Annotated in this window: 56 protein-coding genes (2 of these 56 cut by a window edge); 8 read left to right on the top strand and 48 right to left on the bottom strand. The window is 44.4% G+C overall.

All coding sequences use genetic code 11. The features are described from left to right. From mutM to WA325_RS06480, 8 genes are all read right to left on the bottom strand, one after another. A protein-coding gene (gene mutM, locus WA325_RS06445; RefSeq protein WP_105953423.1) for a DNA-formamidopyrimidine glycosylase crosses the window boundary here: on the bottom strand, positions 1-819 show its 5' portion. It extends 9 nt beyond the left edge of the window; 819 of the gene's 828 nt are visible here — the first part of the coding sequence; its start codon is at positions 817-819; the stop codon falls past the left edge of the window. A gap of 24 nt (positions 820-843) precedes the next feature. Next, a complete protein-coding gene (gene polA / locus WA325_RS06450; protein ID WP_202852748.1) occupies positions 844-3,486 on the bottom strand; it encodes a DNA polymerase I in 2,643 nt (880 codons plus the stop codon). A gap of 243 nt (positions 3,487-3,729) precedes the next feature. Further along, the gene (pnpS, locus tag WA325_RS06455) at positions 3,730-5,469 is read right to left on the bottom strand and encodes a two-component system histidine kinase PnpS (protein ID WP_336183341.1); all 1,740 of its coding nucleotides are present in this window, start codon (positions 5,467-5,469) and stop codon (positions 3,730-3,732) included. Then, positions 5,462-6,184, bottom strand: coding sequence for a two-component system response regulator PhoP (phoP, locus tag WA325_RS06460; protein ID WP_105953420.1), 723 nt, complete (start codon positions 6,182-6,184; stop codon positions 5,462-5,464). Before phoP ends, pnpS begins: the two co-directional genes overlap by 8 nt. Positions 6,185-6,410: 226 nt before the next feature. Next, on the bottom strand, positions 6,411-7,349 hold the full coding sequence (gene mdh, locus WA325_RS06465; protein WP_010335270.1) for a malate dehydrogenase: 939 nt from the start codon (positions 7,347-7,349) through the stop codon (positions 6,411-6,413). A gap of 43 nt (positions 7,350-7,392) precedes the next feature. Next, the gene (gene icd / locus WA325_RS06470) at positions 7,393-8,664 is read right to left on the bottom strand and encodes an NADP-dependent isocitrate dehydrogenase (RefSeq protein ID WP_024122455.1); all 1,272 of its coding nucleotides are present in this window, start codon (positions 8,662-8,664) and stop codon (positions 7,393-7,395) included. A gap of 160 nt (positions 8,665-8,824) precedes the next feature. Then, positions 8,825-9,943, bottom strand: coding sequence for a citrate synthase (gene citZ, locus WA325_RS06475; protein WP_010335272.1), 1,119 nt, complete (start codon positions 9,941-9,943; stop codon positions 8,825-8,827). Between the two features lie 330 nt (positions 9,944-10,273). Further along, the gene (locus WA325_RS06480) at positions 10,274-10,738 is read right to left on the bottom strand and encodes a DUF441 domain-containing protein (RefSeq protein WP_010335274.1); all 465 of its coding nucleotides are present in this window, start codon (positions 10,736-10,738) and stop codon (positions 10,274-10,276) included. A gap of 95 nt (positions 10,739-10,833) precedes the next feature. Here WA325_RS06480 and ytvI point away from each other — a divergent pair, with 95 nt between their 5' ends. Beyond that, on the top strand, positions 10,834-11,949 hold the full coding sequence (gene ytvI / locus WA325_RS06485; RefSeq protein ID WP_336183342.1) for a sporulation integral membrane protein YtvI: 1,116 nt from the start codon (positions 10,834-10,836) through the stop codon (positions 11,947-11,949). A 30-nt stretch (positions 11,950-11,979) separates the two neighbouring features. Here ytvI and WA325_RS06490 read toward each other — a convergent pair whose 3' ends face one another. From WA325_RS06490 to dnaE, 7 genes are all read right to left on the bottom strand, one after another. After that, on the bottom strand, positions 11,980-12,363 hold the full coding sequence (locus tag WA325_RS06490) for an FxsA family protein (protein ID WP_024122457.1): 384 nt from the start codon (positions 12,361-12,363) through the stop codon (positions 11,980-11,982). Between the two features lie 96 nt (positions 12,364-12,459). Beyond that, on the bottom strand, positions 12,460-14,217 hold the full coding sequence (pyk, locus tag WA325_RS06495) for a pyruvate kinase (protein ID WP_105953418.1): 1,758 nt from the start codon (positions 14,215-14,217) through the stop codon (positions 12,460-12,462). Between the two features lie 43 nt (positions 14,218-14,260). After that, positions 14,261-15,220 (bottom strand): 6-phosphofructokinase, encoded by a 960-nt coding sequence (gene pfkA, locus WA325_RS06500; RefSeq protein ID WP_024122459.1) that lies wholly within the window; start codon positions 15,218-15,220, stop codon positions 14,261-14,263. Between the two features lie 185 nt (positions 15,221-15,405). Next, positions 15,406-16,383: an acetyl-CoA carboxylase carboxyl transferase subunit alpha gene (gene accA / locus WA325_RS06505; protein WP_024122460.1), complete on the bottom strand. Its 978-nt coding sequence runs from the start codon at positions 16,381-16,383 to the stop codon at positions 15,406-15,408. Continuing rightward, positions 16,368-17,240 carry an acetyl-CoA carboxylase, carboxyltransferase subunit beta gene (gene accD, locus WA325_RS06510; protein ID WP_044153863.1) on the bottom strand — a complete coding sequence of 291 codons (873 nt, stop codon included), beginning with the start codon at positions 17,238-17,240 and terminating at the stop codon, positions 16,368-16,370. The genes accA and accD overlap by 16 nt, the downstream gene beginning before the upstream one ends. Positions 17,241-17,574: 334 nt before the next feature. Further along, entirely contained in the window at positions 17,575-18,807 is a 1,233-nt protein-coding gene (maeB, locus tag WA325_RS06515; protein ID WP_095714225.1) for an NADP-dependent malic enzyme, read from the bottom strand. A gap of 136 nt (positions 18,808-18,943) precedes the next feature. Next, positions 18,944-22,291 (bottom strand): DNA polymerase III subunit alpha, encoded by a 3,348-nt coding sequence (gene dnaE, locus WA325_RS06520; protein WP_336183344.1) that lies wholly within the window; start codon positions 22,289-22,291, stop codon positions 18,944-18,946. Positions 22,292-22,431: 140 nt separating this feature from the next. Here dnaE and ytrH point away from each other — a divergent pair, with 140 nt between their 5' ends. From ytrH to WA325_RS06535, 3 genes are all read left to right on the top strand, one after another. Continuing rightward, the gene (gene ytrH, locus WA325_RS06525) at positions 22,432-22,773 is read left to right on the top strand and encodes a sporulation membrane protein YtrH (protein ID WP_024122464.1); all 342 of its coding nucleotides are present in this window, start codon (positions 22,432-22,434) and stop codon (positions 22,771-22,773) included. Continuing rightward, the gene (gene ytrI / locus WA325_RS06530; protein WP_024122465.1) at positions 22,770-23,273 is read left to right on the top strand and encodes a sporulation membrane protein YtrI; all 504 of its coding nucleotides are present in this window, start codon (positions 22,770-22,772) and stop codon (positions 23,271-23,273) included. The genes ytrH and ytrI overlap by 4 nt, the downstream gene beginning before the upstream one ends. Positions 23,274-23,373: 100 nt before the next feature. Next, complete coding sequence (locus WA325_RS06535) at positions 23,374-23,565, top strand: hypothetical protein (protein ID WP_010335284.1); 192 nt, start codon at positions 23,374-23,376, stop codon at positions 23,563-23,565. Positions 23,566-23,582: 17 nt separating this feature from the next. On the opposite strand, the gene nrnA is transcribed toward WA325_RS06535, so the two are convergent. Continuing rightward, positions 23,583-24,524, bottom strand: a complete 942-nt coding sequence (gene nrnA, locus WA325_RS06540) for a bifunctional oligoribonuclease/PAP phosphatase NrnA (RefSeq protein WP_105953416.1) — start codon at positions 24,522-24,524, stop codon at positions 23,583-23,585. Positions 24,525-24,654: 130 nt separating this feature from the next. Between nrnA and WA325_RS06545 the strand changes: the two genes are divergently transcribed. After that, positions 24,655-24,957: a YtpI family protein gene (locus WA325_RS06545; protein WP_024122467.1), complete on the top strand. Its 303-nt coding sequence runs from the start codon at positions 24,655-24,657 to the stop codon at positions 24,955-24,957. Positions 24,958-24,976: 19 nt separating this feature from the next. On the opposite strand, the gene WA325_RS06550 is transcribed toward WA325_RS06545, so the two are convergent. The 13 genes from WA325_RS06550 to WA325_RS06610 form a co-directional block, all read right to left on the bottom strand. Next, positions 24,977-26,296 (bottom strand): CBS domain-containing protein, encoded by a 1,320-nt coding sequence (locus WA325_RS06550; protein WP_044153858.1) that lies wholly within the window; start codon positions 26,294-26,296, stop codon positions 24,977-24,979. Positions 26,297-26,503: 207 nt separating this feature from the next. Further along, positions 26,504-27,406 carry a sulfite exporter TauE/SafE family protein gene (locus WA325_RS06555; RefSeq protein ID WP_336183346.1) on the bottom strand — a complete coding sequence of 301 codons (903 nt, stop codon included), beginning with the start codon at positions 27,404-27,406 and terminating at the stop codon, positions 26,504-26,506. Between the two features lie 73 nt (positions 27,407-27,479). Then, on the bottom strand, positions 27,480-28,712 hold the full coding sequence (locus WA325_RS06560; RefSeq protein ID WP_336183347.1) for an amidohydrolase: 1,233 nt from the start codon (positions 28,710-28,712) through the stop codon (positions 27,480-27,482). 22 nt (positions 28,713-28,734) lie between these two features. Beyond that, entirely contained in the window at positions 28,735-29,436 is a 702-nt protein-coding gene (locus WA325_RS06565) for a riboflavin kinase (RefSeq protein WP_336183348.1), read from the bottom strand. A gap of 28 nt (positions 29,437-29,464) precedes the next feature. Further along, positions 29,465-30,793 (bottom strand): LLM class flavin-dependent oxidoreductase, encoded by a 1,329-nt coding sequence (locus tag WA325_RS06570; RefSeq protein WP_336183349.1) that lies wholly within the window; start codon positions 30,791-30,793, stop codon positions 29,465-29,467. Then, on the bottom strand, positions 30,790-31,071 hold the full coding sequence (locus WA325_RS06575) for a glutaredoxin family protein (protein ID WP_105990219.1): 282 nt from the start codon (positions 31,069-31,071) through the stop codon (positions 30,790-30,792). Before WA325_RS06575 ends, WA325_RS06570 begins: the two co-directional genes overlap by 4 nt. A 12-nt stretch (positions 31,072-31,083) precedes the next feature. Further along, positions 31,084-32,088: an LLM class flavin-dependent oxidoreductase gene (locus tag WA325_RS06580; protein WP_336183350.1), complete on the bottom strand. Its 1,005-nt coding sequence runs from the start codon at positions 32,086-32,088 to the stop codon at positions 31,084-31,086. Beyond that, the gene (locus WA325_RS06585; protein ID WP_326139289.1) at positions 32,085-32,858 is read right to left on the bottom strand and encodes an amino acid ABC transporter ATP-binding protein; all 774 of its coding nucleotides are present in this window, start codon (positions 32,856-32,858) and stop codon (positions 32,085-32,087) included. The genes WA325_RS06580 and WA325_RS06585 overlap by 4 nt, the downstream gene beginning before the upstream one ends. Continuing rightward, entirely contained in the window at positions 32,855-33,562 is a 708-nt protein-coding gene (locus WA325_RS06590; protein ID WP_105953409.1) for an amino acid ABC transporter permease, read from the bottom strand. The genes WA325_RS06585 and WA325_RS06590 overlap by 4 nt, the downstream gene beginning before the upstream one ends. Positions 33,563-33,592: 30 nt before the next feature. Next, positions 33,593-34,312 carry an amino acid ABC transporter permease gene (locus WA325_RS06595; protein WP_024122477.1) on the bottom strand — a complete coding sequence of 240 codons (720 nt, stop codon included), beginning with the start codon at positions 34,310-34,312 and terminating at the stop codon, positions 33,593-33,595. A gap of 21 nt (positions 34,313-34,333) precedes the next feature. Next, on the bottom strand, positions 34,334-35,146 hold the full coding sequence (locus WA325_RS06600) for an amino acid ABC transporter substrate-binding protein (RefSeq protein WP_105953407.1): 813 nt from the start codon (positions 35,144-35,146) through the stop codon (positions 34,334-34,336). 21 nt (positions 35,147-35,167) lie between these two features. Next, on the bottom strand, positions 35,168-35,980 hold the full coding sequence (locus tag WA325_RS06605) for an amino acid ABC transporter substrate-binding protein (RefSeq protein ID WP_336183351.1): 813 nt from the start codon (positions 35,978-35,980) through the stop codon (positions 35,168-35,170). A gap of 13 nt (positions 35,981-35,993) precedes the next feature. Next, a complete protein-coding gene (locus WA325_RS06610) occupies positions 35,994-36,530 on the bottom strand; it encodes a GNAT family N-acetyltransferase (RefSeq protein WP_105953405.1) in 537 nt (178 codons plus the stop codon). A 154-nt stretch (positions 36,531-36,684) separates the two neighbouring features. Here WA325_RS06610 and WA325_RS06615 point away from each other — a divergent pair, with 154 nt between their 5' ends. Then, entirely contained in the window at positions 36,685-37,605 is a 921-nt protein-coding gene (locus WA325_RS06615; protein ID WP_336183352.1) for a LysR family transcriptional regulator, read from the top strand. Positions 37,606-37,681: 76 nt separating this feature from the next. On the opposite strand, the gene WA325_RS06620 is transcribed toward WA325_RS06615, so the two are convergent. From WA325_RS06620 to sppA, 13 genes are all read right to left on the bottom strand, one after another. Then, positions 37,682-38,365: a metal-dependent hydrolase gene (locus WA325_RS06620; protein WP_105953403.1), complete on the bottom strand. Its 684-nt coding sequence runs from the start codon at positions 38,363-38,365 to the stop codon at positions 37,682-37,684. A gap of 63 nt (positions 38,366-38,428) precedes the next feature. After that, positions 38,429-39,196: an SDR family oxidoreductase gene (locus WA325_RS06625; RefSeq protein WP_059335663.1), complete on the bottom strand. Its 768-nt coding sequence runs from the start codon at positions 39,194-39,196 to the stop codon at positions 38,429-38,431. Positions 39,197-39,324: 128 nt separating this feature from the next. Continuing rightward, the gene (locus tag WA325_RS06630; RefSeq protein WP_010335290.1) at positions 39,325-39,456 is read right to left on the bottom strand and encodes a hypothetical protein; all 132 of its coding nucleotides are present in this window, start codon (positions 39,454-39,456) and stop codon (positions 39,325-39,327) included. 64 nt (positions 39,457-39,520) lie between these two features. Next, the gene (argH, locus tag WA325_RS06635; protein WP_105953402.1) at positions 39,521-40,906 is read right to left on the bottom strand and encodes an argininosuccinate lyase; all 1,386 of its coding nucleotides are present in this window, start codon (positions 40,904-40,906) and stop codon (positions 39,521-39,523) included. Continuing rightward, positions 40,903-42,114 (bottom strand): argininosuccinate synthase, encoded by a 1,212-nt coding sequence (locus WA325_RS06640; RefSeq protein WP_024122485.1) that lies wholly within the window; start codon positions 42,112-42,114, stop codon positions 40,903-40,905. The genes argH and WA325_RS06640 overlap by 4 nt, the downstream gene beginning before the upstream one ends. A 168-nt stretch (positions 42,115-42,282) precedes the next feature. Beyond that, entirely contained in the window at positions 42,283-42,795 is a 513-nt protein-coding gene (locus WA325_RS06645) for a MogA/MoaB family molybdenum cofactor biosynthesis protein (protein WP_105953401.1), read from the bottom strand. A gap of 78 nt (positions 42,796-42,873) precedes the next feature. Beyond that, positions 42,874-44,061: an acetate kinase gene (locus tag WA325_RS06650; protein WP_024122488.1), complete on the bottom strand. Its 1,188-nt coding sequence runs from the start codon at positions 44,059-44,061 to the stop codon at positions 42,874-42,876. Positions 44,062-44,408: 347 nt separating this feature from the next. Continuing rightward, positions 44,409-45,395: a class I SAM-dependent methyltransferase gene (locus tag WA325_RS06655; RefSeq protein ID WP_105953400.1), complete on the bottom strand. Its 987-nt coding sequence runs from the start codon at positions 45,393-45,395 to the stop codon at positions 44,409-44,411. 61 nt (positions 45,396-45,456) lie between these two features. After that, positions 45,457-45,960 (bottom strand): thiol peroxidase, encoded by a 504-nt coding sequence (gene tpx / locus WA325_RS06660; RefSeq protein WP_024122490.1) that lies wholly within the window; start codon positions 45,958-45,960, stop codon positions 45,457-45,459. Positions 45,961-46,069: 109 nt separating this feature from the next. Continuing rightward, complete coding sequence (gene ytfJ, locus WA325_RS06665; protein WP_024122491.1) at positions 46,070-46,525, bottom strand: GerW family sporulation protein; 456 nt, start codon at positions 46,523-46,525, stop codon at positions 46,070-46,072. Between the two features lie 13 nt (positions 46,526-46,538). Then, positions 46,539-47,219 carry a DUF2953 domain-containing protein gene (locus tag WA325_RS06670; RefSeq protein WP_105953399.1) on the bottom strand — a complete coding sequence of 227 codons (681 nt, stop codon included), beginning with the start codon at positions 47,217-47,219 and terminating at the stop codon, positions 46,539-46,541. A gap of 75 nt (positions 47,220-47,294) precedes the next feature. Beyond that, the gene (locus WA325_RS06675) at positions 47,295-47,789 is read right to left on the bottom strand and encodes an RDD family protein (protein WP_202852602.1); all 495 of its coding nucleotides are present in this window, start codon (positions 47,787-47,789) and stop codon (positions 47,295-47,297) included. Between the two features lie 12 nt (positions 47,790-47,801). Then, positions 47,802-48,809, bottom strand: coding sequence for a signal peptide peptidase SppA (gene sppA / locus WA325_RS06680; RefSeq protein WP_044153849.1), 1,008 nt, complete (start codon positions 48,807-48,809; stop codon positions 47,802-47,804). Between the two features lie 184 nt (positions 48,810-48,993). Between sppA and WA325_RS06685 the strand changes: the two genes are divergently transcribed. Continuing rightward, entirely contained in the window at positions 48,994-49,797 is an 804-nt protein-coding gene (locus WA325_RS06685; protein WP_024122495.1) for an NAD kinase, read from the top strand. Between the two features lie 34 nt (positions 49,798-49,831). Here WA325_RS06685 and WA325_RS06690 read toward each other — a convergent pair whose 3' ends face one another. From WA325_RS06690 to WA325_RS06710, 5 genes are all read right to left on the bottom strand, one after another. Then, the gene (locus WA325_RS06690) at positions 49,832-51,424 is read right to left on the bottom strand and encodes an amidohydrolase (RefSeq protein ID WP_336183353.1); all 1,593 of its coding nucleotides are present in this window, start codon (positions 51,422-51,424) and stop codon (positions 49,832-49,834) included. Positions 51,425-51,443: 19 nt separating this feature from the next. Then, positions 51,444-53,033 carry an acyl-CoA synthetase MbcS gene (gene mbcS, locus WA325_RS06695; RefSeq protein WP_336183354.1) on the bottom strand — a complete coding sequence of 530 codons (1,590 nt, stop codon included), beginning with the start codon at positions 53,031-53,033 and terminating at the stop codon, positions 51,444-51,446. Between the two features lie 177 nt (positions 53,034-53,210). Then, positions 53,211-53,420 carry an alpha type acid-soluble spore protein SspA gene (gene sspA, locus WA325_RS06700; RefSeq protein WP_014114778.1) on the bottom strand — a complete coding sequence of 70 codons (210 nt, stop codon included), beginning with the start codon at positions 53,418-53,420 and terminating at the stop codon, positions 53,211-53,213. 92 nt (positions 53,421-53,512) lie between these two features. Next, positions 53,513-54,718 (bottom strand): tRNA uracil 4-sulfurtransferase ThiI, encoded by a 1,206-nt coding sequence (gene thiI / locus WA325_RS06705; RefSeq protein ID WP_024122498.1) that lies wholly within the window; start codon positions 54,716-54,718, stop codon positions 53,513-53,515. A gap of 3 nt (positions 54,719-54,721) precedes the next feature. Beyond that, a complete protein-coding gene (locus WA325_RS06710; protein WP_336183355.1) occupies positions 54,722-55,867 on the bottom strand; it encodes a cysteine desulfurase family protein in 1,146 nt (381 codons plus the stop codon). 192 nt (positions 55,868-56,059) lie between these two features. Between WA325_RS06710 and brnQ the strand changes: the two genes are divergently transcribed. Beyond that, entirely contained in the window at positions 56,060-57,400 is a 1,341-nt protein-coding gene (brnQ, locus tag WA325_RS06715) for a branched-chain amino acid transport system II carrier protein (RefSeq protein ID WP_095714206.1), read from the top strand. Between the two features lie 89 nt (positions 57,401-57,489). Here the strand turns inward: brnQ and ezrA are convergent, their stop codons facing one another. Then, positions 57,490-57,671 carry the end of a septation ring formation regulator EzrA gene (ezrA, locus tag WA325_RS06720; RefSeq protein WP_044153843.1) on the bottom strand. The gene runs 1,507 nt beyond the window's last position, so the window shows 182 of its 1,689 coding nt (coding positions 1,508-1,689); its start codon lies beyond the right edge, outside the window — the gene reads right to left on this strand; the stop codon is at positions 57,490-57,492.

Raw genomic sequence — 57,671 nt, forward strand, 5'->3', positions numbered from 1 at the left:
CTGGCACTTGGCGCAAAAATGTGTGCCTCTGCCTCCGACGGCAATTTTGGTAATCATGGTGCCGCAATTTTTGCAGGGCTCATCTTTTTTCCCGTACACAAAATGCTGCAGCTGAAACATTCCGATTTCTCCTTGGGAATTGATATACGACCGGACAGTGCTTCCACCGGCATCAATCGCTTCCTGAAGGGTATTTTTAATTTCAGCATGAAGTTTTTTGATTTTTTTATCTGATAGCTGGTTTGCTTTTGTCTCGGGATGGACGCCCGCTCTGAACAGAGCCTCGTCCACATAAATGTTCCCGAGTCCGACGACCGTTTTCTGATCCAGAAGAGCGGTTTTGACAGCTCGGTTTGTTTTCTCCAGCCGTTCTTTCAAATACGCACTCGTAAATTCTTCTGCATCCGGTTCGGGTCCGAGCTGAGAAAGCGGCAGCTCCCCTGCTTCCTCTCCCGGTTTAAATAAATGCATGGTTCCGAATTTCCGAACGTCCCTGTAACGCAGCTGGGTTCCGTCCGTCATCGTAAATATGACATGCACGTGTTTATCGTCCGGCTCCTCCTCTTGGTGAAGCCCGTACTTCCCTTCCATACGAAGGTGGGAGACCATGACATAATGATCTAAGTAAAACAGCAAAAACTTTCCCCGTCTTCCGATGGACTGGATGGTTTCTCCTGCTAAGTTTCGCGCAAATTCCTCCGGTTCGGCAGGCCGTTTGATGATATTCGGCCATCTGATCTCTACCGATTTGATTGTTTTTCCTCTTACAAGCCCGGTCAGAGTGCGCCGGACGGTTTCAACCTCTGGTAATTCCGGCACATCCATCACTTCCTTTATCTCTGTTTATTTCGCATCGTACCAGGATGGGCCTGAAGCAAAGTCCACCTTTAACGGCACATCTAATGCAAGCGCATGCTCCATCACTTCTGGAACAAGCTTTTCAAGTATTTCAATTTCTTCCTTCGGCGCTTCAAAAATCAATTCATCGTGCACTTGAAGCAGCAATCTTGTCTTCAGTTGCTTTTCTTTCAGCTTGGCTGCCATATCAATCATGGCTTTTTTAATAATATCCGCGGCACTTCCTTGAATCGGCGTATTCATTGCCGTCCGCTCCGCAAAGCTGCGGATATTAAAGTTTCGGCTCGTCAGTTCAGGGATGTATCGGCGGCGATGCAGCAGCGTGGTTACGTAGCCTTTTTGCTTCGCGTCCTGCACCGAGTCCTCCATATACGCTTTGACGCCCTGGAAGCTTTCCAAATATCGGTCGATGAATGCCCCAGCTTCTTTCCGCGTAATGCCGAGATTCTGTGATAGACCGTAATCACTGATGCCGTATACAATCCCGAAGTTGACCGCTTTCGCCTGGCGTCTCATCGCCGATGTCACTTCATCCTCAGCGACATGGAACACATCCATTGCTGTTTTTGTATGAATATCCATGTCGTTTGTAAAGGCTTCGATCAAATTTTCATCCTTTGAAATGTGGGCAAGCACCCGCAGCTCGATTTGCGAGTAATCAGCCGCAAAAATGAGCCAGTCTTTTTCAGACGGAACAAAGGCCTGGCGGATCTTGCGCCCTTCCTCAAGCCTGATCGGTATGTTTTGCAGGTTCGGATCGGTCGAGCTGAGGCGCCCTGTTTGCGTTAAGGCTTGGTTAAAGCGCGTATGCACCTTGTGTGTATCTTTTCTTGTCACCTTTAAAAGCCCTTCGATGTATGTCGATTGCAGCTTGCCGATTTGTCTGTACTGTAAAATATAGTCAACAATATCATGCTTGTCAGCCAGCTTTTCAAGCACATCAGCAGACGTTGAATAGCCTGTTTTCGTTTTCTTCACAACTGGCAGGCCGATCTTTTCAAACAGGATGACGCCGAGCTGTTTAGGAGAATTGATATTAAACGGCTCTCCTGCAATATCATGAATTTTTTCTTCATATTCCTTCAGCTTGGCGCTCAGTTCTTCTCCCATTCGTTTTAAGCGGTCAACATCAACCTTAACGCCTGTTGATTCCATTTCTCCGAGAATAAGCGACAGCGGCATTTCCAGCTCCTCAAACAATTCAAGCTGATCGTTGTTCTCCAGCTCCTGAACGAGCTTTTCCCGGAGGCTTTGAATAGCTAAAGCCTTTCTGACGAGATGCTCAGACAGTTCGCCCTCTGCCGGCACTGCGCGTTTTGCTCCCTTGCCGTAAACTGATTCATCGCTTGAAACGATATGCAAGCCGTAATCCTTAGCCACACTGGCAACGTCGTCATACGAATTGCCCGGATTAATGATATAAGCGGCAAGAAGCGTATCAAACTCCGCACCTTTCAGCTCAATGCCCTGCCAGCGCAAAGCCACGACAGCCCGCTTGCTGTCAAAGACCCATTTTTTCTGATCGTCATTTTCCACCCATTCTTTAAACACATCAGACTCGACAGCAGCGTCTTTTGGAATAAAGTAGGCTCCCGTTTCGTTCACTATCGAAAAACCGAGAATCGGCACTTCATGATAATTATCGCCAATCTGTTCAACGACAAATGCAGATGGAGAAACCAATATATCGCTAGTCACGTCGGTGACTGTTTTGACATCAATTTCTTCTAACAACTGATCCTGTTCCGCCTCTACACCGTCTTCTCCGAGCCGTTCAAGAAGCGTATTGAACCCAAGGTCCTTAAAGATGGCAATGACCTGTTCACGATTAAAGCCTTGATATTCCAGACCCGAAACGGACACCTCAATCGGCGCATCGGTCATAATCGTCGCCAATTCCTTGCTCATCAAGGCCTGATCCTTAAATTCTTCCAGCTTTTCCTTGAGTTTTTTTCCGCTTACCTCATCAATTGATTCGAGCAGCTTTTCAACAGAATGGAATTGTTTTAACAGCTTAATCGCGGTTTTTTCCCCGACTCCAGGCACACCCGGGATGTTGTCAGAAGAATCCCCCATTAAACCCTTCATATCAATAATTTGGTCAGGCGTGAGTCCGTATTTCTCCTGGACGTGCTCTGGTGTGTAAAACTCAACATCGGTAATTCCTTTTCTCGTAATGGCAACCGTCGTCTGGTCTGTTGCCAGCTGTGTTAAATCCTTATCGCCCGAGAAAACCTTTACCTCAAAGCCGTCTTTTTCAGCCGATTTGGCGAGTGTGCCGATAATGTCGTCAGCTTCGTATTGTTCCAGTTCGTAACGGCTGATTTGATAGGCATCAAGCAGTTCGCGGATAAACGGCATTTGTTCTGAAAGCTCAGGCGGGGTTTTCTGTCTTCCGCCTTTATACTCTTTAAATGTGCCGTGACGAAACGTCGTTTTCCCGGCATCAAACGCAACCAGCATATGCGTCGGCTTTTCATCCTCAAGCATTTTCATCAAAATCATCGCAAAACCGTAAACCGCATTTGTATGAATTCCTTTATCATTGCTTAACAGCGGCAATGCGAAAAACGCCCGGTAAGCCAGACTGTTTCCGTCTACAAGCACTAATTTTTTTCGTTCCGTCATTCAATATCCTCCTAAGAAGCAGCAGCTTCCATTCATCTCATAATAATAGTCTTTAGCTTCTTTTATTTTAACAAAGTTCAATTTGAAAGGAAAATACGCGAACCGATGAGAACACACAAAAAAGGACGGGAACACAAAAAGGTTCCCGCCGTCAAAATTGGCTCCTTGGATGAAGGGGTTCTACTACATCCTACCAGCATAGGTTTAACAGTGCATGAAGATATTGTTAAAGCTTTGTAAACATTAAACAGGCTTTTCAGCAGCCCGCTTCAGCGTCACTGTAAACACAGTGCCTCTGCCCGGCTCGCTTGTCACATCGATTTTGCCTTCATGAGCCTCTATTAAATGCTTTACAATCGCAAGACCGAGACCGGTCCCGCCTGAGTTTCTGCTTCTGTCTTTATCAACGCGGTAAAACCGTTCAAAGATGCGGGGAATTTCTTCTTTCTGAATGCCAATCCCGGTATCGGAAACTTCAATTTGAATTTCTGTTTCTCCCGGTTTGACATTGATAGCTACCGAACCCTTCTCCGGTGTATAGGTTAATGCATTGTTTACGAGATTTAAAAACACCTGTTTCAGCCGGTACGGGTCGCCCGCTACATAGAGAGGGTCTTTCGGAACGTTCAGCTGTAAAGAGATACCTCTCTCCGTCGCTTTATGCTTAAGTAGCGTTTCAATATCAGCCAGCATTTTCGCTGCATCGAACGTTTCGATGCTGAGCGTAAAGTTTTGCTGCTCAATCTTAGAAAGATCAAGCAAATCCTGCACCAATGACTGAAGCCTTTTGCTTTCCTTTAAAATAATCGAGAGAAATTCTGAAAGCGCCTCTTTGTCCTCCATTGCCCCGTCTAATAGCGTTTCCGTAAACCCTTTGATCGATGTAATCGGCGTTTTCAGCTCGTGGGAAACATTGGCCACAAAATCTTTTCTCATCTGCTCTAATTTTTTCGTTTCCGTCATGTCATGAAAAACGAGCACGATCCCTTTCCATTCATCATCCGGCCCCATAATAGGAACGCCGTCCACTTCAAAATAACGCCTTTCAATTTTGATCGGAAGCCTTAATAGCTTGCATTTCTTCGTCTCAGTCATAAAAATCTCTTCGACAAGCTGGATCACTTCTTCATGTTCAAATGCATCATGATAAAGACGGCGCAGCATCTGATTCGGATTGACATGAAACTGCTTCGCGTAAGACCTGTTGACGAGATTGATAAAACCTCTTCCATCAATCATAATCAGCCCGGAGCCGATGTTTTCAATGACAGTCAGCAGGCGGTCGCGCTGCATTTCCTGCGTCCTCGTCATTTCCATCAGATCAACGGCAAGGCTGTTCATGGCCCGGCCAAGCTTGTCAGAACGCCTGATATAACCGCCGTATGTACGGGCATCGTAATTCCCCTTGGACAGCTCTGTTGCCATGTTTGTGGCTGCTTCAATAGATCTTTTGTAGCGAGAGGTCATATTAGAATAAAAGAAAACAATAATAATAAAAGCGGTACAAAGACTGGCTGTCAGCATGCCCCACATCTCGCCATTCAGACCCGAGCTTTCTTCACGGGAAGTAAGCAGCACATACCCTGTTTTTTCACCTTTGCTCCTAAGCGAAAGCCCATAATAAAACATGTTCTCCTCTTTCGCGAGAACTCCCTCATGACCGGAGACAAGCGCCTGAATCTGTGAAGAATCCTCCGCTCTGCCGTCAGACCCGTACAGCACCTTTCCTTCTGTATCGATCACGGACGCTTCTACATCAAGCGCACTGCCTGCATCTTTAATGACTTTCTCATTTGCCTGGTCATTCAGGTTGCCGGCATCAAGCAGCGAAGCCATGTATTTGGCTTCCTTTTCAATGTGTTCCTCCGATTTTTTTTGATCAGAAGATTCAAAGAGCTGCTGTAAAAACAGCCCGAGTACACTAAACACCACAATCATACAGACAACGAGCACAGAAAAAAGGCGCACACGATATTTAATCATTCATTTTTGGCTCCTCCAATTTATACCCCAATCCCCTAATGGTTTTAATATAGATCGGTTTTTTTGTATTCGTTTCAATTTTGTCTCGAAGATGGCTGATATGCACATCAACAATTCTCGTATCTCCGGCAAAATCGTAATTCCAGACAGCACTTAAAAGCAAATCTCTCGTCAGCACTCTTCCTTTATGTCTGCCTAAATACAATAGCAGCTCAAATTCTTTCGGTGTCAGCTCAAGCTGATTTTCTTTAAAATAAGCTTCATAATGATCGGGCAGAATCTTCAAATCGCCGATAACAATTTGTCCTTCTGTTTCCTCGTTTTTCATATCACTAGAGGGCGCAGCCATTTCAGAACGCCTTAAAATAGCTTTTACTCTTGCATTGACTTCTCGAGGGCTGAACGGCTTGGTCATATAATCATCAGCACCAAGCTCAAGCCCTAATACTTTGTCAAATTCTTCATCCTTCGCTGTCAGCATTAAAATAGGAAACATGAGTTTTTGCTGTCTCAGCTGCTTGCATACTTCAATTCCATCCAGCTTTGGAAGCATCACATCAAGCACAATTAAATCAGGATTTTCTGTTTCCGCCCTTTTGAGTGCTTCTTCTCCATCCGAAGCAGTAATAACCTCATAGCCTGATCGCTCCAAATTGTACTGCAAAAGTGTAACGATAGATTCTTCATCATCCACAACTAAAATTTTCTTGTTCATGCTGTGCCTCCAGTATCTTAATTCCCCGACATCCTATTTCTCTATTTTATGTCATCTTACCATGTTTCATGATTTTATTTTAACGAAAGCCGGACATTCCGACAATTCGCCTTTTACATCATTTTAAAAGAAAAATACAAGAGGCAGCTGAGGAATAGGAGGAAGCGCTTTCATTTTGTAATAAAAAGAGAAAGGCTTCGATTAAACCAGCCTTTCTCTTTTTATTTTAGGATAATACTTTCATCACATTTTTGACAGATTCAACTGATTTATTCAGCTGTTCTTTCTCGTATTCTGTCAATTCAAGCTCAATGATTTGTTCAAGCCCGTTTCCGCCGACAATTGTAGGAACACCAAGGTAGATGCCTTCATAGCCGTATTCTCCTTCAAGATAAGCAATTGTAGGAAGGACGCGGCGCTGATCTTTTAAGATTGCTTCGATCATTTCTGTCAGTGAAGCCGCAGGCGCATAATACGCGCTTCCGTTTCCTAAGAGATTCACGATCTCGCCGCCGCCTTTTCTTGTGCGCTCCACAATTGCGTCAATCCGGTCTTTTGGAATGAGGGTTTCAAGCGGGATACCGCCAGCATAAGAATAACGTACAAGCGGCACCATATCGTCACCGTGTCCGCCGAGAACAAAACCAGTCACATCTTTCACTGACAAGTTTAATTCCTCCGCCACAAACGTTCTGAATCTTGCCGTATCAAGCACACCTGATTGGCCGATCACGCGCTCTTTCGGGAAGCCAGACTCTTTATATACTGCGTATGTCATTGCATCAACAGGGTTTGTCAAAACCACAATGATAGAGTCAGGAGAATATTTCACGATTTCTCGTGTGACACTTCTCATAATTTTTTCGTTTGTAGAGACTAGATCATCCCTGCTCATACCAGGTTTTCTTGCAATACCGGCTGTAATGACAACAATGTCAGAACCCGCCGTATCCTCATAATTAGATGTACCCGTAATTTTCGCGTCAAAGCCTTGAACCGGGCTGGCTTCCAGCATATCAAGGGCTTTTCCTTTCGTCGGGTTCTCCAATTGAGGGATATCAACGAGAACAACGTCCGCCAGCTCTTTTTGAGCGGTTAAGAAAGCTGTTGTCGCTCCGGTAAAACCTGCTCCGATAACAGAAACTTTTTTACGAGTATTTCCCATGTCTCTCTTCTCCTTTATGGCTAATTTTAGGCTGTTTCCTTGCTTAGTCCATGTTTTTAATCAGTTCTTCTCCGAACTCTGAACATTTAACTTCAGTCGCGCCGTCCATTAATCTGGCAAAATCGTAAGTTACGACTTTAGAAGCGATTGTTTTTTCCATAGATTTAATGATTAAATCAGCCGCTTCATTCCATCCTAAATGCTCAAGCAGCAGCACACCTGAAAGAATAACTGAAGATGGGTTTACTTTATCAAGTCCGGCGTATTTAGGAGCCGTTCCGTGTGTCGCCTCGAAAATCGCATGTCCTGTTTCGTAGTTGATGTTCGCCCCAGGAGCAATACCGATTCCGCCTACTTGCGCCGCAAGAGCGTCAGAAATATAGTCTCCGTTAAGGTTCATTGTTGCCACAACATCAAATTCACTTGGACGTGTCAGAATCTGCTGAAGGAAAATATCAGCAATGCTGTCTTTGATAATGATTTTGCCTGCTGCTTCTGCTTCGCTTTGCGCTTTATTAGCGGCGTCTTTTCCGTCTTTTTCAGCAATGCGGTCATATTCAGCCCATGTGAAGACTTTTTCGCCGTATTCTCTCTCTGCAAGCTCATAGCCCCAGTTTTTGAAGGCGCCTTCCGTGAACTTCATGATGTTTCCTTTGTGTACAAGCGTTACAGACTTGCGGCCGTGCTCAATCGCATATTCAATTGCCGCTCTGACCAGACGGCTTGTTCCTTCTTCAGAAACAGGCTTAATGCCGATACCTGATGTTTCAGGGAAACGGATTTTGTTAACATTCAATTCATTTTGCAGGAAGCTGATGAGCTTTTGCACTTCTTCAGAGCCTTTTGCGTACTCGATGCCTGCGTAAATATCTTCTGTATTTTCACGGAAGATGACCATGTCAGTATCCTCAGGACGTTTTACGGGTGACGGCACTCCAGTAAAATATCTTACCGGTCTCAAGCAAACGAATAGGTCAAGCTCTTGTCTGAGCGCTACGTTCAAAGAACGGATACCGCCGCCGACAGGTGTCGTTAACGGGCCTTTAATCGCGATGAAATATTCGCGGATAACATCTAATGTTTCAGCAGGAAGCCACTCACCTGTTTTATTATAAGCCTTTTCTCCGGCATAAACTTCTTTCCACGTAATTTTCTTTTCACCTTTATATGCTTTTTCTACTGCGGCTTCCAAAACTTTTGAAGCCGCATTCCAAATATCAGGACCGGTTCCGTCTCCTTCAATAAACGGGATAATCGGGTTGTTTGGTACGTTTAATACTCCATTAGAGACTGTAATTTTTTCACCTTGTGCCACAATAAAAACCTCCCAGTATGTAATTCATATTTAGAAAACATTTTATTTTTCTTATATAGAAAACAAAATGATTTTTCTTAACATTCTAAAGTGTAAACCATCTTTGATGTTCTGAACAAGAGGCTAACTTCATTAACATAAGCCAGCCTCCCATGGTTCTTTAGGCTCTTTCTTCAATCGGAACAAAAGTTTGTTTGTCAGGGCCTGTGTAATCTGCACGCGGGCGGATCAGGCGGTTATTGTCATACTGCTCAAGGATATGAGCGAGCCAGCCTGACATTCTGCTTACAGCAAAAATCGGTGTGAACAGGTCATGGTCTATTCCGAGGCTGTGATAAACAGAAGCGGAATAGAAATCAACGTTAGGCGGAAGCTTTTTTTCTGATGTCACGATTTCTTCGATGCGAATCGACATGTCATACCATTTGCTTTCGCCGGTCAGGTTGGTCAGACGTTTGCTCATTTCTTTTAAATGTTTGGCGCGCGGATCGCCATGCTTATAAACGCGATGGCCGAATCCCATTATTTTTTCTTTCTTTTCCATCTTGGCGCGAACGAAAGGCTCGACATTCTCCACTTCGCCGATCTCTGTCAGCATTTTCATGACGCCTTCGTTTGCACCGCCGTGAAGCGGGCCCTTCAGTGCGCCGATCGCTGCAGTAATTCCTGAGTAGATATCCGAAAGTGTTGCCACACAGACCCTCGCTGTAAACGTTGACGCGTTCAGCTCGTGATCGGCATGTAAAATCAGTGCTTTATTGAAGGCTTCAACCTCAATCGGTGAAGGCTCTTCTCCATTTAATGTGTAGAGAAAATTCTCGGCAATGCCGTAGTCTTCTCTTGGCTCAACGGGTTCAAGACCCTTGCGGATTCTGGAAAACGCTGCAACCAGACCAGGCACCTTTGCCTGAAGGCGGATCGCCTTTCTGTAGTTGGCTTCCGGGTTCATGGTATCAGCCTCGCTGTCAAGCAGGCCTAGTAAAGAAATCGCTGTCCGAAGAGCAGCCATGGGATGAACATTTTCGAGGGAATAAGATTTGAAGTGCTCAATAATTTCTTGCGGAACGGCAGCTTCTTTTGCTAACTGCTGTTTTAACTCATCAAGCTCTTTTTTGTTTGGCAGCCTTAAGTGCCAAAGCAAGTAAATGATTTCTTCAAAGCTCGCATTCTCTGTCAAATCATCGATATCATACCCCACATATGTAAGGGTATCATCAATAATCGAACTAACAGATGATGTTGTTGCTACAACCCCTTCAAGACCGCGTGTCGCTGTCATATATAACATCTCCTTTTCAATAAATTTCCCCTTTAAGAGTGTTGTAAAAACATGAGGCTAACTTAAAAAGCACGTTGTAAGTATTTCTCCCCCCAAAAGAAAATGCTTACATTTTACTGCCTGCTGGTGCTGAAACCCTTTGCTTATGAAAGAACATAACAAATTCTTATAAGCTTTTTTAAGTTTGTGCCTATTCCTATTATAAACAATAATCAGACATTTGTTAAATGTTTACCTATAATTTTTTTTTTCATTCTATGATTTTCCCGAAAAAACGCCTTTATTTGCGGGTTTTTGGCATTAAAAAAAAGCGGCAGCAAGCCGCTTTTTTCATGAAGTGAACAGTTTTACGAGCTGCATCGCGATATAAGCAATCCCCGCTCCGATCAGCGGACCCACTGCGACTCCTCCGAAAAGCGCGACTGCGAGAATGGTACCGATGACAAGAGCAGTGGTGATGTGAGGATCGTTTTCCAGCAGGGTCAGGCCATTTTTGGCAATCAGCGCAACGGCAATTCCCGCCCCCAATGCAATCCATGCGTAAGAAGAACGCATTGCCTCACCAAGCTGTTTAAATCCAATCTCTCCTGTGGCGATTGGAACAAGAACAGCAATTGTGATGACGGTCACGCCCCAGTTGATGCCTTTTGACTGGATAGTCGGAAAAAATTTTTGGTCAAGTCCCACGATTTTAATGATCAAAAGGACGGATACAGCAAAAAGCAGCGATTGATTTTTTGCGATAAGTGCAATAGCCAAGAGTAATATTAAAAATAAATTCGCTTGTGTAAACACGCGTCATCCCTCCTTTAAGATGAATGTATTCATATACAGCCGTACCGTGAATAAACATAACAATAGGACATGCTGACGAGAGGAGGATCGTTTTTGTGAATCAATCCTATATCACTATTTTTTTCCGAACCCTCTTTGTCGTGTCGCTTACAGCCGGATCAGCAGCCGCTGTTTATTATTCGTTTCCGTTAACATATCCGTTCCTCATTGCCCTTATTCTTTCAACAGCGATTCACCCTGTTGTAGACTACTTGGACAAGGTGACCGGATTCCCGCGAACTTTAAATGTCATCGGCGTGCTTGCCTTTTTTCTGCTCGCGGCGTTCGGTGTGCTGACCATTGTGGTAGCAGAAATCGTAACAGGGACTGCATATCTTGCAAAAACCCTTCCCCCGCATATCAGCACATTTATCTCTTATTGTGAAAAACTGTTTACCACTCATATCCAGCCGCTCTATCACGAACTGACCGTTTTATTTCATGAATTGGAGACCAACCAGCAGGCTTCCATCGTCACTCACATTCAGACACTTGGAGATTCCGCTGCCAAAAACGCAGGACTGCTGCTGTCTCACATTCTTGAAATGATCCCGAAGTTTTTCGCGCTGCTTCCGAATACCGCGGCTGTTTTGATATTTTCACTTCTTGCTACATTTTTCATGACAAAGGACTGGCACAAGCTGAAAGCGATGCTCGTTTCAATGCTGCCGGATCGAATAACAGCAAACGGAAAGGCGATCAGCAGCGAGTTAAAAAAAGCAATGACCGGTTTCATTAAAGCGCAGGCTGTTCTTGTATTCCTTACGATGGTCATTGTATTCATCGGTCTTTCTCTCTTAAAGGTTGAGCATGCAGCAACGATTGCTTTTTTAATTGGGCTAGTCGACCTTCTCCCTTATTTAGGAGCAGGATCCGTCTTCGTGCCGTGGATTTTGTATTTATCGATTACAGGCCAGCTTCCTCAAGCAATTGGAATTGGTGTGCTGTACCTTGTCGTACTCGTTCAGCGGCAGCTGACAGAGCCGAAAATATTAAGTAAATCAATCGGAATCGATCCGCTGGCAACACTCATTTCCCTCTTTGCCGGCTTTAAATTGTTCGGATTTTTAGGACTGATTGCCGGTCCTGCCGTTCTCGTTGTCATCCAGGCTTTTATTACAACAGGTGCCTTAAAGGAAATATGGTCCTACATCACTGTCCAGCAAAAATAAAACAGCAGCCCATGATGCAGGCTGCCGTTTTTATTTTATAATGATCCGCTTGTTCTTCGACATGCCTCTCAGCCATTTGAACAGGATCGGCTTACACCAGCTGCGGGTGAACGGGATAAGCAGGCATGCGCCGGCCAGATCTGATAAAAAGCCTGGAAGCATCAGCAAAAGGCCGCCAATAAAGATGCACAGGCCGTCAGCAATCGCTTCACCAGGCATCTTGCCATATTGAAGGTCACGCTGAACCTTGAAGTAAACTTCAGTTCCTTGTTTTTTGGCAGCTGCTGCCCCAATGATCCCGGTCAGAATCATCAAAAGAACCGTCGGAAGAATACCGATCAGCTTGCCCGAAAATAGAAATATGCCGATTTCAATTGCCGGAAACACAATAAAAAGCAAAAATAAAAACCTCATCTCCAGCCCCCCACATGTGTAAAACGCCTTCGTTCAAAAATAGTGCCAAATAGAGAAAAGGAAGGGAATACGCTCCCTTCCCATTTTCAGATGTGATTAAAGTACACTTGCACGGCCTTGGTAGACTGCCCCTCTAGAAGCGTCAACCGTAATATCCTGGCCTTCTGTCAAAATGGATGTCGCATTTTCCAAACCAACAATAACCGGAATGCCGAGGCTTAATCCGACTACTGCAGCATGGCTTGTCAAGCCGCCTTCTTCTGTAATAAGGGCAGACGCTTTTTCAAGAGACGCGATCATGTCACGGTCAGTGCTAGTTGTCACCAAAACAGCGCCGTCAGTCATTTTTTGTTCGGCTTCTTTTGCGTTTTGTGCAATGACAACCGGACCGTAAGCTGATTTGCGGCCGATACCTTGGCCTTTAGCGATGATATCACCGACAGTATAAACTTTCATCAAGTTCGTTGTTCCTGACTCACCGACAGTACCTGCTGTAATGACGATCAGGTCACCATTTTTTACAATTCCGCTGTGTAATGATTTTTGCACAGCGTCTTCCAGCATCTCATCAGTTGAGCTTGCATTTTGACCGCTTTCTGCGAAAACGCCGGATACAAGAGCGAGTTTTCTGGAAACAGAATCATTTACAGTCACAGCGACAATCGGTGCCTGCGGGCGGTATTTTGCAATCATACGCGCTGTATGGCCGCTTTCAGTCGGCGTTACAATCGCAGTAGCATTCAAGTTAATGGCTGTATGTGCAACAGATTGGCCGATTGCATCAGTAATCGTCATGCCTACCTGGTCTCTGCGCTTTGAAAGAATCTCTTTGTAATTCAGCGCCTCTTCAGAACGGGATGCGATGTTGTGCATCGTTTGAACCGCTTCAACCGGGTAGTTTCCGGCAGCTGTTTCACCAGAAAGCATGATCGCATCTGTGCCGTCGAAAATTGCGTTTGCGACGTCACTCGCTTCCGCACGAGTCGGACGCGGGTTGCGCTGCATGCTGTCAAGCATTTGTGTCGCTGTAATAACCGGTTTGCCCAGTGCGTTGCATTTTTTAATCAGGTCTTTTTGCACGAGCGGCACTTCTTCAGCCGGGATTTCCACACCTAAGTCTCCGCGCGCAACCATTAAGCCGTCAGACACTTCGAGAATAGAATCAATGTTGTCTACGCCTTCTTGGTTTTCAATTTTAGGGATAATTTGAATATCCTGAGCATTATGCTCCTCAAGAAGTTCACGGATTTCAAGCACGTCAGTAGAACGGCGTACAAAAGACGCAGCGATGAAATCTACTCCTTGCTCAATACCGAAAACGATATCTCTCGCGTCCTTCTCAGTAATACCAGGAAGGTTGACGCTGACACCCGGCACGTTAACGCCTTTTTTGTTTTTCAGTGTTCCGTTGTTTAGTACTTTTGTTTTGATTTCGCGTTTAGCGGCATTCACTTCAAGTACCTCAAGACCGATAAGCCCGTCATCTAAAAGAATCGTTGAGCCTTTTTCAACGTCCTCTACTAAACCTTCATACGTTACTGAAATCTTATCAGTTGTTCCAACTACCTCGTCCATTGAAACGATAAGCTCTTTGCCTGTTTCAAGCTCAATAGCACCGTTTTCCATTGTATGTGTACGGATTTCAGGGCCTTTTGTATCAAGCAGGATTCCGACGTTTTTGCCGAGCTTTTTGCTCGCTTCGCGGATATTTTTAATACGTGCTCCGTGCTCCTCAAAATCTCCGTGAGAAAAATTCAAACGAGCCACATTCATTCCTGACTCCATTAATTTCGTAAGCATTTCAATACTTTCACTTGCCGGACCGATGGTACAAACAATTTTTGTTTTTCTCAATTCGTTCACTTCCTTCTGAAATCTTCAGCCTTCTGCTGCATTCTTAAATAGACAGTTCTTTTGAAAGCTGATACATGTTTTGCTCAACTGTGTGTTTTTGATCCAGTATTTCTATAATATCATGGTCTACAAGCTTATTGTTTTGTATACCTACACAGCGTCCGCCTTTTCCTTCAAGCAGCAGTTCAACCGCATACGCGCCAAGTCGGCTTGCCAGAACACGGTCAGCAGCACTTGGGGAACCGCCGCGCTGGATATGGCCTAATACAGATACCCTAGTTTCAAGATTTGTTTCTTCTTCAATGCGTTTCCCGAATTCAACACCGCTGCCTACCCCTTCGGCAACGATAATAATACTGTGTTTCTTCCCGCGCTCATGACCGCGTTTTAGCCGGGCAATGATTTCGTGCATGTCGTAATCAGCCTCAGGGATCAAGATTGATTCCGCACCGCCTGCAAGTCCGGCCCATAATGCAATATCACCGGCGTGGCGGCCCATCACTTCGATCACATATGTACGTTCATGAGAAGTCGCTGTATCGCGAATCTTATCAATTGCGTCAATTACTGTATTTAAAGCTGTGTCGAAACCGATTGTAAAATCAGTACCCGGAATGTCATTATCAATTGTACCCGGTACACCTACACATGGAAACCCGTGCTCCGTTAATTTCTTCGCACCCATGTATGAGCCGTCTCCGCCGATAACGACAAGCCCTTCGATACCCAGCTTCTTCAAGTTTTCGATCCCTTTTTCACGGCCTTCAACCGTTTTGAATTCAGGACATCTTGCTGTATAAAGCTTTGTTCCTCCGCGATGAATAATATCACCTACAGAACCGAGCTCTAGCTTTTCAATCTTTCCGCTGATCAATCCTGAGTATCCGTTATAAATGCCGTAAACTTCAACGTCATGATAAATCGCTTTTCTGACAACTGCGCGAACTGCTGCATTCATTCCCGGGGAATCCCCGCCGCTCGTCAATACCCCTATACGTTTCATTCTCCATTCACCTCAGCAAACATATATGATTAAAACATAACATGATCATTGCCCTAAAAACAATGAAAAGGGATCTCCATCCTCCCTATGAAACCTTACCTATTATACAATTAAATAAATTGTTTTTAAATAAAATTTAAGGAATGTCACAAAAAATAAACGTGAGCCAAAGGCTTCACGTTTATTTAGTTTACCCCGATATATTGATCTTCAATCGATACTTTCCCAATTGCTTTGTATTTTTCATAGCGCTGCTGAATTAATTCTTCTTCATTCAGCTTCAGCAAAGTCTTTAACGATTGTTTAAGGGTTTCATCCATGTAGCTTGCCTGCAGCTTAATATCGTGGTGCGCTCCGCCTTTTACTTCTTTTATCATATGATCTATAATACCTAATTCTTTTAAGTCAGGCGCAGTGATTTTCATTGTTTCCGCCGCTTTTTTGGCAAGACTGGAGTCCTTCCATAAGAGTGCCGCAGCACCTTCCGGAGAAATAACAGAATAAGTAGAGTTTTCCAGCATATGCAAGTGGTTGCCCACACCTAAACCTAGAGCTCCGCCGCTTCCGCCTTCGCCGATGACGATACAAACAACAGGCACTCTAAGGCCGGCCATTTCAAACAGGTTTTTGGCGATTGCTTCGCTTTGTCCTCTTTCTTCAGCTGCTCGTCCAGGGTATGCCCCCTTCGTATCAATAAAACAGATAATCGGTCTGTTAAATTTATCAGCCTGTTTCATCAGACGAAGCGCTTTACGATAGCCCTCAGGATGAGGCATTCCAAAGTTGCGGACCAGGTTTTCCTTCGTGTCTTTTCCGCGCTGATGACCGATAACTGTCACAGGCAGGCCGTGAAACTTGGCAATACCGCCGACAATGGCTTCATCGTCTCCGTACGCTCTGTCTCCGTGACATTCAAAAAAGTCTGTAAACAGGTAATGAATATAATCAAGTGTTGTCGGACGGTCCGGCAGACGTGCGATTTGAACACGGTCCCAAGGCTTCAGATTTTTATAAATATCATCCTGAAGCTTAGCCAGACGGTCTTCAAGCCGTTCGATTTCTGCACTCAGATCCATTTCCGAATCCTGGGTGAATTTTTTCAATTCGGCGATTTTGGTTTGCAGTTCAATCACCGGTTTTTCAAATTCTAATCTTGCAGCCACTCAATGTCACCTCCTGTTTGATGCATATCCAGCAGATTCTCTAACGTTTTTTTCATGTCGTCGCGGTGAATAACCGCATCAAGCTGTCCATGTTTTAATAAGAATTCCGCCGTTTGGAAGTCCTCCGGCAGTTTTTCGCCTATTGTCTGTTCGATAATCCTTCTTCCGGCAAAACCGATCAGCGCGCCGGGCTCCGCGAAATTATAATCGCCAAGAGAAGCAAAGCTTGCCGATACCCCGCCGGTAGTGGGATGCGTCATGACTGAGATAATGAGACCCTGTTCCTCACTGAATAATTTTAAGGCAGAGCTTGTCTTTGCCATTTGCATAAGGCTTAATATGCCTTCCTGCATCCTTGCACCGCCGGAAGCAGTAAAAATAATAAACGGAACTTTATCCGCTTTTGCTTTTTCAATCGCAAGCGTGATTTTTTCACCGACGACAGAGCCCATGCTGCCCATACGGAATGAAGAATCCATTACCGCGACAACAGCAGGAAATCCCCCGATGGTGCCCTTGCCTGTGACAACAGCCTCGTTTAAGGATGTTTTCTCGCGATCTTTTTCAAGCTTTTCCAGATAACCCGGGAAACCGAGCGGGTTTTCCGATAACATCCCCTGATTGAATTCCTCAAAGGACTGTTCATCCATCAAGCTTTCGATACGCTGTTTTGCATTCATTGGGAAATGATAATCGCAGTTCATGCATACCCGCATATTTTTATCCAACTCTTTAGTGAGCATGATTTTTTTACACTTAGGACATTTTGTCATAATGCCTTCCGGAACATCGTGCTTCGCTTGATCTGACGGTACGGAAGCATACTTTTTCTTTTTAGTGAATATATCCTTTAACAAATGATTACCTCCCTTTTGTGAAGGGTTCTCTTCACCGCATGCCATCCAGACAGATAGACTTGCTAATAACTTTACCGAAACTATTGTACTTTTTTTGTCAAACGCTGTCATCCTCAATTCGACAACTTTTTATCCGCAGACGCGTGCGGACAGACTCATGATAAACCTAATAAATCGTTGAACCAGTAAGGTTGGTAACGTATTCAAAAATCATGTTAAACTCGGCTGAAATTTTTTTAAGTCCTGACCCCAAAAAAATTTCAGCCGCAAGTTTAACTTGAGAACAGCGCGCCGGTCTCCGCCAACGCGCTGCCATTTTTGGAATGAATTAAAATTATTCGCCAATAATCGTAAGTTTTCTGGTTTTTTCTGCAACTTCTTCAGGATCTACAGTAATTCTTGCCACACCTGTTTCCATCGCCGCTTTCGCCACAGCCTTAGCCACAGCAGGCGCAACACGTTTATCAAACGGTGCAGGGATTACGTACTCTGGGCTAAGCTCATCGTCTGATACTAGTGAAGCAATGGCTTCAACCGCTGCAATCTTCATTTCTTCGTTAATGTGAGTGGCGCGCACGTCAAGCGCTCCACGGAAAATTCCCGGGAAGGCAAGCACATTGTTTACTTGGTTCGGGAAATCTGAACGGCCTGTTCCGATAACGCTTGCTCCAGCTTCACGCGCATCTTCCGGCATAATTTCCGGATTCGGGTTTGCCATTGCGAAAATGATCGGATCTTTCGCCATGCTTTGTACCATTTCTTTTGTTAGCGCACCTTCGACAGACACACCGATAAATACGTCAGCACCAGCGATCACATCTTCCAAAGAGCCGTCTTTACGGTCTTGGTTTGTGAATTTTGCCACTTCGTTTTTAACATCGTTCATACCGTTCGGACGCCCTTCATAAATGGCTCCTTTTGAATCGCACATCACGATGTCGCGCACGCCGAAATGGTAAAGAAGCTTAATGATCGCAATACCTGCAGCACCGGCGCCGTTAGCCACAACTTTAATGGAAGACATGGATTTTCCAGACAATTTCAGCGCGTTTACAAGGCCAGCTACTGTTACAATCGCTGTGCCGTGCTGATCGTCATGGAAAACCGGGATGTTCGTTTCTTTTTTCAGACGCTCTTCAATGATGAAGCAGTTTGGCGCCGCGATATCTTCAAGATTGACACCGCCAAATGTCGGTTCAAGCAATTTAACGGTTTCGATGATTTTATCAACATCATTTGTGCCCAAAGCAATTGGGAACGCGTCTACGCCGGCAAAGCTTTTGAAAAGAACGGCTTTACCTTCCATAACAGGAAGTGCTGCTTCAGGGCCGATATTTCCAAGGCCGAGCACAGCTGTACCGTCTGTCACAACTGCTACCATGTTCCCCTTCATTGTATAATCATATACTTTGTTAATGTCTTCATGAATATCCTTACATGGTTCTGCTACACCCGGGGAATAAGCAAGGCTTAAATCTTTCGCATTTTTAACCTCTACTTTAGATTTGGATTCGAGCTTCCCCTGGTTCACTTTATGCAGATGTAATGCTTCTTCTCTTAATGACATTCTCCTAAACACTCCTTAATGGAATTTTTTGATTCGTATGCTGCTGCATTGATTGCTGCATTCTGCGGAGTAGATCTATCAGAATATTTAAACAGAGTAACATAATTGCTCCAATTGTATAACAAAAAGCGAATGGTTACCACTGTTTTAAAACGACGTTTTTTTGACCTAACAGCTCTTTTAAGCGGTATAACACCTGGTGATCCGCATCGATATGGAACGCCTCAGGAAGCTTTATCGTCTGTTTTTGCCTTTCATAATAGAGATAAACGCCGGTTTCCCCCTTATGCTCCAGCAAAATGCGCTTGATCTTTGTCAGGATCTCCTGACTGTGCTGACTGCTTTCTATCTTCATATAAACCGATGGCGCTTTTTCAGCATTCATATTTTCCAGCAATTCCGCTCTGGACATAATAAACTGGACTTTTTCCTGCCTGATTTCACATTTCCCTGCTGTAAACAATAGAGCGCCCTCTCTTAAAACCGGGGAAAGCTGTCTGAATTGTTCAGGGAACACAACGGCTTCCATTTCGCCGGTCTCATCACTTAACGTTAAAAACGCCATGTTTTGACCTGTTTTTGTCCGAATCGTTTTGATTTTCGACAGCAGGACACCGAGTGAAACCTGCTTTTTAACAGCCTGCTGAGCCTGCTGAATGGGTACCGCTCCTCGCGCTGTCAGCTGGTTTCGAAAGGCAGAGAGCGGATGATTTGAAAAATAAATACCGAGCGTTTCTTTTTCAAATGCAAGAATATCCACAAGCGGAAGCTCCTCGGTTTCCACGTACTTCGGTTTAATGGAGAACGATTCTTCTAAAAACAATCCCATTTGGTCATCGTCCGCGGCGAATAGCTCGGCATGCTCTAACGCAACGTCAATCGATGCGAGCAGCGTAGCCCGGTTTTGATCGAATTCGTCCATTGCACCAGAAAATATGAGTGCTTCAAGCGTTTTGCGATTTACGCTTTTTGACGGCACGCGAAAGCAGAAATCGAAAAGATCTTCAAATGGTTTCTCTTTTCTTGCTTTATATATATCTTTGACTGCTGAGATGCCTACACTTTTTATCGCACGGAGGCTGTACCTGACAGCTCCGTCTTCAACTGTAAACGGATAGCTGCTTTTGTTCACTGACGGAGGAAGGATACGAATCCCGCTCCCCTTCGCTTCGTAAAGATATTGAGCTATTTTATCCTCATTGCCAATGACGCTTGTAAGCAGTCCGCACATAAAATATAAAGGATAATGAGCCTTCAAATACGCAAGCTGGCAGCCGATCATGCTGTATGCCACCGCATGGCTTCTGTTGAAGCCATAGTTTGCGAATTTGACGATTAAATCGTAGACTTCATTTGCAGTGTCTACAGAATACTCCTTTTTTAAGCACCCTTCAACAAAATGGCTCCGCTCTCGGTCAAGAATGTCTTTCTTTTTTTTGCTGACTGCACGTCTGAGCAGGTCCGCCTCGCCTAAAGAAAATCCTGCCATACGCGAAGCAATCACCATAATTTGCTCCTGATAAACGATGACGCCATACGTATCTTCCAATATCCCTCTTAAATCTTCATGGGGATAATGAACCGGCACGCGCCCGTGTTTACGGTCGATAAATAACGGAATATTTTCCATCGGACCGGGCCGGTACAGTGCGTTTACCGCGACAATATCTTCTAATCCTGAAGGCTTAAGCCTTTTCAAAACACTTCTCATTCCTGAGGATTCAAGCTGGAAAATCCCTGTCGTATCCCCTTTTGACAGCAGAGAGAATGTTTTTTCGTCTTGATAAGAAATACTCGAAAGATCTATTTTAATATTTTTTTCTTTTTCAATCATTGAAGTGATGGACTCGATGAGTGTCAGGTTGCGCAAGCCCAAGAAATCCATTTTCAAAAGGCCCAGATCTTCGAGGTGATCCATCGCGTATTGCGTTAAATAGATCCCTTCATGTCCTTCCTGAAGCGGGACAACATCAGTTAACGGTTCCTCACTTAAGACAACGCCGGCCGCGTGGGTTGACGTATGTCTCGGAAGACCTTCTATTTTTCTGGCAATCGTAAACACTTGCTGAAGCAGACTTGACTCACTGAGTCGCTTATTCAGCTCCGGCGATTGCTTTCTCGCATCATCCAAGGTCATGCCCGGCCTTGAAGGAATGAGCTTCGCAAGCTGATCCGCTTCCTTCGGGCTTACACCGAATACCCTTCCGACGTCCCGAAGCGCCGCTTTTGCCGCCAGCGTCCCGAAGGTAATAATCTGGGCGACGTGCATTGCGCCGTATTTCTGCTGAACGTATTGAATGACCTCGTCCCTTCTTGTATCCGGAAAGTCGATATCAATATCCGGCATACTGATTCGTTCCGGGTTTAAAAACCTTTCAAACAGCAGGTGATGCTTGATCGGATCAACGTCCGTGATATAGAGGACATAAGCCACGAGCGATCCCGCCGCAGAACCCCTTCCCGGTCCTGTCACAATCCCTTTTTCATGGGCGTGCTTCATAAAATCCCATACGATCAGAAAATAATCGCTGAACTTCATCCGCTTGATGACATCAAGTTCATATTGAAGACGTCGAATATACTGTTCATCTGGTGTATCGAAGCGGCTGCGAAGCCCTGTCATACAAACATCCGTCAAATAATCATCCGCGGATGTACCGTCTGGAGTCGGAAATGATGGCAGGCGGGTCTGTCCCAGACTGACGTCAACCCGGCATTGTTCTGCAATCTCAACAGATGCTTGCAATGCCTCAGGATGCTCTTGGTATATAACACGCATTTCATCAATGGATTTCAAGTCGAGATCCGGCATCTCTTCATTTGATGCCTCAGTGAGTTTTTCACCTGACTTTATCGCTTTCAAACAGCGATAGGCAGCCTGATCTTCTTTCCTTATATAATGAACATCGCCTGTCGCCGTGACCGGAATTCCCGTTTCTTCAGACAGCCGGAGGATTTGCTCAGATAAGAATTTATTTTCTTTAAACGGCTGAAAGGATAAATAAAAAGCACCTTTTCCGAATATAGACTGAAAATGAAGCGCTGCTTGAGCGGCCTGGTCAAACAGCCCTTCTTCAAGCAGCATTTCAATATAGCCCTTTTCGCCGGGGGTGATCGCAATAATGCCTTCGCGATAGCTGTTAAGCCATTTTGGCTTCAGGCCGTTTTTTGATTTCGATTGCAGGACGCTGCTGATTTTCAGCAGGTTTTGATAGCCTGTATTTGATTTTGCCAGCAGGACGAGAGGGTAGGCTTCGAGCTCGTCATCATCTGTGAAAACAGAAGCCGTCAAGCCGATAATCGGGTTGATCCCCCTCGCCTTGCATGCTTTATAAAATTGAATAGCTCCGTACATGACATGATCATCTGTCAGCGCCAAAGACGCATATCCGAGCCTGTCAGCTTCACTGACGAGCTCTTCCACAGCCGCGGCGCTGTTTAGCAGGCTGTACCCGCTATGCACTTGCAGGTGAACAAAAGACATGCTATCACCTCTTTCTCCATTACGATCCATTTCTTTCTTCATTATAAGTCGGGTTTTCAAAAGAAACAAATGTTCTTTTTCGAGTCGTCATCATACTTGTCCCGAATGCTCAATATGATATAAAAGGTGAGGTGATCAAGATGGATCAGGAAGCTGGTTTTATGGTAAATTTTATCAACAGTTATTTTATTGCATTAGGGGTGCTGATCGGAGGCGCACTCATCGGAGGCCTTGGAGCATATTTGGCAGGCGAAGCCCCGCTTACGGTCATTACAAAGCTTGCGAACAGATTAAAAATATGGGCGCTGGTCGCCGCTATCGGCGGTACATTCGATGCGGTATACAGCTTTGAACGGGGTATTCTTGAAGGCAATACGAGAGATTTATTCAAGCAGATTCTTCTCATTATATCGGCCATGGGCGGGGCGCAAAGCGGCTGGCTTATCATTTCATGGCTGACGCAGGAGCATATTTCTTCATGAGAGTGCCGCAGCATTACAAGAAACCGGGATGGCAGCGTTTTTTTGCAGGTATGATGTGCGGAGCCGTGATCAGCTGGTTTTTTTTCCTGTTTACATACGGAACATTCCAGGAGGAGCAGGTTTCCCTCATCGAAAAACAAAAAGAGCACGTCAAAGACTTGAACGACCAAATTTCCATCTATCAGGAAGACCTCCACAAACTAAATGAAGACAATAAAAGAAAACTGCTTATTCAAAGCGTCGATGTCAAATTGCTGAATGGAGAAAAATATAAAATTTCGCAGCCTGATAAAACAAAATTCGAGGAGCATGTGAAGGATGATATTTCAGAGGTCATTACAAAGGATATAGAAAGCGTCTATAAAACGAAGGAGCTTTTAAAACGGACAATTGAAAATAAAGTCTATACGATCAATGAAAAAAAATATGAGGCAGCCGTCAAGGAATTAATTATTTACACAAGGCTTTCGGTAGAAATCGAAATATCATTCGCGACGTAAATATGGAATTTTTTTAAATTTTTCAAACTTCTGTCGCTTTTTCCCATTCTTTTTTATAAACTATAAATGAGGCTTAATAGCGAAAGGAGGAGGAAGGGAAATGGAGGTTTACAGTGACCGTCAATTAGCAAAAGATCAAGCAGCCCGACTCAGACAAGGTTTTTCTGCATATGCCGAAACAAACTCACTCGCTTCCCTCATCAAAAAAGAACTTCAATCTCACAATCTCCAAGTCTACGAGGACCTTACTGAGTTCGGCTGCTGGTTCATCCCCGTCACAGATGAACACTAAGAGAGAGGGTCTCCCCTCTACTTGTGTTCTTTACATAACGTCTCCAGATCAGCTAAAATCTGTTCCGCTTTATCCCAGCTGTAAATGGAGGCGCCTGAAGCCAGAGGATGCCCTCCGCCGTTATATTTCCGGGCGAGTCCGTTAATAACAGGCCCCTTTGAACGGAATCTGACTCTGATTTGATCGTCTTCTTCTATGAAAAACACCCATGCGCGAATACCTGAGATATTTCCAAGCGTCCCGACAAGCTGCGACGCTTCAGAAGCCGTTGTGCCGAACCTTTCAAGAGTATCCTTTTTGATGAAAACAGAAGCAGCGCCATTTTCAGACAAAGACACATTTTGAAAGATATAGCCGTTAAGCTTCACCACATTCAGTTTTGTTTCATACAATTGATTAAACAGCTCTGAAGAAGAGAACGGATACTTAATGAGCTCACCTGCATATTTTAATGTTTTTTCCGTTGTATTGGGAAATAAGAAGCGTCCGGTATCACTGACAATGCCGGCATAGATCAGCTCGGCGGCTTTTGTATTCAGCTTCCAGCCGTGCTCTTTTCCTTCTAAATACAGCTCATAAATCATTTCACTTACTGAGCTGGCATTCGTATCGACCCACAGAAGATCGCCGTAAGGATCTTCGTTCGGATGGTGGTCGATTTTCATTAGTTTGGCGCCTGATAAATAACGCTGATCGTCGATTCTTTCCTGATTTGCCGTATCGCAGACGATCACAAGGGCGCCTTTATATGTTTCATCGTCCACCTCATCGAGGGTATATAAGAAAGAAAGGGACGGTTCCGGTGTGCCGACCGCAAAAATATTTTTTTCAGGATACGTTTCACGCAGGATTTCCGTAAGTCCGCACTGAGATCCGTAGGCATCCGGGTCAGGGCGCACATGTCTATGTAAGATAATCGTGTCATATAATGATATGGTTCTGATCAATTCTGTTTTCATTTGATACTCCTTTATTGTTTTTTTTCATTAAATCACATTCTCTGCCGACGGAAAAGAAAAATAACGTCAAAACCAAGCCCGTTTTTGTATAAAATGGGTTTGTAAACTTTTACGATGGAGGATTTCATTTATGCTGGTTCTTGTTTTTTTGATTGGGCTTTCAGCCTGCTTTTATGTGTACTATAAAGTAAAAGGCGTACGGGCAAAGCAATCTTTGGAAAAAGAAATCTTTTCAGCAAAATCTAGCATGGCATTAGGATCGCTGGTGCTGTTTTACGGACTCAATCAAATGATATTATTCCATTCAGTATTAACGTTAGTAATCGGCGGCATCTTTATCGTCATCGGAGCCGGAAGCGCATGGGCAGGTTATAAAGCCTACAGCCATTACAATCCCCTTCACGCCAAAGAAGCTGAAAGAGATCACGCGTAAGGGGCGCCTGAGACGTCCCTTAGCTTCTTTCCATCAGCTGAACCATCAGCATTGCTTTAGACACGATATGGCCTTGGCTGTGCACTTCAACTTCCATTTTTCCGAACTTTCTTCCAGCCTCTAAAATGCGCGGCTTGACTTCGATGACCGACTCCATCTGCACAGGCTTCAAAAAGAAAATGGTGATGCTTTCTATCACTAGTTCGCCGCGTTTTTTCGAGCGCAAAAACCGATTGGCCGCTTGCGTCAAAATGGTCGTAAACACGCCATAAGAAATCGTCCCCAGCTGATTTGTCATTTGCGGTGTTACTTCATACTGATAAACCGTTTGATCCTGTTTATCCTCATCCTCATCTTTAAATCCTCTTGAGACGATATCATCAAGCTTTTCCCCGACTTGAGGCTGCTTTTGAATCATTTGAAGAGCTTTCAGCACGTCTTGGCGGCTGATCATGCCAATCAGTTTTTGGTGTCCGTCAGTGACGGGAAGCACTTCGATCCCTTCCCACACCATCATTTGCGCCGCTGAGGCGACAGACGTTTTCCCAATAACCGTAACCGGATTTTTTGTCATGACTTTTTCAATGGGTGCATTCCGGTCGTGACCTGCGATATCTTTCGAAGTCAAGATCCCGTGGATTTTCATTTGTTCGTCGACAACCGGGAAACGCCCATGGCCCGTTTCAAAATTTTTCTCGTACCATTTTTCAAGTTTATCCTTGGGTGAAAGATATATCGTACGGTCAGCGGGCGTTAAAATGTCCTCCACCAGAACGATTTCTTTTTTGATCAGCTGGTCATAAATCGCCCGGTTAATCATAGCGGCAACTGTAAAGGTGTCATAGCTCGTGGATAAAATCGGCAGCTCAAGCTCGTCTGCCAGCTGCACGATGCTGTCATCTGTGTTAAATCCGCCCGTTACAAGTACAGCGGCGCCTGCCTCAAGCGCCTGTCTATGTGCATTGATTCGATTTCCGACAATCAAAAGATTCCCGGCTGCCGTGTACCGCATCATCGCGTCCAGCTCCATTGCGCCTATGACAAATTTATTTAATGTCTTATGGAGTCCGGCCCGACCTCCGAGCACTTGTCCGTCTATGACGTTTACAACCTCTGCATATGTAAGCTTTTCGATATTTTCTTTTTTCTTTTGTTCAATTCTGATTGTTCCGACACGTTCAATCGTACTGACAAAGCCTTTATTCTCTGCTTCCTTGATGGCTCTGTACGCCGTGCCTTCACTTACTTTCATTTCCTTTGCGATTCTCCGCACAGAAATTTTTTCACCGACAGGCAGCGAATCAATATATGTTAAAATTTGTTCATGCTTAGTTGCCAAACCTTTCACCTCTAAGGGACAGTCTTCTGCTTTTATTATAAGGGCTCGGATGATTGATTCGCAATGAGGCAGGAAAATAAAAAGGAAGCCTGCCCGGCTTCTTACAGCGCAGTGTGCTGTTGGGTGCTGAAGGACGAACCCATCATTCAGACTTCCCGCAAGCGCCTGACCTTCGTGTTTCCTTTCACATCTATAAAAACAATGTCTTTATTTTTCTTTTATATTGATGTCAACTGCTGCTTTTACAATCTTTTTATTCCCTATTTTAGATAAAACAAATAAAACAGCAAACAGCCATATTGCTCCTATCGCCGTATAGATAAATGGATAAACAGCTGTGTTTTCGATCCATTCATTTATCAATGTTCTCGCATTTACTAATATAATAAATCCTCCTACCAGCACACCCATCAATTGCGGGTGAAATTTCTGTACGAGCCATGCTGCGATAGGGGCCGCGATAATTCCGCCAGCCATTAACGAACACACCCATAACCAATTGACATCCTCCCATCCCAATGAAACAAGAAAACCGACAGTTGCAGATACTGCGATGGCAAACTCACTAGTATCTACAGTTCCTACTACTTTCCTCGGACTCAGGCCTTTTCGGGATAATAAAATCGGAGTGGTGACGGGGCCCCAGCCACCTCCTCCTGTGGCATCTGCAAAAGCGGCGATCACTCCTAAGGGAATGGATTGTTTTCTGCTTAACGGCACATGTTTTTTCTCAAGTGCAGGCTTGTATTGAAATAAAAATCTTATCAATACATATCCGCCCAGCAGGAGCAGAAACAAAGAAATATAGGGTTTCGCCACATCTCCGGGTAAATGGCTGAGAAATGCAGCGCCTAAAAAAGCACCTATTGAACCGGGAATGACAAGCTGATAAACAGTTTGTTTGTCAACATTTCCAAATTTAATATGTGACACTCCTGATGCGGCAGTCGTGACGACTTCCGCTAAATGGACAGAAGCCGAAGCAACAGCAGGCGTTATGCTGAAAGCTAATAACAGCGAAGTTGAGGTAACACCATAAGCCATACCTAACGAACCGTCTATTAACTGCGATAACAAGCCTATAAATGCAAAAACAATTAATTTCTTCATCAGCACACCTCGTCTGTATCAATCGAATATTTTCTCAAAGCAAACCATCTCTGACTCTTCATTCCTGCGTTCATTATCCTAATAATCTCTTAGCGCTTTCATATAAAAAATAAGAGGCTTTTATAATGGCAGTTTCATCAATTGTAAATGCCGGGTGATGCCAATCATGGTCACCGCCTGTTCCAAAAAAAGCAAAGGATCCGGGAATATGCTCCAAATAGTAAGCAAAATCCTCCCCGGCAGTGGATGGGTCGGGTGAAATGACCTGAAGCTGAGCTTTATGAGCAGCAGCTCTTACGATTTCAGTTATTGCTGTATCATTACAAAGCGGCGGCGGTCCGGAAATCCACTTCACATTCGCCTTCAAAGAAAAAGCAGAAGAAATCTGCTCTGCAACAGCCAGAAAACGCTGCTTCACTTGTTCCCGAACCTCTGAATCAAATGTTCGAACAGTGCCTTCGATCACCGCTGTATCGGGGATGACGTTCCATGTGCTGCCGCCTTCGATTTTTGCTACAGTTACAATCGCGCTTTTTAGCGGATTTACATTTCTGCTTACAATCGTTTGCAGGGCAACGATAAGCTGAGAGGCGCCGACAATAGGATCAAAACCATTATGCGGCAATGCTGCATGAGCGCCTTTTCCTTGTATCGCTACTTTAAATCGGTCAACAGCAGCCATAAGAGGGCCTGTTTTTAACCCTACAGCGCCAACCGGTATATCGGGTTTGCTGTGAAGACCGATAACGGCTTCAATGCCATCCAATTGGCCATCCGCTATCACTTTTGCAGCGCCTGCGCCTGATTCCTCAGCCGGCTGGAATAACAAACGAACCTTTCCTTTCAGGCTATCTTGATTTTCCTTTAGCAAAAAGGCCGCACCAAGAAGCGCTGCCGTGTGAAAATCATGGCCGCACGCATGCATGATTCCTTTCTTTTTAGATGCATAGGGCAACCCTGTTTTTTCTTCGATTGGCAGCGCGTCAATATCAGCCCTCAAAGCAATGGCCGGACCTTCTGACTCCCCTGCTATATCTGCGAATACACCTGTTTTTAATGATGTAGGACGAATTGGTATACCCTTTTCTCCAAGGCATTTTGCAATAAAATCGGTTGTTTCAAATTCTTCTTTTGACAGCTCGGGGTATTGGTGCAGATGCCGGCGTATTGTGATGAGCTCTTTTTCAAGCGATAAGAGATTCAATGGATTATGCTCGCTATCATCTTTTCCATACTCATCTTCAATTGTTTTTGCTGTCTGATATGGGTATGTCCCTTCTATATTTCTCCAATAATCTAAAGACATGTTTTCTCCTCCTTTCAGCTCTTTACCTATCTGCCTTTAACATCACAAGATCTCCAGTCTCTTCAATATAAGCAGTAATAAAACGGCTCAATTGAAATGCAAGACCGCCCGGCCCAAATTTTACACACTTACCGGGAGGGTTCTCATTCTCTGTCTGCAAAAAGCTTAAAAAAGATAAAATATATATTCGCCGATATGCAACTTGTGTAATACCATACTCAAAAAACCAATTGTCAATCACATTGTATACACCGCGGTTGATGCCGTATAAACTGTTACACTTCTTGTAAAAGCTGAGATCCGGAAGATTTAACACAGGGTGTGAGAGCAGGCTTTCTTTATTTTGAGATGCAATTCCCATACGTTCAAAGCGTTTGGAAGCGTATGAAATATCCTTTTTGATTTGCTCTTTTAGTGACTCATAAGAATAAAACCTTCTTTCATCTCTTATTTTAAAGAGAATGCTGCATTCCATATGTTCTCCGTAGATCTCCCTATCAAAGTGAATCAAAAAAATCTCAATGGTTTTTTTCAGATTAGGACCAATCGTTGGTTTCACTCCGATATTCATAACCCCTAAATAAAATTGCTGATTGATCGCCGTCAGAACCCCGTAAACGCCGTTAGGAAGCCCGTTTATTTCGGTTTCTATATTCGCTGTGGGAAATCCTAATTTTCTGCCCAACTGTTTTCCTTTCACAACCGTACCTGCAATGATTGCCAAAAAAGTCATCCTCCTCCCGCTTCTCCTATTAATGATTTGATGAATGTACAAAAGGATGATGAACCGAAGTATCAAGCCCAAGATTTTCCCGCAATGTCCCGCCGTTATATTCTCTGCGGTACAGCCCTCTTTCTTGAAGAATCGGAATCACTTTTTCTACAAAGGCATCAAGTGTTCCCGGGATATCCGACCCGATGATAAAACCGTCAGCAGCTTCGGCTTTGAACCAAGTCTCAAGCAAGGAGGCGACCTGCTCTGGTGTACCGATGAATGGAGTCCTTGGAAAAGCCATTTCCCGCGCCACTTCCCGTAGTGTCAGAATTCTGGCTTTCGCTTCTCTCTTAATTCGATCTGTTGTGCTTTGAAAAGCGTTCTTTCCAACTTCGCCAATATCGGGAAACGGTTCATCAAGCGGGAACACACTCAGATCGTAATCATCAAAAAATCTCCCCAAATAAGTAACTGCATTCTCAATCGGAATCAATTCTGCAAATTCCCGGTATTTCTTCTCTGCTTCTTCTTCCGTATCTGCCACAATCGGGCTGATTCCCGGAAAAATCAGCACGCTGGAAGGGTCGCGCCCTTGAGCGGCAGCCCGCTTTTTAATATCCGCATAAAATGCTATTGTCTCGCCTAATGAATTGGAATGGGTAAAAATCGCATCTGCATTTTTGGCCGCAAATTGACGGCCTGTTTCTGAAGAACCCGCTTGAAACACGACAGGCTCTCCCTGATTTGAGCGCCCGATATTTAAAGGCCCCTCTACTTGAAAATACTCTCCTTTGTGATTCAGACGATGAAGCTTTGCCGGATCAAAAAACTGCCCTGTTTCTTTATTGTGTATAAATGCGTCCTTCTCCCAGGAATTCCACAAACCACGCACAACATCCAAATGCTCTTGTGCAATAACGTAACGCTCGGTATGTTCTGGCAGTCTGCTTCTGCTATGATTGCGTGCAGCTCCTTCCTGCGGAGAAGTAACCAGATTCCAGCCAGCCCTCCCCCCGCTGATGTGATCCAGCGACATTAACTGCCTTGAAATCGTAAATGGCTCAGTAAAAGAAGTAGAGAACGTACCTACTAAACCAATGTTTTTTGTGACGGATGCAAGCGCCGATAAAATGGTGATAGGTTCAAATCGATTTAAAAAATGGGGAATTGATTTTTCAGAAATAAATAAGCCGTCTGCAATGAAAATGAAACTGAACAAGCCTTTTTCAGCTGTTTGAGCCTTTTGCTTGTAAAATTCCACGTTTGTACTTGCGGAAGGATCGACTTCAGGGTGACGCCAGCCGTCAGTTGTTCCCCCAACCCCATGAATAATGGCTCCAAACTGAATATCATTTCTTCGCGTCACCTTTTTTCCTCCTTTATCTGAGCGTAATTGGCAAGTGCAAGCTCAAGATTTTTAATACCAATTTCAGTAATCCCTTCATAACGATTACCGCTGCCAACTTCTACCACAGGAACGTGGCGTACTCCGTATTTCACCTGTAAAATGTCTCTCAGCTCTTCCTTCTCCGAAACATCGATATTTTGAAATGCTATTGCTTTTTCATGTAAGTAATTTTTGACTTCTTCGCAATATGCACAGCCTTTCTTACTCCAAACCACAACGTTGACAAAATCGCTCATGTTTTATCCCCCTTATTGTTTTGCGGCTAGAACTGCATCACTCAGCAGCTGATAAGACAGCCGTTTTTCGTCTGCATTTTTGATCGGTGAAAAAATGACAAAATCGTTAATTCTGTATGTGTCTGATAAACGTTTTAATTCGTCCGCCGCTTCTTCCTTCGTTCCGGCAATCACCCCGGTTTTTTGGACGATGATGTCATAGGGCTGGCTGACGTTCTCAAGATAGGTTTTGGCTTGTTCGCGGGTACCGACATTCACTCTCCTCCCGTCTTGCAAAATCACTTTTATCGATTCACGCGACTCAATATGTTTTTGTGCCTCTTCCTTTGTACGCGCCGCAAAAACAGCGGGAGCAAGGTGAAATTCCGCTTCAGAGCCTGCTGGCAGATGCATGTCAAAGGCTCTGCGGGCTTCTTTTAGCACTTTCTCTTCACCGTTAATAAAGTAAGCAAAGACAAAAGATATTCCCAGTTTTGCAGCTGAAATTGCGCTCTCTGTGCTTCCCCCCAGCAGAAAAAGTCCCGGCCTGTGTTCAGCCTGCGGTGCCGGCCGCAGTTGCGCAAAACAGTGGGCATCCGGAAAATCATCCCGAATGAAATGAGTGAGATCCTCCAGCTTTTCTTCAAACTTGCGCGCCGGTTTTTCATATTCATATTGCAGAGCGTCTGTCGACAGCTGAAAGCCGCCGGGCGCTTTACCTACACCAAGATCAATGCGTCCGGGAGCTAATGCAGACAAAAGATGAAACTGCTCCGCCACTTTGTATGGGCTATAATGCTGCAGCATCACCCCGCCGGATGCTAAACGAATGGTCTTTGTGCTTGCGGCAAGATACCCTAAAAGAACCTCAGGAGCGGAGCCGGCAATATCACTATTGTTGTGATGTTCAGCGACCCAAAAACGGTAATATCCATACTCTTCAGCCATCTGCGCCAACTTCACCGTATGCTGTAATGTATCGGCTGCGGTTTCTCCTTCACCTGCCAGACTTTGGTCTAATATACTTAAGCGGATCATATCACCGGCTCCTTTTCTTTTATTTCATATAAATACTCCGGCGAAACACGGCGGAGAAACCGCTTTGTTCTTTCTTTTTTCGTATGGCGGAAAACTTCATCCGGAGTTCCTTGTTCAACAATGACGCCCTCATCCATAAAAACAACTTGATCTGAAACCCTTTTCGCAAACTCCATTTCATGTGTAACAATGATCATAGTGGCTCCGGTTCTCACAATATCGAGCATGACCTCAAGAACTTCGCCGACCAGCTCTGGGTCAAGCGCAGCTGTCGGCTCATCGAACAGCAGTACATCAGGATTAATGGCAAGCGCCCTCGCTATTCCAACCCTTTGTTTTTGCCCTCCCGATAATTGACTCGGATAAGCGTTCAATTTGTCTTGAAGCCCAACCTTTATCAGCTCGTTCTCTGCTATGGCATACGCGTCTTGTTTTCTCATTTTCCGGGCGACCGTCAAGCCCTCCATGACATTTTCAATCACCGTTTTGTGAGTAAACAAATGATATTGCTGAAATACCATTGCTGTCTGTTTTCTGAGCCAGCGAGTGTCTTTTTTTGTCGGAAAACTGCAATTAATCACTTTGTCATGTAAAGAGATGATCCCTTCGTCCGGCCTTTCTAATAAATTAAGGCAGCGTAAAAAGGTGGTTTTCCCTGACCCGCTTGGACCGATAATTGTCACAACTTCTCCTTTGTGCACAGTCAGATTTATTCCTTTTAATACCTGGTGCATGCCAAAACGCTTATGAATATTTTTAATCTCAATCATAAAGTGCCTCCTTGAAATCTGGATGCCTTCCTCTCAAATATTCCATTTACGGTTTCCATCATAAGAGTCAGCACCCAATAGATAATCGCCGCTCCGATAAAGGCTTCCAAAAACGCATAATTATCAGAAGCAACGATAGTCGCTGTCCCTGTTATTTCAGGAACTGCCACTATAGCTGCAATAGAGGTCGTATGCAAAAACCCGATGCCTAAATTTGTGAAGTTAGGGATTGATACCATCAGCGCCTGCGGCAATATCACTCGACGAAAGGTTTGAGCGTGCGTCAGGCCGATGGAATAGGCCGCTTCGACCTGTCCGGTATCCATTGCCAAGATGCCCGACCGGATAATTTCTGTTAAATAAGCACCAGCAGTTAAAGACAAAGCCATAACCACAAACACGGCGACCGGAATCTCATTGGCGGACCAGCCGAGATGAAAAAAGCTGCTGACACGATCCACAATCGGCGGCACGCCTAAATAAATCAGCATAATATGGAGGATGGCAGGTGTACTCCGAAAAAATGACACATAAAGCCTTGAACAAGCTGCCAAGCCCTTAATTCTAAAAATTCTGACCATTATATTTCCAAGTGCCGCAAGAAATCCGAGAATGATCGGCAAAACAGCCATCATCAATGTCAGCGGAATGGTTTTTATCATTTCTTTCATGGCGGAAGCAATAAATGGAAAGTCAAATTGCAATCGTCTCCCCTCCTAGTCCCCGTACATATTTCAATGTATGTTCATGTCAAAAACGGTAACAAGCCGTTTTTGATCCTTCTTGATTCGTTTTTCGGCCAATGTAAAGAACCTTTCGAATAAAACTGCTACGGCATAATAAACAACGGATAGCGCAATGTACACTTCAAGAGAATGATTGCTTGAGGTAATCAGTGTTTGGCCCCTTCCCGACATATCCATCACACCTATTGAAAAAGCAAGAGACGTATCTTTTAAAGAACTGATCACCATGTTTCCCATATTCGGAAAAGCCTGCACAAAGGCCTGGGGCAGAACGATGCGCCTGAAAGCCTGTCTTCCGCTGAGACCAATGCTGTAGGCCGCTTCCGTTTGGCCTTTATCAACACTGCCCGCCCCCGCTCGAATGATTTCAGCTGCTGCTGCGGCATTGCTTAACGCGTATGTTGCAACAGCGGCATAAAACGGATCCATTTTTGATGTATCAATCCCAATCACCCCCGTCAGCGCCGGTATGCCATAAAACACGATAAAAAGCTGCACCATAACGGGTGTACCTCTGAAAAACGAGATATACACTCTTGCAAATTGATTTACAATAGGAAAGTTATAGATGCGGGGCAGCGCTAAAAAGAGCCCCAATACAAACCCGAATAGCAATGACAGCGTTAAAATGTATAATGTAACCGGCAGATAGCCGATTAAGGTCGGTACAAAATCTGCAATCATGCTGATATCAAACGCTTTTTCCATCACGGCTCCCTCTCTTTATACTCAATACTGTTCCTTGGAATAGTCGTCGCCAAGCCATTTTAAACTGAGCTCTTTCAGTGTTCCGTCATCAATGATTTCCTGTAATGCTTTGTCAATGTTTTTACGTAATGTTTGTTCATTTTTGTTAAACATAAAATACACTTTGGCATTGGAAAGCGCATCACCGACCGTTTTTTCTTTTATCGCGCTCGTTTTGTTTTGAAAATCCACTGCAAAAGGCGTTGAGATTGTTGCGTCGGCACGGCCTGACTGCAGCTGGTTCGCGGCATCGTTTGAACCTTGGCCCGCATAGGCAATCTCGAATGGGTCGCCATGTTTCTCATTCCATTTTTTCAACACAAGGGCGCCGTTTGAGGTTGCGCTTGTAATGACCCGTTTCCCTTTTAAATCTTCAATCCCGTGGATGGTATCGTTATCTTGAAGGACGGTTATTTTTAAAGGAAAATGATTGTAGGCGACCTCGTTAAAGAGAAACTTTTTTTCACGCTCTTCGCTTTTCTCCATTTGATGTGCCACGATATCGACTTTATGCTGGCCGAGACTGACGAGCAGGTTGGAAAATTCCATCGTTTTGAAAGTGAATTTATAATTCGGCAGACGCTTATCAATCTCTTTGACCAGCTCGACATCATAACCGGTCAAATCGCCATCATCATTAATAAAGCAAATATTCGGAAATTGGGTCCCAGTTCCGACCGTAATCGTCTGCACCTTCTTTTCTCCAACCCCCGTTGTTTGGCTGCCGCCGCAAGCCGAAAGGACTGTTGTAACGGCAAACAATATTGTTGTCATGACAGCTGCTTTTGTCCTCATCTTATCGCCTCATTTTCAGCTTCATTTATTTTTAAAACTTGATTTTGAGTAATCTGCGCCGAGCCATTTTTGACTCAGCCTTTTTAACGTGCCGTCTTTCTCCAGCTTTTTAATGGCTTGATCCGTATCATCAGCTAAGGTTTGGCTGCCTTTATTGAACATGAAATATACCTCAGTATCCAATAACACATCACCGACTGTCTTTTGACGGAAAGCGTGCGTTTTATTTTGAAAGTTGACCGCAAACGGTGTGGATATGGTTGCGTCGGCACGGCCGGTTTCAATTTGATTGGCCGTGTCATTGCTTCCCTGCCCGGCGTATTTCAGATGAATCGGATTGCCGTGAGCTTTGTTGTACGACGTGATATAATCCGCTGCATTTGATGTGGCACCGACAATGACTGTTTTTCCGTGTAAATCTTTTAATGTATGAATCTTGTTATTATCCTCCCTCACGGTGATATACATCGGCGAATAGTTATACGGCACTTTATGATACAAAAAACGTTTTTCGCGCTCTTTGTTTTTGGCCATATTGTGGGCGATCACATCAATTTTTTTATTTCCGAGACTCGTCAGAAGATTTGAGAAATCCATCGTCTTAAATTCGAAGGTATATTGAGGCAATTGTTTATCGATGGCTTTCATCACTTCAATGTCGTACCCGGTCAAATCACCTTTTTCATTTAAAAATGCAATATTCGGAAAATCTGTTCCAGTGCCGACAATAATCGTTTGAGCCTGACTATCCGTTTTCCCGTTTGTTTCCTGTCCGCATCCAGCCAGTAATCCAAACACCGTCAGCAGAAAAGCTATTCTCGTTCGCTTATTCATAGGCTGCCTCTCATTATGCCCAGCTGGGGGTGCCTAAAAGCGACGGTTCAAATCGTTCCGGAATCAGAACCTTATGCATCATGACACCTATATCCCCATCTTTCTCTTGCTCAAAATACACTTCATACCCTCTCCTTCTATACATATCGACGAGCCAAGGATGCTTGCGCGCCGAGGTGCCGAGCGTCAGCGCCGGCGCCTTCAGCATATCCCGCAGCACTTTTTCCTCAACATACGTCAGCAGCTTACTGCCGACGCCTTTCCCTTTATATTCCGGCAGCGTTGCAAACCACCATACAAATGGATATTTTGAAGGGGGCGTTTCGTTCTCCCATGGAAACCGGATGGTAATCGTTGAGATGAGCTTCCCGTCCCGCTCCAGCACAACTGCTGAATGATTTTTGATATTTTCTGACACCATATGTATGTCAGCTCTTGTGGAAGGCCAATCAATATCCAGCTGCCGAATTGGTTGAAAGGCGCTGTTAACCAGTTTTAAAAACTCCGGTGCATCTTCAACAGTTGCCAATCGAAAAATATCCTCACTCATTTTGAGCACTCTCCTCCACAAAATATATAATTCCTATTTGTTTACTAAGCTTTTATTGTTTATACTATAAAACATACTTTCATGTTTGACTAATCAAAAAAAATAATCCTTGAGTTCAGAAAATGTAATGATGAAAAAACAGGGGGGAAGCACATTGGAGTTTCGCTCAATTAAAACGTTTCATACGATTGTTACATTCGGAAGCTTCTATAAGGCTGCGGAAATATTAAACTATTCACAGCCGACAATATCGATGCGCATGAAGCAATTAGAGCAGGATTTAGGCGTGCAGTTGTTTGAACGGGGAAAACACCTGCAGCTGACAAAAGCCGGAAGACTCTTTTTCGAAAAAACAGGGGATCTTTTAACTCAATACGAGGCGCTTACGCACACTCTTTCCGACTTAAAGGAAGGGGATGCCGGCATTATCAATGTAGGCATTTCAGAGCCGACTGCAAGCTTCATATTTCCTGATATTCTGAGGGATTTCTTAAATGATTATCCAAAGATAACGGTTAATGTAAACGTAGATGACGCCAATACCTGCAGCCAAAAGCTCTTAGACGGCACGATTGATTTTGCAGTCTGCGGCGAACCGGAACTGATTCTTGAAAATTATTACAAACCGTTTTTTTATGACACTTTAAATTTAATTGTATCTGATCGTCATCAGCTCGCTGAGAAAAAAGCTGTTCATTTATCTGATTTAGAAGGCGAATGTTTTATATTTACGCCTGCCAATTGCCCCATTCGTATTCAAATTGAACAGCACTTGCATAAAGCATTTAGTAATCATTACAAGAAAATGGAGCTCACAAGCAGCATGGCACATGAATATTACGTGCGAGAAAACATTGGTATTTCAATCTTCACCGGCACGGCACATTCTAAACCGCTGAAAGGCACAAAAGTCATTCCCATTATCAATCTAGACATATCACCGCCTATAGGGCTTTTGACAAACAGAAAAGAAAAACATTTTGACAGCGCGACAAAGGACTTAATTGATCGTATTAACAACTGCTTCCATCAGCGCAGCCAAGAGCTGAAAGCTGCGGTCAGTGCTGAATTGTAAATGGCAGAAATGGCAACGGTCATTCCGCACGAAAAATAAAAAGCATCTCCTGATTTTCAGGAGATGCTTTCAGCGTTTAAAGCTCAATCGTTTCACCGACGGCCATGACTTTTCCGACTCCGCCCGGCAGGCTGTCTGCAAATGCTTCCGGGTCTTGCTCGATGACCGGGAATGTATTGTAATGAACCGGTACAACTTGTTTTGCCCGCAGCCATTCTGCAGCTAGTTTGGCGTCTTCAGGCCCCATCGTAAAGTTGTCGCCGATCGGCAGGAAGGCAAGATCAATATGGTTCAGCTCCCCGATCAGCTTCATGTCAGAGAAAAGAGCCGTATCGCCGGCGTGGAAGATCGTTTTGCCTTCGACAGTCAGCAGAATACCGGATGGCATGCCTGTGTAGGTGATCGTTTTATTTTCTTCGTCAGTGATGGCAGATCCATGAAAGGCCTGTGTAAGCTTCACTTTCCCAAAATCAAACTGATGGGAGCCGCCGATGTGCATAGGGTGAACATTTAACCCTTTCCATCCCAAATATACGGCCAGCTCATTCGGTGCCACAACCAGCGCGTTATTTTGCTTTGCGATTTGCTCAGTGTCGCCCACGTGGTCATTGTGGCCGTGAGTCAATAAGATAGCGTCCGCTTTTGCATCCTCCGGCTTCAAATCGGTTAACGAATTTCCTGTCAAAAACGGGTCAAATAAAATATGGTGGTCATTCGTTTCTACTGCAACTACAGAATGTCCGTGATACGTTACTTTCATTTCCTTCACCTCGTCACTTTGTTTTTGATGTTTTCATTTTCCCTTTTTAAGATGCTGAAAAACTTATGTGGATTGATTCTTGTTAATCACATTGAGGCCCCCGGTTGCTTCAATTACAGTTCCTGTCACCAGGTCTGAGTTCTCTTCGCACAAAAAGGCAATGATTCTGGCGATATCTTCACCGGTGCCGGATCTTCCTATCGGCGTTTTTTCTTTTCCGATACGCTGTCTGGCTTCCTCAATTGACGCTTCCTTCATGTCGCCGACAATGTCACCCGGGCAAACCATATTAGCGGTTATGCCCGATTCAGCTTCTTCTATCGCAATTGTTTTTGTTAAAGAAGCCAATCCCACTTTCGCAGCGCCGAAAGCGGAGCGGTGAAGCCAGCCGGGTGCGTGTGCCGCACCTTGAAATCCGTACGTGATGATACGCCCGAATTGCTGTTTTCTCATGACCGGAATAACCGCTTTGAATAAGTGAAAGACGGCGCTTAAATTCCCTTCCAGCATACCGTACCATTCGTCATCGGTATAATCAGCTAACTTTTTTCGTTCAAATATGTATGGCCCCGCGTTGTTAATCAAAAAGTCGATTCTCCCGAAGCGGTCCAAGGCAGCGTCTGCGATGCGCAGCAAATCTTCTTTTTTGGTGACATCACCTTTTACAAATTGCAGCCGGTCAAGGTAATCAGGACAGGCTTCCTTCAGGCGGTTTACTGCCTCTTCATCCTGCCTGTAATTCACTGTTACTGAATACCCCTTTGCAAGCAATGTTTCAGTCACTTTGCGGCCTAATCCCTTCGAACCGGCAGTAATTAAAGCATGTCGCACATGAATACCTCCCAAAGCAACGTCGCCGCTTTTCAATAAAGTGTTTCTTCTTCTACTTTACTATAAAAGGCCGGCAATATCACTTTTTACACTTTGCCATACAAAAAAAGCTGCCTATAATAGACAGCTTATTCCGCAGAAGACGAAGGCTCTTGATCCGGGATATCCACATAACCGCTTTGATATGCTTCGGAAATGAGCCTTGTTGTCTCCTGGCTTTCTTGTTCATCATAAATATAGCGTTCCGGTTCTTTTTTCATCCTTCTGCCTCCCATCATTATAGGGGTAGGTTGGCTATAATGACGGGATTTTATGAAGGAAATTTTAACAAACTCCGGCAGCCACGCAAGCTTTCGCCTTTACGAGCGCCTCCTCTACCTGTTTGAAGCCCGTGCCTCCTGCGCTCATTCTTTTTTCGACCGCATGATAAGGATCCAAAACAGTGTAAATATCCTCTTCGAAGAGATCGCTCGCCTTCTTAAAATCGTCAAACGGCATGTCGCTTAAATAGATTCCTTTTTCGATGCATGTGTACACAAGCTTTCCGACCACTTCGTGCGCTTCTCTGAATGGCATTCCTTTCTTCGCTAAATAATCAGCCAGTTCCGTCGCATTTGAAAAGTCTTGTTTTGTCGCTTGCTTCATGACGTCTTTGTTAACAGTCATTGTTTGAATCATGCCTGTGAAGATTTGCAGGCTTCCTTCGACCGTTTTCACCGTGTCAAACATGCCTTCCTTGTCTTCCTGCAGGTCTTTGTTATAAGCGAGCGGAAGGCCTTTCATGATCGTAAACAGCCCCATCATGTCACCGTACACGCGTCCGGTTTTGCCGCGGATCAGCTCAGCCATATCCGGGTTTTTCTTCTGCGGCATCATGCTGCTTCCCGTTGCATACGTATCGTCTAGCTCAATGAATTTAAACTCCTGCGAGCACCACAGAATAATTTCTTCAGAGAAACGGGAAAGGTGCATCATCAGCATGCTGCTGTTGCTTAAAAATTCCAAAATGAAATCTCTGTCGCTGACGCCGTCGAGGCTGTTTTCATAAATGGAATCAAAGCCGAGCAGCTCTGCTGAATACTCACGATCGATCGGGAAGGTGGTACCCGCGAGCGCTCCGCAGCCGAGCGGAGATTTGTTGATCCGCTTCATTGAATCCTGAAAACGTTCCTTGTCGCGCTCCAGCATCCAGAAATACGCAAGCAGATGGTGAGCGAATGAAATCGGCTGGGCGCGCTGAAGATGAGTGTAGCCCGGCAGAATGGTTTCAATATTTGCTTCTGCCTTATCAATAAGCGCGCCTTGGAATGCCTCTAGCAGCTCGATAATGTGAGCGACATGGTTTTTCAGGTATAAATGCATGTCAGTTGCCACCTGGTCATTCCGGCTTCTTCCGGTATGCAGCTTGCCGCCGAGAGGGCCGATTTCGTCAATGAGCATTTTCTCAATGTTCAAATGAATATCTTCATAATCAACTGAGAACTCTAATGCACCGTCTTCTGCTTTTTGCAAAAGGGCATTCAGTCCCTGACGGATTTTCAGCTCTTCTTCTTCTGTCAGGATACCGCATTTTTTCAGCATGGCAGCATGTGCGAGAGACCCTGTAATGTCTTCGGTCACTAAATGTTGGTCAAATGATATGGACGCGCCGAATTCGTCGACCCATTTTTCCGGTGTTTTTTGGAATCGGCCTCCCCAAAGCTTCTTCATGCTTTAATCTGCTCCTTCTTTTTCACGATGCTGTTCACTTTTGTCGGAAGTCCCCAAAGCTCGATAAATCCGATTGCCGCATGGTGGTCAAACGCATCGTCTTTTGTATATGTTGCAAGCTTTTCATCATATAGAGAGTATTCTGATTTACGTCCCTCTACAATCGCATGGCCTTTAAACAGCTTCACGCGAACGATGCCTGTAACGTGTTTTTGCGTTTCTTTTAAGAAAGCGTGCAGCGCGTCTTTTAAAGGCGAAAACCATAAGCCGTTGTAAATGATTTCTGACAGCTTTTGTTCAATGGCCGGTTTAAAGTGCGCGACCTCTTTCACTAATGTTAAATCTTCCAGTTCTTTGTGTGCTTTGATAAGCGTCATCGCACCCGGGCATTCGTATACTTCACGGGATTTAATGCCGACAAGGCGGTTTTCTACGTGGTCGATACGTCCGACACCATGCGCGCCTGCAATTTCGTTCAGTTTTAAAATTAATTCAGAAAGTGAGTAAGAGACGCCGTCGATGGATACAGGCACGCCTTGTTCAAATGCGATTTCTATCACTTCCGGTGTATCCGGTGTTTTTTCCAGCGGCGCTGTAAGGTCGTATGCTCCTTCTGGCGGAGCAGCCCACGGATCTTCTAAAATGCCGCACTCATTTGCGCGTCCCCAAAGGTTTTGATCAATGGAATATGGGCTGTCAAGATTAATCGGAATCGGAATGCCGCGGCTTGCCGCATATTCAATTTCTTCTTCACGAGACCATTGCCATTCCCGAACCGGAGCGATGACTTCAAGGTCAGGATTCAATGATTTAATTGATACCTCAAAACGCACCTGGTCATTTCCTTTCCCTGTGCATCCGTGCGCAATTGCCTGCGCCTCTTCTTTTTCTGCGATCTCGACTAATTTTTTTGCAATAAGCGGTCGAGACAATGCGGACACGAGCGGATATTTCCCTTCATACATCGTGTGAGCCTGCAAAGATAACAGCGCGTAATCCTGGGCGAATTCTTCTTTTGCATCGATCACGTAAGAATTTGTTGCGCCGACTTCAAGCGCTTTTTGCTGAACAAACGCCAGGTCCTTGCCTTCGCCGACATCCAGACAGCAGGCGATGACATTATACCCTTGCTCTTGAAGCCATTTTATCGCGACGGAAGTATCGAGACCCCCTGAGTATGCTAATACGACTTTTTTCTGTTCTGCCATGATAAAAATCTCCTCTCAACCCTGTTTCTTTTGTATAAAAATAAATTATATTTAATAAAAATACATTTTGTATGTATACACTTTAACAAGTAAGTTCCTTTTTTTCAAGCCTTTTATTAAAAAAACTTCACCCATTTTTCCAGGTGAAGTTTCGTAGTATTTATTCATTTACTTGTCTTTTCTGATTTCTCTGACCACATGCGCGATCTCCGGAATAATCAGCTTATTCATCGCCAGCTTTACCGCACCGCTGGAGCCTGGCGTTGAAAAAACGGCTGTATGTTGGATAACGCCGGCTGTGGCTCTCGACATGATCGCACTGGAGCCGATGTCTTCTGTATAACTGAGCATCCTGAATATTTCTCCAAAGCCTGGCAGCTCTTTAGAAAACAACGGCGAAATGGCTTCAATGGTGACGTCCCTCTTTGCAATACCCGTCCCGCCGTTTAAGAGGACCGCGTCCGTCTGATCATCTATGCAGCCCGCTAAGACAGACCGCTGCAGGGCATCCTTTTCGTCTTTCACAATTTCATATGCAGCGATCTGATGGCCGGCTTCTTCTAAAAATGAGATCATCAGCCTGCCGCTTTTATCCGTTTCTTCCGTTCTCGTATCACTGACAGTAATCACTTTGCACCGGACAACATCGGGTGCTTCTTGTTTATGCTCTTGAACGCTCATTGGCTCACCTCTTTGTTTTTTGTCTACCTTTATCATGCTTCAACAAAAAAGCACATTCAAGTGAATGTGCTTTTTGCATTATTTAGCTAAACGAACAACGTCTCGTGCAATCATGACTTCCTCATCAGTCGGAATGATCATAACTTTTACTGGAGAATGAGGGTAGCTGATGAACGCTTCCTCACCGCGTACGTTATTAAGCGCAGGATCCCAGTATACACCCATAAATTCCAGACCGCGAAGAACGCGTTCTCTGACTTCTACGCTGTTTTCACCGATACCGGCAGTAAAGATAATCGCATCAACACCGCTCATTCTGGCAGCGTAAGAACCGATGTATTTGTGGATGCGGCTCGCAAAGACTTCAAGCGCAGTTTCCGCGCGCTCATTTCCTTGTTTCGTTGCTTCAACGATGTCACGAAGATCGCTTGAGAAACCGGAGATGCCAAGCAGTCCGCTTTTTTTGTTTAATGTATTCAGTACTTCGTCAGCTGTCTGGCCTGTTTTCTCCATAATGTATGGGATAAGGGCAGGATCGATGTTTCCAGAGCGTGTACCCATTGCAACACCGGCAAGCGGCGTGAAGCCCATAGATGTATCAATTGATTTTCCGCCTTCAACAGCTGCAATACTTGCGCCGTTGCCAAGGTGGCAGGAAATCAGGCGTAAATCTTTTAACGGACGGCCGAGAAGCTCTGCCGCACGCTCAGTCACATATTTATGTGAAGTGCCGTGGAAGCCGTATTTACGGATACCGAATTTTTCATAGTATTCGTATGGCAGGCTGTACAGGTAAGACTGCTCAGGCATTGTCTGGTGGAATGCCGTATCAAAAACAGCAACCGCAGGAACATTTGGAAGCACTTCTTTGAAGGCTTTAATTCCGACGATATTTGCCGGGTTGTGCAGCGGCGCCAATTCAGAAATATCTTCGATCTCCTGAATTGTTTCGTCCGTTAATAAAACGGAATCGCTGAATTTTTCTCCGCCGTGTACCACGCGGTGTCCAATTCCGTCAATTTCATTTAAATCCTTGATAATGCCGAATTCTGTCAGCTTATTAAGCAGCATTTTAACCGCTACCGCATGATCAGGTATATCAGTTACTTCTGTATTTTTTTCGCCGTTTACAGAAATCGTAAACACACTGTCGGCGATACCGATTCGTTCAACTAAGCCCTTCGTTAAAACGGTTTCTGAAGGCATTTCGAAAAGCTGAAATTTCAAAGACGAGCTTCCTGCGTTAATTGCAATAATTTTGGACATGATTGACGCTCCTTTTTACTCTGTATCAACATCTTCGTTTTTCGTACTTTTTTCCCGGGTGAATCATCATTTTCTCCCGAAAAATATCTGACTTTTCCATTTAAACATTGTCATGTCGGCTTTTCAAGTCAACTTGTGTATTGATAACGCTTACAATAAGAAGTCGTTATTTTCAGACACATTACCTATGCGCTTAACATTGATTAACGCTTACATCCTGCAGTTTCTCCTTTCGTATTTTGTGTTTTGAAACCCTATTCAATTCGTTTATCTGCCCCCAGATGTACATACAAAAAAACAGTTTAAGCTTCCTCATATGACGGACGCTCAAACTGTTTTTTCATTTTCTATTTTTCCTTAGTAAACCACGCATCTATTTGCGCCATCATGTCGAGCATCGCCTTCTGGTTGGAGAAAGACGGCAGATTCGCAAGCAGAATTTGGTTTGGCGCTTTCGTCTCTTCATCTGTTTTCTGAAGCACAAGGATACTTTTGGCATGGGCATCGTCTTTAAAAATTGATTTCGGCAGCTGCAATAGTGCATTGATATGAACCTTGTCCTTGAAAAACTGCTTCAGCTTGTCGCTTTGAGAGCTTTCAAACAAATGATTCGGGATCATAAAGAACAGGTAGCCGCCCGGTTTCGTATGCTTGACGCTTTGCTCAATAAACAAATGATGGGCGAAGGAATGGCCTTCATCCGCTTTCAGTTCAAAGGCTTTTGCCCCTTCGTCATTCGGATAATAGCCAACCGGCAGATCGCATATCACTGTGTCAACCGGATCGATAAACAGCGGCTCGAGGCTGTCCTGGTGGAACAGTTCCAGCTCTTTTTTCAGAAGGTTCGCCTGATCATAGGCGATTTTCAAGAGCACGTCATCTATCTCTATGCCATAGCTTTTCGCCGTATTTTCAGACAGCTGGTTTAACACGGTGAACAGAAGATTTCCCGTTCCGACAGCCGGATCAAGAAGCGTTAACTCCTTTTTTCCTGCCATAAATTTATTTACCAGATAACTGATAAAAAGCCCGATTGTGTCCGGCGTCATTTGTCTGTTTGGATGGGATATATCCTTTAATCCCTTTAGGACGGCAAGCTGGAATGCTTTGCGCACCCACTCGTGCTCATATGTGTCAAATTCGGCTTTTTCAAGCAGTACTTGAAGCTTTTCAGCCTTCTCCTTCGGCAGCTTCAGCTGATCCGTTTTTTCAAGAAAATACATTTCTCCCGCTTCGGCAAGCGCTTCTATATATGAAATCTGCAATTCATTTTTTATGATGATCGCGGCATCATCCAGCAGCCCGTATACCGCACCTACATGATTGTTTTGCATAATGTGTTCCTCCTTGCCATGAAAAAAGCTCCGGCGGCAGCCTGGAGCTTTTTTCACCTGCTTACTTCAATAATGCCTTGGCAGCCTCAATCGGCTCTTCATAATTCGGGTGGTTCGTTGCTTCGCTTACATATTCAGCGTAAACGACTTTTCCGTTCTCATCAAGTACAAATACGGAACGCGCAAGCAGACGAAGTTCTTTTATGTATACACCGAACGCTTCGCCAAATGACATGTCTTTGTGGTCTGACAGAGTTTCTACTTTGTCAATTCCGTTTGCTCCGCACCAGCGCGCCTGTGCAAATGGAAGGTCCGCACTGATTGTGTAAATGTTGACATCTCCAAGCTTTGCAGCCTCTTCATTAAAGCGGCGGGTTTGTGCATCGCAAACGCCTGTGTCAATTGAAGGGATAACAGAAATAATCGTTACTTTTCCTTTCATGTCAGCTAACGATTTTTCTTCAAGGCTGTTTGTCAGCACTGTGAAATCAGGAGCTTGATCCCCTACTTTCACTTCTTGTCCGACAAGCGTAACCGGACCGCCTTTAAATGTAATTTCAGCCATTATAATTCCTCCCTTTCGTATGTATGTCTCTATCATAGTAAAGTTTCTTGCAAACTGCAAAGTTTATGCCAAAAAAAAGTTAACTGCGGCCGCCGCAGTTAACCCTTCTTTAATAATTCATATTGTTCATTTGGTTTTGATTTTGGCCTTGGTTTTGATTCTTGTTATTTTTCTTAAACATTTGCTGTATGCGTTCCAGTGTTTGAGGGGCTGCGTCTAGAATTTTCTCAATCAAATGAGTATTTTCATCTAAATGAAGCATTCTGATGCCAGTCGAACCGACAATTAAAAACGCGATCGGCGTAATGGACACACCGCCTCCGCTTCCGCCTCCGAAGGGCAGTTTTTGTTCTCTTGTTTCATCGTCTTCCGATTTTTTCTCAGCCGGCTTGCCGCCAAACTCGCTGCCGCCTGCGGCGAATCCGAATCCGACTTTAGAAACGGTTAAAATCACGCTTCCATCCGGTGTTTCAACCGGATCCCCGATGATTGTGTTAACATCAATCATTTCCTTCAAGTTTTCCATTGCGGTTTTCATTAAACCTTGGATGGGATGGTCTGCCATATACGCTTCCTCCTTAAACTGATGAATCATTCTTTGAAGTCATTCGAGCCGACGGATTTTTCTTTAATACAGAAAGCTCCCGTCCGTATTTGACGAATTTGAAAGCTGCAAGCATAGCATGTCCAAAGCGAAAAAAGAATATACACTGAAAATGGGTCTTGGAAACAGGGACTTGAAACGATGGAATCACTTCATAAACAGGCTTGTTCACAAAGTCTAAATGGTCATGAAGCATAGCTGCGATACCGCCTTTGACTCCCCATACGGCACCCGTTAACACACCTGTCACCGCTGCGTCATGAACCCCGACAACTGTGATCCATTCGAGTTTTGTGATATGCAAATGCGCCATAAAAGAGGCGCTGATTTTCCTTAACTTAGTGACATGATGCAGAAGCATTTCAATTTTATTGATGCTTTGCTGCACATCATCAAACGTAATTTTTTTCTTGCTGCTGCTTTTTTTCACTTTCGATTTTGTGTTCTGTCTGATATCGACTGTTCCGTCATCTTTGTTCACCTTAATCGCCGGAATTGTTTTTTTAATCCGAACCAGGCCAAACAGCGTTGTAATTTTCAAAGTTATTTTGTCATTATCCTCAGCATGAAGATACTCCGCGGCAACATGAATTTTCATTCTGAGAAGCAGCACGATACCTATAAGAATAAGAATGGCTGACAGCACATATACCATATTCTTCACTTCCTCTAGGAAGCATTATCGCCCATTCAGCAAAAAATAAACCCGGACGGGGTCCGGGTTTAGCTGTTATTTACGATATAATTTTTCGTGCACCACAGTTGTATCAGCAATGTAATCGTGAATCCCCTGTTTTTTAGGAGAAAAAGCGACGACGATATATAAAATCCAAATCTTATCAATATACCGCCCGACCACTTCACGGAAAATCACAGTGCTCCATGTCAGCTTATGGCCCTGCTTGACAGAAATTACTTTGAGGCCGAACACCATTTTTCCGAGCGTTTGCCTGAAGTATTTGGTCATCAGCGCAAAATATGCCAGATAAACGAAAAGCGTTGTGATGCTGTACGCTGAGATGGTAAACATGCCGGATGTTTTCGGCAGATCCAGTAAAGTAAAGATGGGAGAAACGATTAAATGGTTTAACCCCCACACAACGAGCCAATCAAACAGGAAAGCCCAAAAACGGACCCAAAAGCCCGCATATGCGTGTGTGAGCTGTTCCGCTTGATCCGGGCCTGCGATGTCGCTGCGCTCTAGCTCTTCATATGTCGCATCCATTATTGATCCCTCCTACTTCGCATAGAGATACATCATTCTCGGCGAACCGGATTGTGAAAGAACTTCTCTCATATTCAGAAAATCAATTTCACTTTTAAACATTTTGTTCGCTCCCATGGTAAACAGAGAGCCTAATCCGAAGCTTTCCTCGTAAGAGACGACAGAAGCGTTTTTCAAGTTTTTATGGTCCTTTTTCATGGCCGCAATTGTATCATCATAAAATCCGAGTTCATCCACAAGATTCAGTTTTTTCGCCTGCCGCCCGTCATACACGCGTCCGTCCGCGATTTTCTTTACTTCCGCTTTCGATATGCCGCGGCCTTCTGAAATGACATCGACAAAGCCTTCATAGGAGTTATCAACCATAGATTGCATGATATTTTTTTCTTCTTTTGTCATCTCACGGGAAGGAGACATAATGTCCTTGTGAGCCCCGCTTTTAATGGTCTCAAAAGAGATGCCGAGCTTATCAGCCAGCTTTGAGTAATTCACGCTCTCCATGATAACCCCAAGAGATCCTGTCAGGGTTTCCGGTGTCGCAAAAATTTTATCGGCAGCTGTTGAGATATAATAACCTCCGGAAGCTGCCATCGATCCCATTGACACATAGATTGGTTTTTTTGTTTCTTTTTTTACCTCTTCCAGTTTTTTATGTATTTCGGCGCTTTCATACACTCCGCCTCCCGGAGAGTTTACCTTGAGTACGATCCCTTTTACCGCATCATCCTCTTTTGCCTGCTCAAGGTTTTTTAAGAATGTTCGGTGGTTATACCCGTCTGAACCGAGCAGACTGCTTGAATCACCATTATCCTGAATGGTGCCGCTGACCTCCAAAACGGCGATTTTGCTGGAAAGGCTTCCGTTTTCAAGCGTCACTTCCTGGGATTCATCTGTCAGTGACGTAAGGTCTGTTTGAGCACCCTTGACACTTTCAAAGAAACTCATTGAGATACTGACGATGATGGACACGCCAAAAATTCCAAGGGCGATCACTAATGCGATCCATCTTTTTGCATTCATTTTTTCTCCTCCTTTTTCCCAAACTCTCTCATTATACGATTCAAATGAAAAAATGTTTCATTGATGAGAAAGCTCCGGCTTAACGGGCTGCCGGCAAACGTGGTACACTTATGACCAAAGGTATTTTATCACAAATACTGGATGGCAGAAAAACTTAAATATGACAGCAAAGGGGAAATGGGATATGACCGATCATCGCCGTAATGTTTATTTTTTTCACAAACAGGACCAGGAAACAAACAAACAAGTCAGCTCCTTAACACAATTGGCTGAAGAGAACGGATTTACTGTTGTCAATCAGCCTTCTGACGCCAATATTATTGCCAGTGTAGGCGGAGACGGTACATTTTTGCAGGCGGTCAGAAAGACGAATTTCCGTGATGACTGCTTATACGTCGGCATCACCAAAAAGGGGAAAGCTCATTTATACTGTGATTTTAATAGTGATGAGCATGAAAAAATGGTGGATGCGATGACGTTTGAACAAATTGAGGTCAGAAAATATCCGCTGATTGAAGTGACAGTGGATCAGACCAGTCCTTTTCATTGTTTAAACGAAGTTTCCATTCGTTCGAGCATAATTAAAACCTTTGTGATGGATGTGCTGATTGACGATCTGCACTTCGAAACGTTCAGAGGAGACGGGATGATTATTTCCACGCCTACAGGCAGCACGGCTTATAATAAGTCTGTGGCCGGAGCTGTCGTTGATCCGCTGCTTCCCTGCATGCAGGTGACGGAGCTTGCTTCGCTTAACAATAATACCTACCGCACCCTAGGCTCTCCGTTTGTCCTCAGCTCTGAACGAAAGCTGACGCTTCGTGTGGTGCAAGCCGGAAATGAACACCCGATTATCGGTTTGGACAATGAAGCACTCAGCACAAGAAACGTGAAAACGATTGAAATCAAGCTGTCTGATAAAAAAATAAAAACAGTGAAACTAAAGGACAATTCATTTTGGGAGAAAGTAAAACGGACATTTTTATAGAAAAAGAAAAGGACAGGCTATCCGCCTGTCCTTTTTACTGTTGATTCTCATATACAATCTGACCGTTGATAACGGTTTTTTCTATCTTTAAAAGATGAAGCTGTTTCGGGTCAATTGTAAACGGATCTTCACTGAGAACGGTAAAATCCGCGTCATACCCTTCGGCTATTTTCCCTCGTGTCTGCTCTTTGTAAATGATCTCAGCACTTCCTGCTGTATAAAGCCTGATAGCTTCATATACTGTTAAACACTCGCTTTCGTTATAGCTCGGACCGTTCTGTTCGCGGCTGCTTGTCCGGAGCACCGCAGACTGAATGCCGAGAAGCGGCTCAACAGGCTCAATCGGAGCATCAGAACCCCCTGCACATAAAATGCCTTTAGAGATCAGTGTTTTCCAAGCAAAAGCTGTTTTCATACGGTCTTCTCCAAGACGGTCAATCACCCACGGAAAATCACTGGCGACAAAATGAGGCTGAAGATCAAGAGCAATCGGCATGCGTGCTGCTTTTTCAATCAGCTCATCATTCAGCACCTGAGCATGGATCAGGCGATCATGCCGGCCGCTTTTTGGCGGATGCTGCTCGACAGCCTGCAGCACTTTTTCAAAGGCAAGGTCGCCGATGGCATGGACGGCAACCTCCATTCCTTTCTCTCTCGCTTTTTGAACGAGGCGGCTGAGTGTTTCATCATCATGGACTTGAACACCGTTTGTGGAAGGATCGTCATGATACGGTTCTTTTAACAAAGCTGTTCTCCCGCCAAGCGCTCCATCAGAAAATAGTTTCATCGCACCGAATTCAACGTACGGGCCAGACGGCTTCTTCATTTGCTCCCACCGATCAACCGCTTCATGATGAACGAGCAAATGACAGCGAAACGGATACTTTCCGCTTGCCGCAGCCGTCTCATAAGCTTTCATCGGAACGGACACATCGCCGTAATAAGACAAATCTTCCGAATGGCCGCCTGTCAGGCCTTTTGTCCAGCAATCCTGAATGGCCGCTGTAAGCGCCTGATCAACATAGTGCTGAGATACAGGCGGAACGGCTTGCAGGACCAGATCCTGCGCCTTATCAAACAGAAGCCCCGTCGGCTCGCCGTCTGCATCTCTGCCAATCACTCCGCCATCGGGATGAGGAGTGGCTTTTGAAATTCCTGCGGCTTGCAGCGCCGCAGAATTGACCGCTATTGCATGCCTGCATACCCTCTTGAGCAGGACGGGCCTGTCCGGGAATAAAGGATCAAGGTCATGCTTCGTCAAATAAGCCGGCTTCTCGAATTGATTTTCATTCCAGCCCTCTCCAATGAGCCAATCGTCTTCAGACAGGCTCTCTTCTCTTGCCTTCGCAGCCTGCAGCACAGCTTCTTGAGATGTAAACGAAGACAGATCAAGCTGGAGCTGTTTTTCTCCGTGCCCGATCAAATGTAAATGGCTGTCCACAAACCCGGGAAACATGACTGCTCCGTTCAAGCTGATGTCTTTTGTTTCCGGTGAACTGTATTTCTTCTTCAGACTCTCATAGCTGCCGGTGCCTTTTATGACACCATCCTCAACATAAACAGCCTCTGTTTGGTGGCCTTCTTCGAGCATCGTATAAATGAAACCGCCGTGCCATATCGCCTTCATTCACGTTCACTCTCTTTCTTTACGCCTTTTTATTGGCTTTAAGCTGTTCTTCACGTTTTCTTAATTCCACTCGTCTGATTTTTGCAGAAGCCGTTTTCGGCAGGCTTTCGACAAATTCAATCTCTCTTGGATATTTGTATGGAGCGGTAATGGTCTTCACATGATTTTGCAGAACTTTGACAAGCTCATCACTGCGTTTTTCGTGATCTTGCAGGACAACGTATGCTTTAACGATGGAGCCTCTTATTTCATCAGGGCTTGCGACGACAGCACATTCTTTGACTTCAGGGTGCTTCACGAGCGCATCTTCCACTTCGAATGGCCCGATCGTGTAGCCGGAGCTGATAATGATATCGTCATTCCGGCTTTCAAACCAGAAGTAACCATCCTCATCTTTTCTTGCTCTGTCTCCTGTCAGGAAATAATCGCCGCGAATTTGTGTTTTCATTCTGTCCGGATCTTTAAAATATTCTTTAAAGAGCGCCGGGGTGCTGAGGTGAACAGCGATATCGCCAACCTCACCAGTTTTGCAGATTTCACCGTCTTCATTGATGACCTCCACCTGATTTCCCGGTGTCGGTTTTCCCATGCTTCCCGGTTTAATATCCATATCCTTTAAGACACCGACTAAAAGCGTGCTTTCTGTTTGGCCGTACCCGTCTCTGACCTTGACGCCGAAATGCTTTTGGAACACGTCAATCACTTCGCGGTTGAGCGGCTCACCGGCTGAAACAGCGCTGTGCAGAGCTGAAAGATCGTAGCTATCTAAGCCTTCTACCTTTGCCATTAAACGGTATTCCGTCGGCGTACAGCAGAAGACATTGATTTTGTAGCGGTTTAAAAGCTCTAAATATTTTTCAGCTTTGAATCTGCCTTGATACACAAAACCTGTTGCTCCGCTTCCGAGTACCGCCAATAGCGGACTCCACACCCATTTTTGCCAGCCTGGCGCAGCAGTCGCCCATACGGTATCCTGTTCAGAAATATCAAGCCAAGCGCCGGCTGATGTTTTTAAATGAGCAAATGCCCATCCATGTGTATGTACAACACCTTTCGGCTGTCCCGTTGTTCCGGAAGTATAAGACAAGAACGCCATGTCTTCTCTTGTTGTATCAGCAGTTTGAAAACGGCTTCCATCCGCATCAATCGTTAATAGATTTTTCCATCCGGCATCATTTTCGCCAATAGAAAGTTTAATCAGGCGGTCTGCAGTACTGACATCACGGAAAGCGCCAATAAATGCAGAATAAACAATAGCGCCTTTCACTTCGGCATGTTCAATCCGGTATTCAAGATCTTTCGCACGAAGCATTTCAGAACAAGGAATAACGACCATTCCCGATTTCAGGATAGCCAGATAAACGGCATAGGCTTCGAGCACACGCGGCACCATTACAATCAGTTTATCTCCCTTTTTAAATCCAAGATCAGCCAGAGCCGCACCGATTTTATTTGTTTCTTCCATAAGCTTTTCATACGACCATGATTTTTGTTTGCCCGATTCATCCTCCCATAATAGGGCGGTTTTTTGTCCAGTTGCACTGAACTTTTCGATTTCATTAACTAAATTGTATTCCATTGGGGCAATTAAATCTTCTCGTTTCAACACGAACAACTCCTCACTTTCTCCACCCATTATACATAAATACATGCCGTTTCCGTAAGGATATGCCTAAAAACAAGCTCCCTAAACATCGGTTTTTATAGGCCGGTGGTCCTTTTTTATAAAAAAACGAAAAAGAGTGGGGAAAAACCCCACTCCTAAGCCATTATGTGAAATTGTAAATTAGAATTGTCCTCCGCCCATGTTTTGTTGAGCAAAAGATACAAGACGTTTTGTGATCTCTCCTCCAACAGAACCGTTAGCGCGAGAAGTTGTTTCTGCTCCAAGGTTTACACCGAATTCAGAAGCGATTTCCAATTTCATTTGGTCGATAGCTTGAGCAGCTCCTGGTACTAAAAGGTTGTTGCTGTTACCTGAGTTATTGTTAGCCATGTGTCTCACCTCCTTGTGAGTATAGAATGTGTTAAAACACATGGCTTCATACAGAAAATCTTTGGTAATTGTATACAGGAGCCGGCTCTTAGTTAAAAGAGTTCTGCGAATTTGTCGTTTGCTTCTTGTTCGCTATATAATGTCATTGTTTCAATGTGATCAACCGCCTCTTGAATCAGCGGTTCAAAATCCACAAAGCTCTCAAAGTGTTCGATTTTTTCTTTTTTCGGGCGTGTTTTCGGACTTGGCGGCGTAAAGATCGTGCAGCAATCTTCAAATGGCTGGATGCTTGTTTCGTATGTGCCGATTTCCCGTGATATTTCGATGATTTCTGTTTTATCCATGGCGATTAACGGACGCAGAATCGGTGTAGACGTAACCGCATTAATCGCGTACATGCTTTCAAGCGTCTGGCTTGCTACCTGTCCGAGGCTTTCCCCCGTAATAATGGCGAGCCCGTTTCTTTTTTCTCTGATTCTGTCGGCAATTTGAAGCATTAAGCGGCGGGTTGCCGTCATCGTATAGTTTTCAGGAATTTGTTTTTGGATCAGCTCTTGCGTCTTTGTAAACGGAACGATATGAAGCGTCATGCTTCCTCCGAAGCGAGACAGACACTTCGCTAAGTCCATCACTTTTTGTTTCGCACGTTCGCTTGTGTATGGCGGGCTGAAGAAATGGACAGCTTCTACTGAGAGTCCTCTTTTCATTGCGTAAAAACCGGCTACCGGGCTGTCAAAACCGCCGGAAAGCATCAGCATCGCTTTCCCTGCTGAACCGACAGGAAGTCCGCCGGCGCCTTTTTCATTGCGAATCGTCAAAAAGGTTGCTTCCTCCCTGATTTCAATTCTGAGCGGAATGTCTGGATTGCGGACATCAACTGTCAGCCCTTCTGTATTTCGCAAAATATGGCCGCCGATTTCAGCGTTCATTTCATTCGTATCTAATTCAAACTGTTTATACGCTCTCTTTGTCGCGACTTTAAACGTATCACCAGGCTGATATTGATCCTTGATCGCCTGCAGGGCAGTTGTCTTAATATCATCAAGGCGGCTCTCACACTTAATGGCCAGACTGAAGCTTTGAATGCCAAACACCTGTTTCAAATGTGGAAAAAGAGCCTCAGGGTCCACTCCATTTAATGTAATCGTCATACGATCCCGATTAGAAAAGTATTTTAATGTCGGATAGTCTTTCAGGACAAGCCTGACGTTTTGCTTTAAACGTTCAATAAAGCTTTTTCTGTTTTTTCCTTTGGTTGATATCTCCCCAAAACGAATTAATATATGATCGTAATTCATGTTCTACCTCATCATTTTTTTTAGTTTTTTGATGCCAGGCACAAGCGCGTTCATAAATGGCTCTGTCACATCGCTTGTCTGGCTGTAGTTTAAGCTGATTCTGATGCTGCTTCCGGCGATCTGCTCTCCCTTGCCCATCTGTAACAGGACTTTGCTCGGTTTATGTTCCTTTGCCGAGCAGGCTGATGTCGTTGAAACGAATATATCCTTTTCCTCCAGCATGTGCAAAAGCACCTCCGCTTTTATGCCCGGCACAGAAAAATTAATGATATGCGGAGCGCTATTGAATTGAGGCGTATTTAAGACCACACCGTCTGAATCACTCAGCCTTTTCATAAACAATTCCTTTGCGGCCGCCATTTGTTCAAGGTGATGATGATAATCATCAGCCGCAAGATTGATGGCTTTGGCCAGTGAAACCGCACCTGCTGTATGCTCGGTTCCTGCACGTATGCCTTTTTGCTGAGAGCCGCCTGTTATCAGCGGGATAAGACGCGTTCCTTCCTTTACTAAAAGTGCACCTGTCCCCTTCAGTCCGTGGAATTTATGGCCGGATATGGAACAAAGATCAATGCTGGCATTCTCGATCGCCAAGGGAACTTTAAAGATGCCTTGCACATAATCGACGTGAAACAGAATGTTCGGATACTGCTTCAGCACTTCTCCGGCCTCTTCAATCGGCTGCACGGAGCCAACTTCATTGTTCACATGCATCATGCTGACAAGCACGGTATCCGGCCGAATCGCATCTTTCAGTTCCTTAATGGACACAAATCCATCTTCATTTACTGAAAGATAAGTTACTTCAAACCCGAATAGCTCTGTCAGCTGCTCCAAAGATTCAGTAACGGACGGATGTTCGATAGAAGTGGCAATGATATGTTTGCCTGTTTTTATCTTTGACAAAGCGGCTCCTTTTAAAGCCACATTATTAGCTTCTGTAGCACCTGACGTAAATACAATATCATAATTCTTTAGGCCCAAGGCTCTTTTTATTTGATTTTTGGCTGCCTGAAGCAGCTGTTCCGTTTCGGCTCCATATCGGTGCAAAGATGAAGGATTGCCAAAATATCGGCTGCTAGTCTGTTCATAAACGTTCAAGACTTCATTATACGGTTTGGTCGTTGAACTATTATCTAAATATATCATCTTTTTTTACTCCTTTATGAAAGCGGTACAAGGTATGATATTTATGTTACCATAACAAAATTTAATAGAAAATTACAAAAAGCTAGTATTGACTTCTAAATTTTTTACCATATAATAAGATTTGTTCGTTTCGTCATATTATCTGACAATTAATTGACAGAATATTTTAACATAATTATTAGGAGGATTTTCATGAAACACTCACTGCCTGTCAAAGATACCATTATTATTGGTTTCATGCTATTTGCGCTATTCTTTGGAGCAGGAAATATGATTTATCCGCCGGAACTTGGACAAGCAGCCGGACACAATGTCTGGAAAGCCATCGGCGGATTTTTACTGACCGGGGTAGGTCTGCCTCTTCTCGGAATTATCGCTATCGCATTAACCGGCAAGGATGCTAAAGGACTTGCTGATAAAGCTCACCCTGCATTCGGTACAGTATTTACTGTTGTGCTTTATTTATCAATCGGACCATTATTCGCCATCCCGAGAACAGGAACCGTTTCTTATGAAATTGGTGCAGTTCCGTTTCTGGCTGGCGTTCCTGAAAGACTGTCTTTATTAATTTTTACACTCATCTTTTTCGGCATTACTTACTATTTAGCGCTAAACCCAACTAAAGTCGTGGATCGAATCGGAAAAATTCTTACTCCAATTAAATTCACAATTATTTTAGTGATTGTTCTCAAAGCGATTATCACGCCTATGGGCGGTTTAGGTGCAGTAACGGAAGCATATAAAGGAACACCGGTATTTAAAGGATTTTTGGAAGGCTACAAAACAATGGACGCGCTTGCTTCAATCGTATTTGGTGTTGTCGTTGTAAATGCTGTGAAAAGCAGAGGCGTTACACAATCAAAAGCTCTTGCCGCAGCTTGTATTAAAGCCGGAATAATTGCTGCATTAGGGCTGACATTCATTTATGTTTCTCTGGCCTACCTAGGTGCAACAAGCACAAACGCAATCGGGCCTGTTGGTGAAGGAGCTAAAATTTTATCAGCATCATCCCATTATTTATTCGGTTCATTAGGAAATATCGTACTTGGATCAGCTATCACAGTCGCGTGTTTAACCACAAGCGTTGGGCTTGTCACTTCTTGCGGCACATATTTTTCAAAGCTTATCCCTGCGTTATCATATAAAGTTGTCGTTACCATCGTCACTTTATTCAGCCTGATGATTTCTAATTTCGGGCTTGCTCAAATTATCGCTTTTTCAGTTCCTATTTTATCAGCTATTTATCCGCTTGCCATTGTCATTATCGTTCTTTCATTTATTGATAAGCTCTTTAAAGAAAGACGTGAAGTTTACATTGCATGCTTAATCGGTACAGGATTATTCAGTATTTTAGACGGAATAAAAGCAGCAGGCTTTTCGCTCGGAGCTCTAAATACGTTTTTAAATGACAATCTGCCGCTATACAGCCTTGGCATCGGCTGGGTGATTCCTGGAATCATCGCCGCCATTATCGGCTATATTCTTACCTTTTTCATCGGTACATCCAAACAGCAGCTTAAAGAAATAAGTTAATGTTATGGTCGCCTGCGTTACTGCGCAGGCGTTTTTTTAATAAAAAAGAGCCCGCTCATAAACTGCGGGCTCTTTTTTACGATCTGAATTTAAGCGGATAAATCTGCTTTTATTTTTTTCACGGCACCTGGCGCAGCTTTCTCTACAGCTGCAGCCGCAATTTCATAGGATTCTTCATAATCATAAGCGTAAAACCGTCTTTCCGCTTCTTTCAGCTGTTCAGATAAAATATGGTTCTGGCTTCTGAATCGGTTTCCGAACTGAATGATTT

The sequence above is a fragment of the Bacillus sp. 205(2023) genome, from assembly GCF_037027485.1.
GTDB lineage: Bacteria > Bacillota > Bacilli > Bacillales > Bacillaceae > Bacillus > Bacillus halotolerans.

Bases quoted from the DNA above. Each gene is read 5' to 3' on its own strand.
- WA325_RS06630 (WP_010335290.1), bottom strand. From the start codon at position 39,456: ATGAAAAAAGAACCGGAACGCTATATTTATGATGAACAAGAAAGCCAG.
- WA325_RS06670 (WP_105953399.1), bottom strand. From the start codon at position 47,219: ATGGTATATGTGCTGTCAGCCATTCTTATTCTTATAGGTATCGTGCTG.
- WA325_RS06575 (WP_105990219.1), bottom strand. From the start codon at position 31,071: ATGAGCGATTTTGTCAACGTTGTGGTTTGGAGTAAGAAAGGCTGTGCA.
- WA325_RS06600 (WP_105953407.1), bottom strand. From the start codon at position 35,146: ATGAGGACAAAAGCAGCTGTCATGACAACAATATTGTTTGCCGTTACA.
- WA325_RS06655 (WP_105953400.1), bottom strand. From the start codon at position 45,395: ATGCAAAACAATCATGTAGGTGCGGTATACGGGCTGCTGGATGATGCC.
- WA325_RS06555 (WP_336183346.1), bottom strand. From the start codon at position 27,406: ATGAAGAAATTAATTGTTTTTGCATTTATAGGCTTGTTATCGCAGTTA.
- pnpS (WP_336183341.1), bottom strand. From the start codon at position 5,469: ATGATTAAATATCGTGTGCGCCTTTTTTCTGTGCTCGTTGTCTGTATG.
- WA325_RS06675 (WP_202852602.1), bottom strand. From the start codon at position 47,789: ATGGATGCGACATATGAAGAGCTAGAGCGCAGCGACATCGCAGGCCCG.
- sspA (WP_014114778.1), bottom strand. From the start codon at position 53,420: ATGGCTAACAATAACTCAGGTAACAGCAACAACCTTTTAGTACCAGGA.
- thiI (WP_024122498.1), bottom strand. From the start codon at position 54,718: ATGAATTACGATCATATATTAATTCGTTTTGGGGAGATATCAACCAAA.
- tpx (WP_024122490.1), bottom strand. From the start codon at position 45,960: ATGGCTGAAATTACATTTAAAGGCGGTCCGGTTACGCTTGTCGGACAA.
- WA325_RS06690 (WP_336183353.1), bottom strand. From the start codon at position 51,424: ATGAAGGCGATATGGCACGGCGGTTTCATTTATACGATGCTCGAAGAA.
- pfkA (WP_024122459.1), bottom strand. From the start codon at position 15,220: ATGAAACGTATAGGGGTATTGACGAGCGGCGGGGATTCCCCGGGAATG.
- WA325_RS06580 (WP_336183350.1), bottom strand. From the start codon at position 32,088: ATGATCCGCTTAAGTATATTAGACCAAAGTCTGGCAGGTGAAGGAGAA.
- dnaE (WP_336183344.1), bottom strand. From the start codon at position 22,291: ATGTCTTTTGTTCACCTGCAAGTGCATAGCGGGTACAGCCTGCTAAAC.
- mdh (WP_010335270.1), bottom strand. From the start codon at position 7,349: ATGGGAAATACTCGTAAAAAAGTTTCTGTTATCGGAGCAGGTTTTACC.
- argH (WP_105953402.1), bottom strand. From the start codon at position 40,906: ATGAAGAAGCTTTGGGGAGGCCGATTCCAAAAAACACCGGAAAAATGG.
- ytrH (WP_024122464.1), top strand. From the start codon at position 22,432: ATGGATCAGGAAGCTGGTTTTATGGTAAATTTTATCAACAGTTATTTT.
- phoP (WP_105953420.1), bottom strand. From the start codon at position 6,184: ATGAACAAGAAAATTTTAGTTGTGGATGATGAAGAATCTATCGTTACA.
- nrnA (WP_105953416.1), bottom strand. From the start codon at position 24,524: ATGAAAACAGAATTGATCAGAACCATATCATTATATGACACGATTATC.
- WA325_RS06585 (WP_326139289.1), bottom strand. From the start codon at position 32,858: ATGATTGAGATTAAAAATATTCATAAGCGTTTTGGCATGCACCAGGTA.
- WA325_RS06560 (WP_336183347.1), bottom strand. From the start codon at position 28,712: ATGTCTTTAGATTATTGGAGAAATATAGAAGGGACATACCCATATCAG.
- brnQ (WP_095714206.1), top strand. From the start codon at position 56,060: ATGAAACACTCACTGCCTGTCAAAGATACCATTATTATTGGTTTCATG.
- WA325_RS06490 (WP_024122457.1), bottom strand. From the start codon at position 12,363: ATGAGGTTTTTATTTTTGCTTTTTATTGTGTTTCCGGCAATTGAAATC.
- WA325_RS06595 (WP_024122477.1), bottom strand. From the start codon at position 34,312: ATGGAAAAAGCGTTTGATATCAGCATGATTGCAGATTTTGTACCGACC.
- WA325_RS06650 (WP_024122488.1), bottom strand. From the start codon at position 44,061: ATGTCCAAAATTATTGCAATTAACGCAGGAAGCTCGTCTTTGAAATTT.
- WA325_RS06685 (WP_024122495.1), top strand. From the start codon at position 48,994: ATGACCGATCATCGCCGTAATGTTTATTTTTTTCACAAACAGGACCAG.
- ytfJ (WP_024122491.1), bottom strand. From the start codon at position 46,525: ATGGCAGACCATCCCATCCAAGGTTTAATGAAAACCGCAATGGAAAAC.
- WA325_RS06710 (WP_336183355.1), bottom strand. From the start codon at position 55,867: ATGATATATTTAGATAATAGTTCAACGACCAAACCGTATAATGAAGTC.
- WA325_RS06545 (WP_024122467.1), top strand. From the start codon at position 24,655: ATGCTGGTTCTTGTTTTTTTGATTGGGCTTTCAGCCTGCTTTTATGTG.
- WA325_RS06535 (WP_010335284.1), top strand. From the start codon at position 23,374: ATGGAGGTTTACAGTGACCGTCAATTAGCAAAAGATCAAGCAGCCCGA.
- citZ (WP_010335272.1), bottom strand. From the start codon at position 9,943: ATGACAGCGACACGCGGTCTTGAAGGGGTTGTAGCAACAACATCATCT.
- WA325_RS06620 (WP_105953403.1), bottom strand. From the start codon at position 38,365: ATGAAAGTAACGTATCACGGACATTCTGTAGTTGCAGTAGAAACGAAT.
- maeB (WP_095714225.1), bottom strand. From the start codon at position 18,807: ATGTCATTAAGAGAAGAAGCATTACATCTGCATAAAGTGAACCAGGGG.
- WA325_RS06640 (WP_024122485.1), bottom strand. From the start codon at position 42,114: ATGGCAGAACAGAAAAAAGTCGTATTAGCATACTCAGGGGGTCTCGAT.
- ytrI (WP_024122465.1), top strand. From the start codon at position 22,770: ATGAGAGTGCCGCAGCATTACAAGAAACCGGGATGGCAGCGTTTTTTT.
- WA325_RS06645 (WP_105953401.1), bottom strand. From the start codon at position 42,795: ATGAGCGTTCAAGAGCATAAACAAGAAGCACCCGATGTTGTCCGGTGC.
- WA325_RS06605 (WP_336183351.1), bottom strand. From the start codon at position 35,980: ATGAATAAGCGAACGAGAATAGCTTTTCTGCTGACGGTGTTTGGATTA.
- WA325_RS06610 (WP_105953405.1), bottom strand. From the start codon at position 36,530: ATGAGTGAGGATATTTTTCGATTGGCAACTGTTGAAGATGCACCGGAG.
- sppA (WP_044153849.1), bottom strand. From the start codon at position 48,809: ATGAATGCAAAAAGATGGATCGCATTAGTGATCGCCCTTGGAATTTTT.
- polA (WP_202852748.1), bottom strand. From the start codon at position 3,486: ATGACGGAACGAAAAAAATTAGTGCTTGTAGACGGAAACAGTCTGGCT.